The following is a 55027-nucleotide window of genomic DNA, read 5'->3' on the forward strand; positions in this document are numbered from 1 at the left end:
AGGCGCGACGCGCCTGGCACGCCGGCCGCTCGCACTGGCGCGGGGTGACCGACATCAATTCCGCCTCGGTCGGCATCGAGATCGTCAATCCGGGCCATGAATGGGGCTATGTCCCGTTTCCCGACGAGCAGATCGACGCGGTGATCCGGCTGGTCGCCGACATCAAGCAGCGCCACGCCATCACCCGCGGGAATGTGGTCGGCCATTCGGACATCGCGCCGGCACGCAAGCAGGACCCGGGCGAGCTGTTTCCCTGGGGCAAGCTCGCGCGGCTGCGCCTGGCCCTGCCGCGGCCGACCAAGAACCTGATGGATCCGGGCTGGGCCGACAGCGGCTTCCTGCTCGCGCTCGAGCGGTTCGGCTATGACGTTTCCGATCCCGCCGCGGCGGTCACCGCCTTCCAGCGGCGCTTTCGCCCGGAGATGGTGGACGGGGTGATCGACGCCGAATGCCGCTGCCTGCTGCTGGCCCTCTTGCTGCCCAAGCCGCAGGGCGACGACTGAGCGGCTTTCCCCGGCGGCGAAGCTGCGCTAGGCGGGCCGGGTCAGAGGGTCGGGCGGCCGCGGCCCCGTTCGCGAGAACGGGGGCGAGGAAAGTCCGGGCTCCACGGAAACGACGGTGCCGGGTAACGCCCGGCGGGGGCGACCCCAGGGAAAGTGCCACAGAGAGCAAACGGCGACGGCTTCGGCCACGTCACGGTGAAAGGGTGCGGTAAAAGCGCACCGCGGGCCTGGTAACAGGAACGGCATGGCAAACCCCACCGGGAGCAAGACCGAATAGGGACGGCACATGGGCCTCGTTCCGGCCCGTCGTCCGGGTTGGTTGCTGGAGGCGGCGCGCGAGCGTCGTCCTAGAGGAATGGTCGCCTATCCCGCGTCATGCGGGTGGACAGAACCCGGCTTACAGACCCTCTGACGCGTTTCCGCGCCGCGCTGCGGCTCGCGATTTGCCGCCGTACCGGTCCGCGCAGGCGGCGCTCGATCGCTTCGCAGCAAGGTTGCGCCGGCCCGCCACGGTGCCCAGGGACGATAGGCAGGACGGACCGACGCGCCGGGTGCAGGAGGGGGTTGCACCCGGAAGGGGGTTGGAACGGGTCAGACGAGGACCGGCTGGGGCCGCGGCACCTCGCCGAGCGGCGTCGTCGAATCGATCTCCATCATCGGCTTGATGAGGCCGTCGCGCAGGTCATAGACCCAGCCGTGGAGGTAGAGCGTCTGCCCGGCGGCAAACGCATCCTGCACGACCGAGGTGCGCGCGAGCCGCACCAGCTGGTCCCGGACGTTCAGCTCGACCAGGCGGTTGGCCCGCTGGCTCTCGGGCAGCGCGTCGAGTTCCTCCTGATGGTCTCGACGGACCTGCTCGGCGTTGCGCAGCCACTTGCCGAGGTAGCCGGTGGCGCCGCCTTCCAGCGCGGCGTTGATGCCGCCGCAGCCGTGATGGCCGCAGATGATGATGTGCCGGACCTTGAGCACGGTGACCGCATATTCGAGCACCGACATCAGGTTGAGGTCGTCCTCGTTCACCAGATTGGCGACGTTGCGGTGGATGAACATGCCGCCCGGCGGCGTGTTGGTCAGCTGCCCGGCCGCGACGCGGCTGTCGGAACAGCCGATCCACAGGAACTCGGGCTGCTGGCCGGCGATCTGGCGCTCGAAATAGTCGGGGCGCTCTTCCAGCCGCTCGGCGGCCCACGCCTTGTTGGCGAGGAGCAGGTGCTTGTACTCTCTCATGCGAACACGACCTCCTTGCGCGGCGCCTGGATCTTGGACGCCGTCTGCTCGCCGACGTCGCCACGGACGATCACGCCGATGTTGCGGAACTGTGCGTTGCGGACGAACGCGTTGATGATGTCGATGTTGTCGATGTCGACGTAGCTGGTCGCCGACAGGTCGATCAGCACGTGCGTGTTGTCCGGAACCTTCGCGAGTTCCTTCTGCAGCTCGTACTTGTGGATGAAGTAGAGGTTGCGGCGGGCACGGATCATGCAGCTGTCGCCGTCCTGGACGAAGATGATCGCCGGACGGAAGTTGCGGCCGATCACGAAGACGAAGCCCACGACCAGGCCGATGACGATGCCTTCCAGCAGATCGGTGAACAGGATCGCGCCGACCGTCACCACGAAGGGCACGAACTGGGTCCAGCCCTGCTTGAAGCGCTTGGTGAACAGCGACGGCTTGGTGAGCTTGTAGCCGGTTGCGATCAGCACGGCGGCGAGTGCCGACAGCGGGATCAGGTTGAGGATCGCCGGGATCAGCAGCACGCTCAGCAGCAGCCAGCAGCCGTGCAGGATGGTGGAGAGCTGGCTGTTGGCGTTGGCGTCCACGTTGGCCGAGCTGCGGACGATCACCGAGGTGACCGGCAGGCCGCCGATCAGGCCGGCGACGATGTTGCCGCTGCCCTGCGCGAACAGCTCGCGGTTCTTGTCCGTGGTGCGGCGCTTGGGATCGATCTCGTCGATCGCCTTCACCGACAGCAGCGATTCCAGGCTGGCGACGATCGCAAGCGTGACGGCGGTGCTCCACACGGCCGCGTTGCTGATCTGGCCGAAGTCGGGTGTCGTGAACAGGCCGATGAACTCGCCCAGGCCTGCGGCCACGGGCACGCTCACCAGGTGCGACGCCTGGACCTGAAGATCGGGTGCGGCCATCCCGAACAGCGCGTTGATCAGCACCGCGCCGACCACCACGACGAGGGGACCGGGGAGGAAGCGCAGCGGGCCTTCCTTGGGCTTGGCGTGATCCCACCAGAACAGGAAGGCGAGGGAGATCGCCGCGATGATCGCGGCCCCCCAGACGATCTGCTCGCGCAGCACGTGGCCGATGGCGGAGAAGGTGTTCTCGCCGTTGGCCTGGAAGAACGAGAAGCTGCCTTCCGGATCGGCGTCATAGCCGATCGCGTGCGGGAACTGCTTCAGGATCAGGATCAGGCCGATCGCGGCGAGCATGCCGGTGATGACCGACGAGGGGACGAATTCGCTCAGAATGCCGCCGCGCGATACGGAGAAGAGGAGCTGGATGCAGCCGGCCAGCACCACGGCCAGCAGGAACGCCTCATAGCTCGGCAGGCGCTGGATCGCGTCGAGCACGATCACTGTCAGGCCTGCGGCGGGGCCGCTGACCGACAGGGGCGATTTGCTCAGCATGCCGATGACGATGCCACCGACGATGCCCGAGATCAGGCCCGAGAACAGGGGGGCACCGGACGCCAGCGCGACGCCCAGGCAGAGCGGCAGCGCGACGAGCGCCACCACGATCGAGGCGGGCACGTCCTGCCGCCAGCTTGTCGTGAATTTCGAAGCCAAGGACACCGCGGTACCTTCTCTTGATCGGGTAAAAGCGTCTGAAACGCATGCGGTGCAGCATATAAGGCACGAGCGGGTCGGGGCGGCAGCAGGAAATAATTACGTTTTGTTTCCCATGGCGCTGGGTTGTGCCGCGCGGCAGCGGGGCTATCTGGGGAGGCAATGGTCCGATCAAGTCGATCCAACGATTGGGGATTTCCCCGCTGGCGCGGTTACGAAGCCGAGCGTCAGGCTACGCGCGTGCGCCTTTGCGACCGGCACGGTTGCGAGGCCCCTGGTGACCGGCCTGCGCCCAAGTCGCCCAACAACCCGGATCGCTGGTATTTCTGCGAGACCCACGCCGCCGAATACAACCGCAACTGGAATTATTTCGAAGGCTTGGACGAGGAGGAGGCGAAGCGCCGCGAGGCGAGCGAGCAGCGCACCGCCAACGGCTATGCCAACGCCTCGCACTACGCCTGGGGCGGCTCCGGCGACGGCACCCGTTCCCGCGACGAGATGCGCGCGCTGGAAGTGCTCGGGCTGGAGGTCGACGCCGACTTCGAGGCGGTGCGCAGCGCCTGGCGGCGGCTCGCCAAGTCCAGCCACCCCGATGTGCGCCCCGGCGACAAGGAAGCCGCGGTCCGCTTCCAGGCGATCCAGGCGGCCTATGAGGTGCTGCGGGTCGCCGAGGAGCGGCGGCAGTGGAAGCCCGCATGAAACCGGTGGTCCGCGCGCGCTGGTCGCGGGCGGTGCTGGTATGCGGCAAATGCTCGCGCAAGCTGGACGGCGGGTTCGGGCCGGATGGCGACCAGCCGCTCGCCAAGGCCCTGCGCAAGCGCCTGGAACTGAAAAAGGGCCCAAAGGCACGGGCTGGCATCGTCGAGACGCGCTGCCTGGGTGTCTGCCCCAAGCGTGCCGTGACGGTGATCGATGCTGCAAGGCCGGGCGAATGGCTGCTGGTGAGCTCGGGCGCCGACCTCAACGGGCTTGCGCAGGAACTGGGGTTGTCGGAGCAGGAGACGGAAGCCCCGGACGCGGCTTGACGGGCTGCTTGCATGCTTGACGGCGTGCGCCGCCTGGGCAGTATCGGCGGCTCGGCGCCCCCTTCTCTTGCGGATCTGGCCTTGCGCATCTTCCATTTCGTGGCGGCCCTTGCGGCGGCCGTATCCCCCGGTGCGGCGAAAAGCGAAGCCGCGCGGAGTTTCGAGGGGACGGTGGGGCGCAGCAGGATCGTTCTCAGCCTGGAAGAGGACGCCAAGCGGGAGGGCGCCTGGGGCAGCTACTTCTACCTGTCGAGCCGGCGGGACCTGACCCTGGACGGCGCGCGCCGCGGCAACACGCTGACGCTGGAGGCGCGGGCGACGCAGGACCGTCTGGAACTGCGCGAGGAAGGCGGCGGCCTTGTCGGTACGCTGACCACCGCGGCCAGGCGCCGCTTTCCGGTGCGGCTGGCCCGCGTCACCACGGCGCGGGACCTTCCTGCCGATCTGCGCCCGAGCTGTCGCTGCACGAGCGGCTGCAACTGTCCGGGCTGAGGTTGCAGCCCGAGTCCGTCGAGCATGTCGATGGCAAGCCGATCCGCTGGTACCGCGAGCCTAAGAGTGGCGTCCGCCTCTTTCGCCTGGAGGGGCGCTATGCCGCGCAGCCGACGGCAGCGATGAACGCGACCCTGGCGCAAGCCCAGTGGCGCGAGGTCAGCCGCTGGCTCGGCTGCACCGACGTCGGGGGAGAGCCGGGGGTGGACGGCGGGGTCGAGGGCAAGCCGTGGCTGGGTCGCGACTATGTCAGCTACGAATGGCAGGCGAGCTGGTCGTGCGCGGGTGCCGCCCATCCCGACTTCGGGACCGCCGGGCATAGCTTCGACGCGCACACGGGGCGGGAGCTGAAGCTGGACGAGGTGCTGCGGCCCGGTTCGGGGCCGATCCCGCCCGAGGATAGCGACCGCTGGTATGGCTATCGCGCGCAGACATTCGCTCCGGCGGTGGTACTGCTTCTCCAGCAATACCATCCGCAGGAGATGCAGCCCGTCGACCCGGATGGAGAGGAATGCGACTATACCGATCCGGAAGTCTGGAACTTCCCGGCCTGGCGGCTGACGCCGGAAGGTCTGTGGCTGGGCGCGAGTTTTGCCCGCGTGATGCGCGCCTGCGACGGCCCCGACTGGCCGGTGCTGCCCTGGTCGACGCTGTCGGTAAAGCCGCAGTAGCGGCTCGCCCGGCCGCTTTCCCGAGCTCCTGCGGAAGCAGGAGGCCAGGGTCGCAGGCGCCGCGGTTTCACAATCCTGGGCTCCTGCCTGCGCAGGACCACCGAGTCAGCGCGCGTAGCGCTCCGCCTCGTGCCGGATCAGGGCGATCATGTTGGGGATGCCCTGGGTCCGGTTGGAGCTCAGCTGTTTCGACAGGTCGAAGGGGGCTAGGGCTGCCGGGATGTCGGTCGCGAGGATCGCGGCCGGGCTTTGGTCCTGCACCGCCGAGAGGACCAGGGCGATGATCCCCTTGGTGATCGCGGCGTTGCTGTCGGCCAGGAAGTGGAGCGTCCCGTCCTCTCGCCGGGTGGGATAGACCCAGACCGAGGCGGAGCAGCCGCGCACCAGCGTAGCATCGGTCTTCAGCGCGTCGGGCATGGGCTCCAGCGCGCGACCCAGGTCGATCAGCAGGCGATAGCGGTCGTCCGGATCGAGGAAGCCATATTCGTCGAGGATGTCGTCGAGGGACTGCATGCGCAGCCCGGTAGCAGCTGGCGGCGGCCGGCAAAAGGCCGCCGCGGCTGCATCAGAGGTCGACCCCGGCGGCGATCGCCTCCAGCTTGCGGATGCGTTCCTTCAGGTCGGCGAGTTCGATGCGGGTACCGGCGTGACCGAAGCCGGGCGCTTCGCCGCCTTCGACTCGGGCGAGTTCCTGCCGCTTGAGCGCCAGCCAGCCGCGCCAGCCGGCAAGGGTCGCGGCGGTGACCATGGCCACGGCGGCGAGGCCGCTGGTGGCGAGGACGAGGGTGAGGTTCGGGTCCGTCATGTCGCTGCTCCGGTGGGGCGTGGACGTGGGTGGTCAGTTGAGCGGCGGCTGATCGCGCAGCCGCTCGATCTCGTCGGAAAGATCCAGGCCGCGGTCGGTGACGATGCGTTCCAGCACGCGCACCCGCTGCTCCAGCCGCTCCGTCTGCGCCGCATATTGCGCCGCTTTTTCCGCGAGCTTGTTGGCTTCTAGCTCCAGCGCCCGCTCGCGGTGGTCGAGCCAAGGCTTCACGAAGGTCTTGCCCACGATCGCGACGATGGGGATCATCAGCGCGAGGATCGGGATCAGAATAGGGCTCATGGTCGGTCCTTCAGTTCGCGCGGTCGCGCAGCTGGTCGATTTCGCGGGAGAGCAGGGCGCCGCTGTCGGTGACGATGCGCTCGACCGTCGCGAGCCGGTCTTTGACCGAGCCGAGCTCGGCGCGGAGCTGGGCATTCTCCTGGCTCAGCAGGCGGACCCGCTCGATCGTCTCCTCGTTCTTCTGCGGATAGACCGCCTGGCCCCAGGCGCCGTCGAGCGGATAGCCATGCTTGATCCGCATCCAGGTGGTGATGACCCATCCGGTGACCGCGACCGCGACGATGGTCACGATCAGGGGGAAGAGGCCTTGGAGCAGTGCGTAGGTCTCGGGGTTCATTGCAGATCTCCTCTCGGCGCTCAGCGCAGCGCGTCGATTTCGCGGGCGGTGCGTGCGGCGGGGTCGGTGGCGATGCGCTCGAGCACCGCGATCCGCTCCTCCAGCCGGCCGATCTTGCCGGTCAGGCGTTCGTTCTCGCTGGAGAGCAGCGCGATCTTGCGATCGGCGTCGGGGCTCTCCTTGTGGCTCACGCCCGACCATTCATTCTCCACCGGATAGCCGTGGCGGGCACGGATCCAGTTGTTGAGGACCAATCCGAAGGTCGAGATCGCGATCAGCGCGATGACGAAGCCCGGGCCACTCCAGCTCATGAACTTTCCCTCCCTGTTAAACGCCTGGCGATTGGCTCAGCGCAGGCTGTCGATCTCGTCGGCCAGGCGCGTGTTGCGGCTGGTGTAGAACATCTCGATGTCGGCAAGACGCCGGTCGATGTCGCGGAACGTGGAGCGGATCTCCGCGGTCGAGCGCTTCGGGTTGGAGCGCACGCCCTGCCAGAACTTCGCATCCTCCTCGCTGTCGTAGAGGCCGACCGGCTTCTTGGGCGCCATCCAGGCGATCATCCCATAGGCGATGAGGGTCCAGGGGAAGCCGCCCGCCAGCGTCAGCAGCACGGCGCCGATGCGGATCCACATCGTCTCGACGCCGGTATAGTCCGCGATGCCGGAGCACACGCCCGACCACTTCGCATTCTGCTTGTCGAGGTAGAATTTGGTGCGTTGCGCGGTCATCTCAGTTCCTCCGGGAAAAGTCGATTTCACGGTCCGCAGCGTCCGGTGCGGAAGGACGGAAATCCGGATTGTCGGCAGCGACGATGCGTTCGATCGTCTGGAGGCGTTCTTCCAGCCGGCGGGCCGTGAAGTGCATCTCGTCGAGCAGCTTCTCGTCCTCGCCGGTCAGGGTCGGCGCCTGCTTCCACCGGGTGATGTAGTGCAGGATCAGCCACGGCAGCCCGATGAACAGCGTGACGATCGGCACCGCGATGGAGATGAAGTCGTCCATCTCAGCCCTCCTTGTTCATGCGCGCCTTGAGCGCGGCGAGCTCGGCGTCGATCTTCTCGGCCGACTGGAGTTCGGCGATCTCTTCCTCCAGCGTCTTCACCTGGCCCATGCCCAGCGCATCGGCGCGGCCCTCGGCGAGGTCGGCGCGGCGTTCCAGAACCTCGAAGCGGCTGAAGGCCTCGTTGGTCTTGGAGCCGGCGTACATCTCGCGCAGGCGGCTGCGGTTGTTGGCGCTTTCGAGCCGGGTCATGATCGCGTTCTGGCGGGTACGCGCCTCGCGCAGCTTGTTCTGCAGCTTGGCGATGTCCTCTTCCGAGCCGCGCAGCGAGTCGTCCAGGACGCGGATCTCGCCGGAAAGCTGCTCGACCATGTCGGCGGCCTTCTTGCGCTCGATCAGCGCGGCCTTGGCCAGGTCCTCGCGGTTCTTCGACAGGGCGAGCTCGGCCTTTTCGGTCCAGCTTTCCTGCAGACCCTGCAGCTTGGTGATGTGGCGACGCATCTCCTTCTGGTCGGCGATGGTGCGCGCCGCGGAAGCCCGAACCTCGACCAGCGTCTCCTCCATCTCAAGGATGATCATGCGGATCATCTTGGAGGGATCTTCCGCCTTGTCGAGCAGATCGGTGACGTTGGCGGCGATGATGTCTCGGGTGCGGGAAAAGATACCCATCGATTCAAACTCCTGTGTGTGTTCCGGTTGGGCCGGGACGAGGGGGCAACATCCCGCCCCGGCCCGCCGTCGGTCACGCGATCGCGGGGCCGGCGGATGCTGCGAAAGCCTGGGCCGGGCCGGTGCTGGTCGTTGCCGCCAGCGTCACCGTGCTGAGGACCAAGGCGCCGATCAGGCTGGCGAGGGTCCGGCTGAGGCTCGTTGCGTTGTAGGTCGTCATCGTCATGCTCCCTGAACCTGTTGTGCTGCCCGGTTGCCGGGCTTGTCCATTGCTTTGCAGGACCCGTGCCAATTTCCGAAAACGGCGGAAAACCGCGGGATGTGCGATGACGGCCGGCGGCCGGCAACAAATCCGTTGCTAACAGTTGGGAAACTGCGCCAAGCTTCCGGTATGGAGCGCACGACCCAAGTCATCGGCCAATCGACGGCCTTTCTGGACACGCTGGAACGGGCCAGCCGCGCGGCGGCGCTGGATCGCCCGGTGCTGGTGATCGGCGAGCGCGGGACCGGCAAGGAGCTGGTGGCCGAGCGTCTGCACCGCCTGTCGCCGCGCTGGGACCAGCCGCTGGTGGTGATGAACTGCGCGGCCCTTCCGGAGACGCTGATCGAGGCCGAGCTGTTCGGGCACGAGGCGGGCGCCTTCACCGGCGCCACCAAGGCGCGGGCGGGGCGGTTCGAGGAAGCCGATCGCGGCACCTTGTTCCTGGACGAACTCGGCACGCTGTCGATGGCGGCGCAGGACCGGTTGCTCCGTGCGGTCGAGTATGGCGAGGTCACGCGGATCGGGTCGTCGCGGCCGGTCCATGTCGACGTCCGCATCGTTGCGGCAACCAACGAGCATCTGCCCGATCGCGTGGCGGCGGGCACGTTCCGCGCCGACCTGCTCGACCGGCTGTCGTTCGAGGTGGTGACGCTGCCGCCGCTGCGCGCCCGCGCCGGCGACATTCCGGTGCTCGCTGAGTTCTTCGGCCGCCGCATGGCAGCCGAGATCGGGCGGGAGGTGTGGCCGGGCTTCGGTCCCGCGGCACTGGATGCGCTCACCAGCCATCCGTGGCCCGGCAACGTGCGCGAGCTTCGCAACGTGGTGGAACGCGCCGTCTACCGCTGGGAGCGGCCGGGGCCGATCGATGGCATCGAGATCGATCCCTTCGCATCCCCCTATCGTCCCCGTGGCCAGGCGCCCGCATCGGAGATTCCTCCCGCGGCGGAGCCGGCTCCTGCCTCGACGCCGGAGGTGCCGGCGGAGCACGGGTTCGAGCCGGCCGACTTCAAGACGCGGGTCAACCGCTTCGAGCGCGAGCTGCTGTCGCGGGCGCTTGCCGAGAACCGGTTCAACCAGCGGACCACGGCCGAGGCCTTGGGGCTGAGCTACGACCAACTGCGCCATGCGTTGCGCCGGCATAATCTGCTGGGGCAGGGCGGCGGATGACGTACGCGATGCACCGATCGGAGGTTGCGCACGGCGCACCGCAGCTTACCTAGAACGCGACCGTAACGACCGGAGCCATCCGGTCGCGCCCGCGTTCGACATCGCAAAATCCATCAAGGAGGAACCGTCATGGCTTTCGAACTTCCGCCGCTGCCCTACGCCTATGACGCGCTGGAGCCGACCATCGACAAGGAGACGATGACGCTCCACCACGACAAGCACCACAAGGCCTATACCGACAAGCTGAACGAGGCGATCGGAGAGGACCCGAGCCTTGAGGGCAAGACGATCGAGCAGATCCTGGCCAACATGTCGGGCGCGCCGGCCAAGCTGCGCAACAACGGCGGCGGCTATTGGAACCACGACTTCTTCTGGAAGACGATGAAGGGCGGCGGCTCGCAGCCGACCGGCGCGCTCAAGGACGCGATCGACGCCAAGTTCGGCTCGGTCGACGCGTTCAAGGAGCAGTTCAACACCGCGGGTGCGAACCAGTTCGGTTCCGGCTGGGCGTGGCTGATCGTGGGCGAGGACGGCGAGCTCGCCATCACCTCGACCCCGAACCAGGACAATCCGCTGATGGACGTCGCCCCGGTGAAGGGCACCCCGATCCTGGGCAACGACGTATGGGAACACGCCTATTACATCACCTATCGCAACGCCCGACCCGAATATCTGAAGGCGTGGTGGAATGTCGTCGACTGGGACGTGGCAAATCAGCGCTACGAAGCAGCCAAGGCATGAACCAAGGGGCGGGAAGGAAACTTCCCGCCCTTTGTTTTCGACGGCCCGGCCGTACATGCCGATGGCCCCGGAAAATTCTTGCGGAGCCGACCTTGTTATTTTTGCCCCGATCTGCCATATAGGTGCTGCTACAGTCGCATATTGACGGTTTTCGGCGCTTTGCGGCTCCCGCTTCCTTCTTTCCCTGTGTTTGAGCGCAAGCGCTCCCGACACGCGGGGGCGCCGACAAGAAGGAACTACCCATGAGCATTCTCGGCACCGTCAAGTTCTTCAACGCCGACAAGGGCTATGGCTTCATCGCGCCGGATACCGGTGGCCAGGACGCCTTCGTCCACATCACGGCGGTCGAGCGGGCCGGCATGATCACCCTCAACCAGAACCAGCGCGTTTCGTACGAGCTGGAGCAGGATCGCCGCGGCAAGATGGCTGCGGTGAACCTTCAGCCGGCCGACTAAGTCGGGCGGCGACCCGGCGGCGCCATCCGGCGCCGCCGTGCTCTTTACGGGAGACCCGTCCGTGGCACAGCTAAGCTATCGTGAGCATGCAGCACAGGCCCATGCCGATGCAGAAGCCGCGACTCTGGACATGGTGCGCGACCGTTGTCTTCGGGCCGAAGCGGCCTGGGTGGCGATGGCGGAGCGCCAAGAACGCGTCGACAAGCTCCGCGCCGAACGCGAAGGTGCCGGGCCGGTCCCCGTCCTTTAGGATACCGAGTGAAGTTTTTTACCAGCCAGAACAATCCCAGTTTCCCCATTCCCGAAGCCGCCGTCGTCACGGCCCGCCGCATGTCGGCCGCGGATCGCCAGATGCAGGCGATCGCCCGTGCCGCAGTTCGCGAAGTGCTCGGATGAACCAAAAAGGCGCGCCGTCCCCGGCGCGCCTTTTTGTTTGTGTGAGGTGTTGGCTGGGGCGGCCATGCCGACGAAAGCGAGGCTGCGACGCATCCTTTCGCCGTCTTCCTGCGGAGGCAGGACCCTAGGGTTTCAAAGCTTTGCAAGCCGTTGCTCTGCTTGGCCCTGGATCCCTGCCTGCGCAGATACGATTGTGTCGTTCGCAGGGGGCGCAAGAGCCACCGATCCATTGCCGCTGCCGCTTGAGCCCGTTGCGTTGCGCGTATGGGTGCTGACTCGCGTCAGCAGGACAGGGAAGGGGCAGGGAAGCGCCCTTACCCCTCGGGCGGAACCGGGGCCTCCTTTTCCGTGGTGAGGCCGTGGCGCAGCAGCATGGGGACGTTGGCGATCGCGAACAGCAGCGTCAGCGGCACCGCGCCCCAGAGCTTGAACCCGACCCAGAAGTCCCAGCTGGTGTTGCGCCAGACCAGTTCGTTGAGCACGGCCATGCCGGCGAAGAAGCCGGTCCAGTTGATCGTCAGCTTGCGCCAGCCCTCGGCGGACAGACCCGGATAGGCCCCCTCCAGCAGCGACTGGAGCAGCGGGCGACCGGTGGCGAGGCCAAAGCCCAGGATGGCGGAGAACATCGCATAGACGATCGTCGGCTTCACCTTGATGAAGGTGTCGTCGCGAAAATAGAGCGTCAGCCCGCCGAACACGAGCACCAGCCCGCCGGTGATCCACAGCATCGGCGAGATGCGGCCCGTCTTGATGTGCGACACCAGGATCGCGACGAAGGTCGCCACCATGAAGGCGGCGGTCGCGATCAGCACGCGCGCCAGGCTGTCGACCATGTTGGGCAGGTGCAGCTTGCCGGCGAGCAGATTGGCGGCGAAGAACACCGCCAGCGGGCCATAGTCGAGCGCCATGCGCAGACCAGGGCTGGCCTCCTTCGCAGGAGCGGTCGTGCTCATCGCAGGTTCCTCCCCTGGTCGACGCCGGCGATGATGCGCGCCACCTCGTTGGCATCGAAGCCGCGCAGGTCGTCGGCGGTCTCGCCGACGCCGATCGCGTGGATGGGCAGGCCGTAGCGCTCGGCGGCCGCGACCAGCACGCCGCCGCGCGCGGTGCCGTCGAGCTTGGTCATCACCAAGCCGGTGACGCCCGCGGTCTCCTTGAACACCTCGATCTGGTTTAGCGCGTTCTGGCCGGTGGTGGCGTCGAGCACCAGCACCACGTCGTGCGGCGCCTCCGGGTTGAGGCGGCCGAGCACGCGACGGATCTTGGCGAGTTCGTCCATCAGTTCGCGCTTGTTCTGGAGGCGACCGGCGGTGTCGACGATCAGCACGTCGATGCCGGTGGCGGTCGCCTGCTTCACCGCCTCATAGACGATGCCGGCGGCGTCGCCGCCCTCGGCGCCCGAGACGATCGGCACGCCAATCCGCTCGGCCCAGGTCCTGAGCTGGCCGATCGCGGCTGCGCGGAAGGTATCGCCGGCGGCGAGCATCACGCCGTAATCCTGCTCGACCAGCGTCTTGGCGAGCTTGGCGATGGTGGTGGTCTTGCCCGATCCGTTGACGCCGATCACCAGGATCACCTGCGGGCGCGGAAACGCCTCGATCTCCAGGGGCTTGGCGACCTTGGCGAGCGAGCGCTCCACCTCCTCCGCAACGACCAGGCGGATGCCGAGCTCCTCCATGTTGCGCTCATACTGCCCTTCGGCGAGCCGGGCGCGGACGCGCGCGGCCGTCTCCGGCCCCAGATCGGAGGCGATCAGCGCCTCCTCGATCTCGTCGAGCGTCTCCTCGTCCAGCCGCGCGGCCGAGAGGCCGGCGAGGTTGCCCATCAGCCGGTCGGAGGTCTTGCGAAAACCCCCGAGCAGCCGTTCGTGCCACGATGCGCTCATGCCGCCACTCCCACCAGCCGGTCCTGCTCGACGGCGATGATCGCTACGTCGGCGATGGTCCCTGCCTGCATTGTTCGATCCAATCCTACTTCCGCAAAGGCTTCCGCATGGCCGCGGTCGCCGGGTCGTTCCACTAGAACGCGTTGCCGCGTACCCACCAGCCGGTGCAGCCACGCCGTGTGGCGCTCGGCCGCGCGGGCGCGCAGCCGGGCCGCGCGCTCCCGCGCCACGGCCGGGTTCACCTGCGGCATGCGTGCCGCGGGCGTTCCTGCGCGCGGCGAGAAGGGAAAGATGTGCGCGTGCACGATGTCGCAATCGTCGAGCAGCGCCAACGTATCCGCGAACATCGCGTCGTCCTCGGTCGGGAAGCCGGCGATGAGGTCCGCGCCGATCGCGATCTCCGGCCGCGCCGCCTTCAGCCGCGCGACCATCGCGACGGCATCGGCGCGCAGGTGCCGGCGCTTCATCCGCTTGAGGATCAGGTCGTTGCCGGCCTGGAGCGAGAGGTGGACGTGCGGCAGCACGCGCGGCTCGCCGGTGAGCAGCGCCATCAGCCGGTCGTCGATCTCGATCGAGTCGAGCGACGACAGGCGGAGGCGCTCCAGCGCCGGCACATGGGTGAGGATGCGCTCGACCAGCTTGCCGAGACTCGGCCGGCCGGGCAGGTCCTGGCCGTAGCTGGTGAGGTCGACGCCGGTCAGCACCACCTCGCGATGGCCGGCGGCCACCACCTCGGCCACGCGCGTGACCACCGCGCCGGCGGGCGCGGAGCGGGCGGGGCCGCGGCCGAAGGGGATGGCGCAGAAGGTGCAGCGATGGTCGCAGCCGTTCTGCACCTCGACAAAAGCGCGGACGTGCGCGGCAAAGGCGGGCGCGAGGTGCGGCGCGTCCCGCCGGACGGCGTCCCAGTCGGACACGCGGACTGGTTCGCTAGCGGCCCAAGCCTCGGGCAGCAGCTTGTCGGCGTTGCCGACCACACGGTCCACCTCCGGCATGGCGGCGAAGCCCTGCGGATCGATCTGCGCTGCGCAACCGGTGACGATCAGTTCCGCGCCCGGCCGTTCGCGGCGCGCGCGGCGGATCGCGCGGCGGGTGCCGGCGACCGCCTCGTTGGTCACGGCGCAGCTGTTGACGACTACCGCATCCCTGCGCCCTAACAGGGTGCGGATCGTTTCGCTTTCGGCGATGTTGAGCCGGCAGCCGAGCGAAATCACCTCGGGCAACGCGGAAGAAGGGGGCGGCATGGCGGCTGATCTAGGGGCGGGACCGGACGAAGTCCAACGCGCGGCGGACGCCGTGCTGCACTTCTGGTTCGAGGAACTCTTACCGGAGCAGCATTTCGCCAAGAATGACGCGCTGGATGCGGCCATTCGCGAGCGGTTCGGCGCCTTGCGGAATGCGGTGGTCGCGACGGATGCGGAAGGATGGCGCGATACGCCCGAGCGGTTGCTGGCGGCAATCCTGCTGGTCGACCAGTTCTCGCGAAACCTCTACCGCGGATCGGGAGCGGCGTTCGCGGCCGATCCGCTCGGGCTGGAACTGGCGCTGTCGGGCATCGCAGCAGGCTTTGCGCCGAAGTTAGAGTCGCCGTGTCGGGCCTTTCTCTACATGCCGCTGATGCATTCGGAGGATCGCGGCGTCCAACGCTTCGCCCTGCGCTGCTTCTCCGAAACGGGATTGGAGGCGAACCTGGCGTTTGCGCAGGCCCATGCCGACGTGATCGAGCGCTTCGGTCGCTTTCCGTCGCGCAACGTCGCGCTGGGACGCGACTCGACGCGGGAGGAACTGGCCTATCTCAGCCAACCAGGCGCTGGTTGGTAAGGTCGAGCGGGGGTTGTGCAGGCGCGTCCGGGGCAGGGCGCGCGACGAGCTGACGACGCTCGGCGAGCATCCGGCGTACGCCCGCAGTGGAAAGCGGCGGCCCGTAGCGCAGCCCCTGTGCCTTGGCGCAGCCGATCCCGCGCAAGCGCGCCTCGACGGCTTCGTTCGGCACGCCCTGCGCAGTCACGGGCAGGTTCAGGCTCTCTCCCAGTCGCGCGATCGCGTTGACGATGGCGGTGGCGTCCGCACTGTCGGCCATAGACTGGACGAGGCCGGCATCGATCTTGATCCGGTCGAGCGGCAGCGCGCGCAGGTGGGCCAAACTCGAATAGCCGGTGCCGAAATCGTCCAGCGCGACCCGCACGCCCTGGTTCTTCAGGCTGCCGATGATCGATTGCGCCAGCGGCAGGTTGTCGAACAGCGCGCTCTCGGTGATCTCCACCTGAAGGCGGTGCGCCGGGAAGCCGGTCTCGGTTAGGAGCTTCAGGATCTTCTGCGCAAGCCAGGCGTCCCGCAGCTGGCAGCGCGACAGATTTATCGAGAGGCACAGCGACGGGTCCCAATCGCGGGCGGCGTCGAACGCCTGGCGCATCAGCGACAGGGAAAGGTCGGCGATGAGGCCGGTATCCTCGGCGAGCGGCAGGAACGACTCGCCCTCCAGCAAGCCGCGCGCCGGGTGCTGCCAGCGGGGGAGCACCTCGAACCCGTCGAGGTCGCCGGTCGCGAGGTCCATCTGCTGTTCGAAGAAGGGGAGGATCTGGCCCTGCGGGATGGCGATGCGCAGCGCCTCTTCCAGGTCGTTTCGGCTGTGCAGCTCGCGCTCCATGGAACGATCAAACCAGGCGAAGCGATCGCGGCCATTCCGCTTGGCCGTATAGAGCGCGATGTCCGCGGCGCGCATCAGCGCCTTGATGGACGGGCAATCCGCGCCGGAGCATGCGACCCCCACCGAGGCGGTGACCTGACAGCGCAGGCCCCCCACGTCGACCGGCTGCGAGAGGCGGGCCAGCAGGCGTTCGGCGAGTCTCTGGATCTGCGCCGGCTGGGCAGGCGCGATCGACAGCGCACAGGCAAAGGAGTCGCCCCCCATGCGCGCGATGCGGCTGCCGGGCGGCATGGTCTCGATCATCGCGGTCGCCGCGTGACGAAGCACGACGTCGCCCGCCGGCTGGCCGTGCATGTCGTTGATCGCCTTGAAATGATCGAGGTCGATCAGCAACAGCGCGACCGCGCCACGCGACCGGCCGGCGCGCTCGATCATTGCGGCGCCTTCGGAGGCGAAATCCTTGCGATCCAGCAGGATCGCCAGCGGGTCGGGGGCTGCCAGCGCCCGGGCGTGTTCTTCGGCGGCCTCCTGGGCCTGTGCGGCCGCGCGCTGGGCCTGGTGGCGATTCCAGCCGAGCAGCATCAGCGCGAGGTTGAGCAGCAGCGCCACGACGAGCAGTCGCTGCGGCGGCGGTCCGCCCCCCAGCCAAACTCCAAGCGTGCTGGCGAGAAGGGTGCTGCCGATCCCGACCAGGAGCAGCAGCGAGGCGATGCCAATCCCCAGCAGCAGGGCGTCCGAGGAAGGACGCAGCCTGCCCGAACGACCGGTGCCGAAGATCGTGCCGAGAGGAAGCCGGGAGCGCATGACTCCTTGTCCGCGACAGGTGTGTAGATCGGGTTAAATCCTGCGGCTTCCTCGCAAGTCTTGCCCACTTCGGCGCAATCGGCTATCGGCCCCGTGTCGTTCCTCAAAAGGACGGCATCCATGCGACCGCCCACGGGCGACGCCGGCCGACGAGGTTTCGTCCGCCGGCGTGTTTTGCTTGGGCGCCGGACGGAGGATGTGGAAGTGGAGCAGGTACGTGTTCGATAGCTTGAGCGACCGGCTGGGAGGCGTCTTCGATCGCCTGCGGGGCCGTGGTGCGCTGACTGAAGCCGACGTGCGTACCGCCATGCGCGAAGTGCGCGTGGCGCTGCTGGAGGCCGATGTCGCACTTCCGGTCGCGCGCGCCTTCGTCGACAAGGCGACCGAGGCCGCGATCGGCCAGGACGTGCTGCGCTCGGTCACGCCGGGGCAGCAGGTCGTCAAGATCGTCCACGACACGCTGGTCGACATGCTGGGGCCGGACACGGCCGAGCTCGACATCGCGGTCACCCCGCCTGCGGTGGTGATGCTCGTCGGTCTCCAGGGCTCGGGCAAGACGACCACTACGGCCAAGCTCGCCAAGCTCTTGTCGGGCCGCGAGCGCAAGAAGGTGCTGATGGCGTCGCTCGACGTCAATCGGCCGGCCGCGCAGGAGCAGCTGGCGGTGCTGGGTACCCAGGTCGAGGTGGCGACGCTGCCGATCGTGCAGGGCCAGCAGCCGGTCGACATCGCCCGGCGCGCGCTCCAGTCGGCGAAGCTCCAGGGCTTCGACGTGGTGATGCTCGACACCGCCGGTCGCCTCCACGTCGACCAGGCGCTGATGGACGAGATGAAGGCGGTGTCCGACATCGCCCGTCCGAACGAGACGCTGCTGGTGGTCGACTCGCTCACCGGCCAGGACGCGGTCAACGTCGCGACCAGCTTTTCCGAGCAGGTGCCGCTGACCGGCGTGATCCTGACCCGCATGGACGGCGATGCCCGCGGCGGTGCGGCGCTCTCGATGCGCGCGGTCACCGGCAAGCCGATCAAGTTCGCAGGCGTCGGCGAAAAGCTCGACGCAATCGAGCCGTTCCACCCCAAGCGCGTCGCGGGCCGCATCCTCGGCATGGGCGACGTGGTGTCGCTGGTCGAGCGCGCCGCCGAGAGCATCCAGGCGGAGGATGCCGAGCGCATCGCCAATCGGATGGCCAAGGGCCAGTTCGACATGAACGACCTGCGCGCGCAGCTGCAGCAGATGCGCCGCATGGGCGGGCTGGGCGCGCTGGCCGGCATGATCCCGGGCATGAAGAAGGCGCAGGCGGCGATGGCCTCCGGCGCGGTCGACGAAAAGATCCTGCTGCGCATGGACGCGATGATCACGTCGATGACGCCCAAGGAGCGTTCCAAGCCCGAACTGCTCAACGCCAAGCGCAAGATCCGCGTCGCCAAGGGGTCCGGCACCACGGTGCAGGATGTGAACAAGCTCCTGAAGATGCACCAGGAAATGTCCACGGCCATGAAGAAGCTCAAGAAGATGGGCGGTCTGAAGGGCATGATGGCGATGCTGGGCAAGGGCGGTCCGGGAGGCGGCATGGCCGGCCTGGGCAATGCGCTCGGCGGCGCAGAGCTTGGCGACATGATGAGCAAGGCCGGCGGCAGCGGCGGCCTTCCGGGGCTTCCCGGCGGCAAGGGCGGCATGCAGCTGCCCCCTGGCTTCGAGAATCTGATCAAGAAGAAGTGAGCGCTCCCCAGGAGCGATCAGCAACCCAACGGCCCGGCGATCGCCGCGGCTACGAGTAGAAAGAAGAAGGAAATCTCATGGCAATCAGCATGCGTCTGTCGCGCGGTGGCTCCAAGAAGCGCCCCTACTACCGGATCGTGATCGCCGACGCGCGCAGCCCGCGTGACGGCAAGTTCATCGAGAAGGTTGGCACCTACAACCCGCTCCTCGCCAAGGACGACGAGAAGCGCGTCGTGCTCGACACCGAGCGTGCGAAGCACTGGCTGAGCGTCGGCGCGCAGCCGACCGACCGCGTCCTCCGCTTCCTCGATGCCGCCGGCGTCAAGGAGCGCACCGCACGCAACAACCCGAACAAGGGCAAGCCGGGCGAAAAGGCCACCGAGCGCGCTGAAGAGCGTGCAGCCAAGGCGGCCGAGGCGGCTGCCGCTGCCGAGGCGCCGGCCGAGACTGCCGAGGCCTGAGCCCAAACGGGCGTTCGCGCGTTTCTTCTGCCGAACCCGCCTGCAAGGGGCGGGCCGGCAGAAGGAGCGGCACGATGACCATCGACCCCGAACAGCACGGCGCCAACGACCATGACGACTCGTCGTCCCCGAACGCCGGGGCGGACACCGGCGTCTCGACGCCCGATCCCGCGGAGGGTGCCGACGACGCCCCCGGCGGCGGCGACGGATCTCCCGACGCCTGAGGCGAAGGCGGGCGCCGATGGCGAGCGCCGGGTGGTGCTCGCCGTCGCGATTGGCGCGCATGGCGTCGCGGGCGAGGTGCGGCTCAAGGTCTTCGCCGAGGACCTGGGCGCGCACACGGTGCTGAACGGCGGCGCCTTGACGCTCCGATCGGTTCGGCCGGGCAACAATGGCGCCATCGCCCGCTTCGCCGAGGTTTCCTCGCGCGATGCGGCCGAGGCGTTGCGGGGTACCCAGCTGTGGGTGCCGCGCGACAGCCTGCCTCCTCTGGAGGAAGGCGAATATTATCATGCCGACCTGATCGGCCTGGCGGCATTCTCCGACACGGACGAGCCGCTCGGCACCGTGGTCGCCGTCGAGAACTTCGGCGCGGGCGACGTGCTGGAAATCGAGCGTCCGACGGGCAAGCGCTTCATGGTTCCGATGCGGGCCGACGCGGTTCCGGAATGGAATGCCGAGCGACTGGTGGTCACGACAGCCTTCATCGAGGCCTGAGGCGCACGTGACGGTCGGTCAAGCTGTTGCGAATCTGTCATAATTCGTCGCTTGCCGCCCCTGCGCCCGCTGGCTAGGCCGCGCACGATGCTCCGCAAACCCGCCCCGTTGCTGCTCCTGGCAGCGCTGATGCTGTTCGTGCTTGCCGCACTGGTACTGCCGCTCAACCGCGACGAGAGCCAGTATGTCGCGGCCGTGGAGCTGATGCGTTACGGGCTGCCGTTCCGCGACTTCATGTACCTGCAGACGCCGCTGCAGCCCTTTCTTCTCGCGCCATTCGCCTTTGTCGAGGAGGGCTGGCTGTTCCTGTCGCTGCGGCTCGCCAACGCCGTGGTTGCCGCCGGCGCGGTCCTGTTCGTCTACCTGGCCGCAAAGGGAGCGGGCGGAAGCCCCCGCCGGGCACTCGCCGCTGCCGTCATGCTCGCCTTGTGCGACGCGATGATCTTCGCCGGCGGCGTCGCGCGCAACGACGCGCTGCCGGTGTTCTTCGAGGCACTGGGCATCTGGCTGCTGGTCGACACGCACCTGCGGATCCGTCCGACGTGGCGCATCTTCCTGGCCGGGCTCGCCTTCGGCGCGGCCGTGTCGGTCAAGATCAGCTACATCGTGCCGGCCGGGGTGCTGTTCGCGGTGATGCTGTACGAGGGGCGCCGCGACCGCTTCCGCAGCGTCACCGCTTATGCGCTGGGCGGCGCGGTGGGCGTGGTGCCGACGCTGGTGCTGCTGGCGGTCGCGCCGGAGAGCTTCCTGTTCGGCGTCTTCGAATATTCGCTGGTGGCACCCCAGCAATGGCGGATGCTCAACGAGCAGGCGCACATGCTCGAGTTCCCGACGACGCTCGGCCGGCTCGCCTGGTTCCTGGTCCAGGGGCCGGCGCTGGTGGTGCTCGCGCTGGTGCTCTGGCGGCGGTTCCGCCACGGGGGGGATCGCCATGGCGTCGCGCTCGACTGGCTGATCATCGCCGGCTGCATCGCCGCGATGCTGCCGCAGCCTAGCTTCCGCCAATATGTCATTCCGATCCTGCCGCCGCTGTTCGTGCGGTTCGGCGCGATCCATGGGCCCATCGCACCGCGCAGGAGTCTGCGGCTGGTGCTGGCCGTAACCCTGGTCCTGGGGCTTTGGCGGACGACCAGCGAGTCGATCGCGGCGCTGAGGGGAGGTTCCCCAATCCTGTTCGCGGTCGCCGACGGCGATTGGCTGGGGGAGCATCTGGACGACAGCGGGATGCCGGGCATGGCGGTCAGCCTGTCGCCGGAGCGGTTCGCGGGCGGCAAGCTCGACATCGACCCGCGCTTCGCCATGGGGCCGTTCCTGTTCCGCATGCGTGGGCTCGCCACCCCGGCCGAGGAGCAGCGGATGCACATGGTCACGCGCGAAAGCCTGGACCGGGTGCTGAACAGCGCGCCGCCGCCCGCGATCGTGACGGGCGGCGAGGCGCGGTCGACCCCCGCTGCTCCGGGAGGCCTGGATGCGCCGCTACGCGGCTGGGCGGAGCGCAACGCCTATCGCCGGATGCAGTCGCCCTCGGGCATCCTGTCGCTCTACCTGCGGACGCAGCACGCGCAACGCCGCGGATAGCGCGGGCTATCCAGGGGTGGACAAGCCCGTAAAAGCGGCGTGTGGCACTAGTCGCTGGCTGGCGGGTTCTTCCTGTTTGCCAACGAGGGCCCTCGATCTTGGCTGCCGGAGATCTCTCGCTTGGAACTCGTCGCCCTTGCCGCGCAGCACCGCCGCAACGCCCTCGTGAGCGGGCTGCTGGAGAAGGCGTGGAGCCGGGGCTGGCTTTCGCGGCCCGTTCTGGAGCCGGATCAGCTGATTGCCGTCGCCCGCGCGCGAACCGGCCTGCACGACCTGGGAAGCGGCAGCGGCTGGAACGACCGGCTGGAGCGGCTCACCCAGGCGCTGCGGGAAGAGGCGGCGTTGACGCCGCTCGGAACGGTGATCGCCTATGGCCAGTTGGTCGCGGCCCTTGCTGATCGGGCGCGCGTCCACGCACTCTGGCGGCGGCATCCGGAGATCCTCGACCGACCTATTCCCCGGCCGATCATCGTGCTGGGACAGATGCGCTCGGGCAGCACGCGCATGCAGCGGCTGCTCGCCTGCGACCCCCGGCTGGCGCACACCCGCTTCTTCGAAAGCTGGAACCCGGTGCCGATCACCCACCGCCGTTGGCTCGATGACCGGCGGGTCCGCGCATGGATCGGCCTGCGTTGTGCGGAGTGGCTGAACCCGGAGTTCCGCATCATCCACCCGACCGCCCTGGAGGCGGCCGACGAGGAGATCGGGCTGCACAACGTCTCGATCTTCGGCGCGGCGTTCGAGGCGCAGTGGCGCATCCCGAGCTTTGCCGCCGTCAGCGAGGCGATGGACACCCGGCCCGTCTACGCCGAGTTCAAGCGGCTGCTGCAGACGGTGGCATGGCTCAGGAAGGCGCGGGAGGACCGCCCCTGGGTGCTCAAGCTTCCCCAGTTCGCGCAGGATCTGGACTCGCTGCTTGCCGTCTTTCCGGACGCACGGCTCGTGTGCCTCGACCGGCGGGCATCGGCCGTGGTCGCGTCGTCGGCATCGCTGGTGCACAGCCAGATGCGCGTGCAGTCGGACGACGTCGATCGCCATTGGATCGGAGCGGAGTGGGTCCGCAAGGTGGCGCTGCGGGAGCGGCGGATGCAGGCCGCACGGGCCGCGGCGGACGTGCCGCAGGTCGACGTCGGCTTCGATGCGATCGGCGAGGATTGGGAGCGGGAGATGCAGCGGGTCTATCGCATGCTCGGCCTGCCGCTGACGGAGGCCGTGCGGAGCCGCATGCAGCGCTACCTGGATCAGCGGCGGCACCGCCGGCTGACGCGCCACCGTTACGCACTCAGCGACTTCGGCCTGAGCGAGGCCGAAGTCGCGCGGGCGGTGCACGGTGCGCAGGGCGCCGCGTCCGGCAAGCTGCACGCCCTGGGTTAGCGCCAGAGCGGGGACTGCTCGCTCAGGGTGTTGCGGATGGTGGTGGCGGCGACGCCGGCTTCGCCCATCGCGTGGCTGATCTGGTCCAGACCCTTCACCACGTCGCCCGCGGCGAACAGGCCCGGGATGGAGGTGCGCTGGTGGTCGTCGACCTCCAGGCAGCCGTCCTCGCTCGCCCGCGCGCCCGCCTCCACCGCGAGATGCGAGCGGATGCGGGAGCCGAGCGCGGGATAAACGCTGTCAAACGCCATGCGCCCGCCGGCAGTGTCGAGCGCCAGCCGGTCGCCCTCGATCGCAAAGCCGCCGCAGGGCCCGTCCACCCGCTGGATCCCGGCGGCATCGAGCTTGGCCATGCAGGCGTCGTCCAGCCCGTGCTCCGCGTCCGGCGCGATCAGCGTCACGTCGCGGGTGTAGCCGCGCAGGAACAGCGCCTCGCGCATGCCGTGATCGCCGGTGCCGATCACGCCCACGCGCTTGTCGGTCACCTCGTAGCCGTCGCAGATCGGGCAGTAGCGCAGCAGACCGCGGGCGAGCGCGGCGTCGTGGACGTCGTCGGGGAGGCTCCTGGGCCGGTGGTTGACCACGCCGGTCGCCAGCAGCACGGTGCGGGCGCGCGCGATCCGATCGCCGATCCGCACGGCGAACCCGTCCTCGTCGCGCGAAAGGGCGGTGACCTCCGCAAGCTCCCGGTGGGCGCCGTAGCGCTTGGCCTGGGCATACATCAGCCGGAGCAGATCGGTGCCCTTGATCCCTTCGGGGTAGCCCGCATGGTTGCGCGTGCACGGGATCATCGCCGCGCGGCTGGAGCCGCAGTCGAACAGCCGGATCGAAAGGTGGAAGCGGGCCAGATAGATGGCGGCGGTGAGGCCGGCGGGGCCGGCGCCGATGATGATGCAGTCGTCGGGCTGCGTCTCGGAACTTGTCATCCTGTCTCCATCGGTCAATGGGGCGGGCATGTCTTTCACCGCTACCGTCCTAACGCTTTACCCGGAGATGTTTCCCGGCCCACTCGGCACTTCGCTTGCCGGGCGCGCGCTGCGCGAGGAACGTTGGTCGCTGGAGACGGTGCAGATCCGCGACTTCGCCACCGACAAGCACCGCTCGGTCGACGACACGCCGGCAGGGGGCGGGGCCGGGATGGTGATGCGTGCCGACGTGCTCGCCGCCGCGCTTGACAGCGTTGCCGACGACCGGCCGGTGATCGCGATGAGCCCGCGCGGTCGTCCGCTCGACCAGCAGCGGGTGCGGGAACTAGCGCAGGGGCCGGGGGTCACCGTGCTGTGCGGCAGGTTCGAGGGCTATGACGAACGCCTGTTCGAGGCGCGCGACATCGAACCGGTGTCGATCGGTGACTATGTCCTGTCGGGGGGTGAGATGGGGGCGCTGGTGCTGCTCGATGCTTGCATTCGGCTGCTTCCCGGCGTAATGGGCGCCGCTTCCAGCGGGGATGACGAGAGCTTCGAAACGGGGCTGCTCGAATACCCGCAATATACCCGACCAGTCACATGGGAAGGGCGCACGATCCCCGAAGTGCTGCGATCGGGGGATCATGCGAAGATCGCGGCCTGGCGAAAGCACAGGGCTGAGGTCGATACACGGCTACGGAGGCCGGATCTGTGGGAGCGCCATGAGGGCGCTCGGGTCCGACCTCCCTCTGGCGCGCGGCGACATGACGAGGAAGACTGACATGAACCTCATCCAGACGCTCGAAGCCGAGCAGATCGCCAAGTTCAACGAGGCGAAGAAGATTCCGGAATTCCGCGCGGGCGATACGCTGCGCGTCGGCGTGAAGGTCGTCGAAGGCGAGCGCACCCGCGTCCAGAACTACGAGGGCGTGTGCATCGCGCGCTCGAACAAGGGCATGGGCTCGTCTTTCACCGTCCGCAAGATCAGCTTCGGCGAGGGCGTCGAGCGCGTCTTCCCGCTGTATTCGCCCAACATCGACTCGGTCGAAGTGGTGCGTCGCGGCGTGGTGCGTCGTGCGAAGCTCTATTACCTGCGTGGCCGCACCGGCAAGTCGGCGCGTATCGCCGAGCGTCGCGACCCGCGCCCGACGGCTGCTGCCGCCGAGTAACGGCCGGCACCCATCGGGTCCGCTTTGGGGGCGTGGAGGGCGACAGCCTTCCGCGCCCCATTTGCGTGCGCGCGGAGTTCTCGCCGCCAACCAACGCTTTACCCCGCGGGACTTGCCCGCGATAACGCGGCCGTCGCCTGCGTCCGCAGGCGGGTTCCACGGAGACGCGACGGGATGTTGAGATGGGTGTTGGGCGTTGCCATGATGACGAGCGGAACCGCTGCCATGGCTGCTGATCTGGCCCGATCGCCACAGCCGGCGGCGGCGACGCAGGCGGCACAGGACGCGCAGCAGACGCTGACGCTCGCGCGCGTGTTTGGCAGCCCCGACCTCAACGGCACCGCGCCGCGCAACCTGCAGATCTCGCCCGACGGTCGCTTCGTGACGGTGCTGCGCAACCGCCCGGAGGAGAAGGAGCGCTTCGACCTGTGGGCGATGGACGCGACCACCGGCGAATGGCGGATGCTGGTCGATTCCAAGAAGGTGGGTTCGGGCGCCGAGCTTTCGGAAGCCGAGAAGATGCAGCGCGAGCGCGCGCGCATTGCGGGATCGCGGGGCATCGTCGCCTATGACTTCGCACCCGACGGCCAGTCGATCCTGGTGCCGCTGGACGGCGACCTGTTCCTGGCAACCCTCGACGGCCAGGTCCGCCGCCTGACCGAGACCCAGGCAGGCGAGCTCAACCCGCTGGTGAGCCCCAGGGGCCGCTTCGTGAGCTTCGTGCGCGACCAGAACCTGTTTGTGCAGCCACTCGCAGGCGGCGTGGCGCAGGCGGTGACCACCGAAGGCGCGGGCACCGTCCACTTCGGCGAGGCGGAGTTCGTCGCGCAGGAGGAAATGCACCGCTCCACCGGCTATTGGTGGTCGCCCGACGAGCGCTACATCGCGGTCGAGCGGTTCGACGAGGCGCCGGTGAAGGTGTTCAGCCGGGCCGCGATCGGCGCCACCGGCACCAAGGTCTACGACCAGCGCTATCCGGCGGCGGGCACGCCCAACGCCCTGGTCGACCTGTACGTCATGAAGCCGGACGGCTCGGGCAGGGTGAAGGTCGACCTGGGGAGCGATCCCGACATCTACCTCGCGCGCGTCGACTGGCTGCCGGACGGCTCGGCGATGCTGGTCCAGCGCCAGACCCGCGACCAGAAGCGGCTCGACATGTTGCGGGTGGACCCTGCCACCGGCAAGTCGACCGTGCTGTTCACCGAGACCGCGGGCGAGCGCAGCTGGATCAACCTGTCCGACGCCTATCGCGTGATGAAGGACGGGAGCCTCATCTGGCGGTCCGAGCGCGACGGCTTCGGCCATCTCTACCGCTGGAAGGCGGGCAAGTGGACGCAGCTGACCAAGGGGCCCTGGGTAGTCCAGTCGCTGGTCGGCTTCGATGAGGCGAAGGGCCGGCTGTTCTTCACCGGCAACAAGGACGACGTGCTCGAGCAGCATCTCTACGCACTCGACCTCAAGCGGCCGGGCAACGTCACCCGGCTCACCGAAAAGGGCTGGTGGAACGGCGCCACCATGGACGGGGCTGCGAGCCGCTTCCTGATCACGCGCTCCAGCCCCACCCAGCCGGCGCAGGTCTATCTGGCCGACGTCACGGGCAAGCGGATCGCCTGGATCAACGAGAACGCGATCGGCCCGGACCACCCCTATTATCCGTTCGCAGCCAGCCATCGCGAGACGCAGTTCGGCACCGTCAAGGCGGCCGACGGCTCGACGCTGCACTGGGAGATGATCACGCCGCCGCTGGAGCCGGGCAAGAAATACCCCGTGTTCTTCCAGCATTATGGCGGCCCCGGCACCGGCCAGCAGGTGACGCGCGGCTGGCAGGGCGCGCTGCCGCAGTATCTGGTCGACCAAGGCTGGATCTTCTTCCAGATCGACAACCGCGGCTCGTACAATCGCGGCACGGCGTTCGAGAACCAGATCTATCACGCGATGGGCACCGTCGAGGTCGAGGACCAGCTTGCGGGCGCCAACTACCTCAAGACGCTGCCTTTCGTGGATCCGGCCAAGATCGCGACCTATGGCTGGTCCTATGGCGGCTATCTGTCGCTCAAGATGCTGGAGAAGACGCCGGGGGTCTATGCCGCGGCCGTCGCGGGCGCGCCGGTCACCGACTGGGGTCTCTACGACACGCACTATACGGAGCGGTACCTGGGCGATCCGCGCACCGATCCGCAGAGCTATGCTTCCTCGAGCGTGGTGACGGAGGCGTCGAAGATCCGCGATCCGCTGCTGCTGATCCACGGCATGGCGGACGACAACGTCTTCCTCGACAACTCGACGCTGTTCGCGGCGGAGATGCAGCGGACGGCCACGCCGTTCGAGATGATGTTCTACCCCGGCAACACCCATCGGGTGGGCGGGCCGGGCGCCAGCGAGCACCTGTGGAAGACGATCCTGTCGTTCCTTGATCGCAATGTTGTTGCGCCAAAGCCGCAGAACACGGCAGCAAAGTAACGCTTGGTTGCCGCGGCGCTGGAGAAGGTCTAGCGCCGCGGCGACAATGCGAGTGGAGTGAGTGATGGGCTATCGGGTGGTGGTCGCAGGCGCGACCGGGAATGTCGGGCGGGAGATGCTCAACATCCTGGCGGAGCGTGAGTTTCCGATCGACGAACTGGCGGTGCTCGCCTCGTCGCGGTCGGTCGGCGACACGGTCGACTTCGGCGAGACCGGCAAGCAGTACAAGATCCAGAATATCGAGCATTTCGATCCCACCGGCTGGGACATGGCGCTGTTCGCGATCGGATCGGACGCGACCAAGGTCTATGCGCCCAAGTTCGCCGCCGCCGGCTGCACGGTGATCGACAATTCGTCGCTCTACCGCATGGACCCGGACGTGCCGCTGATCGTGCCGGAAGTGAACCCGGAGGCGATTGACGGCTACCGCGCCAAGAACATCATCGCCAACCCGAACTGCTCGACCGCGCAGATGGTGGTGGCGCTCAAGCCGCTGCACGATTCCGCCAAGATCAAGCGCGTCGTCGTCGCGACCTATCAGTCGGTGTCCGGCGCGGGCAAGGCGGGCATGGACGAACTGTTCGAGCAGAGCCGCAACATCTTTGTCGGCGACCCGGCCGAGGCGAAGAAGTTCACCAAGCAGATCGCGTTCAACGTAATCCCGCACATCGACAGCTTCCTGGACGACGGGTCGACCAAGGAAGAGTGGAAGATGGTCGTGGAGACCAAAAAGATCCTCGACCCCAAGGTCAAGGTGGTCGCCACCTGCGTCCGCGTGCCGGTGTTCGTCGGCCATTCGGAAGCGATCAACATCGAGTTCGAGAACGAGATCTCGGCCGAGGAAGCGCAGAATATCCTGCGCGAGGCGCCCGGCGTCATGCTGGTCGATAAGCGCGAGGACGGCGGCTACATCACGCCGATCGAATGCGTCGGCGAGTTCGCGACCTATATCAGCCGCGTCCGCGAGGACTCGACTGTCGAGAACGGTCTGGCGCTGTGGTGCGTCAGCGACAACCTGCGCAAGGGCGCAGCACTCAACGCGGTGCAGATCGCCGAGCTGCTCGGCCGCCGGCACCTCAAGAAGGCCGCCTGATACTCTGGCCGCCCCGGCTCCGCGCCGGGCGGCCAGTCGCTCAATAGCCGGTGTAGCGGCCCGGCCGATGCCAGGCGATCAGGATGCCGCTGATTGCCGCGGCGCTCAGGATCGACCAGCCGAGTTGCTCGGCCGACACCACCGGGATCGCCAGCGCGAGGATCACCACGTCGAGGGCGATCTGGGTGCGTCCCGCGTTCCAGCCGCGTTCGCGCTGCAGCCAGAGCGTCAGCACACCGGTGCCGCCCACGGCGGCGTCATGGCGGGCGAGCGACAGGATCCCCATCCCGATCACGGTCCCGCCGACGAGCGCTGCGAACAACGGATGCACGGTGCCGACCTCAAAGGCATAGGGGCGGATCGCCGAGAAAAGCGCGATGCCCGCGTTCACCGCGATCGAGCGCAGCGTGAAGCGCGCGCCCATCACCTTCCAGGCGAAGGCGAAGAAGGGCAGGTTGATGATGGTGAACAGGACGCCCGGGGGAAGCGGCACCAGATAGGAGACGAGCAGCGCGATGCCCGCGATGCCGCCCGTCACCAGCCCCGCCGCTTTCAGGAACACCAGTCCCAGCACCAGAAGCGTGCAGCCGACGAACATCGCATAGAGATCCTCCGCACTGCTGTGCGGGATGCCGTCGGGAGGGGAAGGGCGGCGGGCAAACGTCATCAAGGGCTCCGAATGGGGCCTCGGCAGGTCATGCCTCTCCTGATGTGCTTGTCTTGACGCGGCTCCTATCGCCGGCTCGGCGCTGCGTCCATGGGACGTGCCACCGGAGCCGGTGGAAGCGTGGCCCAGCCGCTCCCCGTCACGGTCTTACTTGCGTTGGGATGCGGTCTCCTCGCGGGTGGCGCGGAACTCGCTGTCGGCGGACCAGTTCGGCCAGGCCCGGCCGTTCGCCAAGCGATCGCCGAGATTGTAGAGCAGGGTGAGGTCGCCCTCCCAGCTGCTGGTGTTCCAGCTCGCATCATATTCGTCCGCGGGCTGGTGGTATCGGTCGCGGGTGTAGAGGTCGCTCAGTTCCTTGCCGCGCGCGGCACCGCCGTTCACCAGTTCCTGGCCCGCATCATAGGAGATGGCCGGCACGCCGCGCTTGGCGAAGGGGAAATGGTCGGAGCGATAGAAGCTGCCCGCTTCCGGCCGTGCCTCGGGCGTGTAGTGGCGGCCGAACTTGGCGGCTTCCTCGGTCAGCATGGTCAGCAGGTCGAGCTTGGCCGCGCCCGAGATGCTGAAGTCCGTCGTCTTCTCGATCGCGAACGGACCGTCCATGTTGATCGCGCCCACCGTGGTGGCGAGCGGCCGGAGCGGGTTGTCGGCATAATATTCCGAGCCGAGCAGCCCCTTTTCCTCCGCCGTCACCGCCAGGAACAGGATCGACCGGTCAGGCTTGGGTCCCGTGCCATAGGCGCGGGCGAGCTCCATCAGCGCGGCGGTGCCCGACGCATTGTCGAGCGCGCCGTTGTAGATTGTGTCGCCCTTCGCATCCGGAGCGCCGATGCCCAGGTGATCCCAGTGCGCCGAATAGATCACGGTCTCGTCCGGGTGGCGGCTGCCGGGCAGGATGCCGGCGACATTGTGCGAGGTGATGATCTCCGGCTTCACCTGGTAGCTGGCGGTCATCGTCGCCTTGAGCGGCATGGGGCGGAAGTCCGCCTTGCGTGCCGCGGCCTTTGCGGCCTCGAAGTCGGTGCCCGACGCCTTGAACAAGTCGGCGGCGAGATCCTTTTGGATCCAGCCCTCCATCGGCGTGTGCGCGGCCGCCGGGTTCGCCCGGACGATGTCGAACATGGTGTTGGTGTTGGAGTTCTTGACCGTTGCCCAGCCATAGGAGGCGGGCTCGCTCTCGTGGATCACCAGCACGCCGGCGGCGCCCTGGTGCGCGGCTTCCTCGTACTTGTACGTCCAGCGGCCGTAATAGGTCATCAGCCGGCCGCCGAAATCGCCTTCGCCGCCCTCGAAATCGGGGTCGTTGACGAGCACGACCATGATCTTGCCCTTGAGGTCGACGCCCTTGAAGTCATCCCAGTTGCGCTCGGGCGCCTTCACACCATAGCCGACGAACACCAGCGGCGCCGCGTTCAGCTGGACCGAGGTCTGGCCGGTCGAGGCGGCGCGCACCGCGATCTCGCTGCCCTGCGTCAGCGGCTTGCTGGTGCCCCCGATCGCCATCGACAGGCTGGGCGTGCCGACGATGTCGGAGCGCAGCAGCGGCACGTCCTGGAACCAGCTGCCCTTGTCGCCGGCAGGCTTCAGCCCCGCTGCCTTGAACTGCGCGGCGATGTACTCGATCGTCTTGGTTTCGGCGCGGGTGGCGGGACCGCGACCCTCATATTCGTCGCTGGACAGCGTCCTGATGTCGTTGGTGACGCGCGCGACGTCGAAGCTGGGCTTCTTGGCGGGCGCCGCGATCGCCGCGGAAGACGTGCCGACAAGCGCGGCGAGGGCAAGGAGGCGCAGCGAAGGACGCGGGGAACGGAAGGACATGGGCGGGAACGACTCCTGGCGAAGCGACGATGGCAGGGGACGCATGCCCCTTCGACATTGATGCTCAACCGGCGCACAATGTCGAGGTGGTGCAGTAAACGGGTGCAGGAGAAGCGCGATGCGCGAGACGGTTTCCGGCGGGTGCCAGTGCGGGCGGGTGCGCTATCGGGTCTCCATCCACGACGACGATGCCTATCTCTGTCACTGCCGCATGTGCCAGCGCGCGACCGGCGGTGTCTCGATCGCGTTCAAGAACGTGAAGAAGGCCGAGGTGGTGTGGGAGCAGGAACCAGACCGCTACGCCTCTTCCCCGATCGCCAGCCGTGGCTTCTGTCGCGAATGCGGCACGTCGCTGACGTTCGAATTCCCCGACAGCGAGAACATGGACCTGACCATCGGCAGCTTCGATGCGCCGGGCCGTTTCCAGCCGCGCCATCACTTCGGGGTGGAAAGCTGGCACCCGCAATGGCTCGACACGCGCGGGCTGCCCGAATATCGCGCCGACGAGAACCCGAACACGCGCGACAGGTGGATGAAAATCGTTGGCAGACTTCCCGACTGAGACGCACCGCTTCGAAAGCTTCGACGGTACCGAGATCGCTTGGCATGAGGGCGGCGAAGGTCGTCCGCTGCTGCTGATCCACGGCTATTTCAGCGACGCGTACACCAACTGGATCCGCTACGGTCAAGCCGCCAAGATCTCGGCCAGAGGCTATCGGGTGATCATGCCGGACCTGCGCGCGCATGGGCAGAGCGCCCGGCCGCATGATCCTGCCGCCTATCCCGCCGACGCGCTGGCCCAGGACGGCGAGGCGCTGGTCCGGCACCTGGGCCTTAGCGACTATGATCTCGCCGGCTATTCGCTTGGCGGGCGCACCGCGGTGCGGATGGTCGCGCGCGGTGCGGCGCCCAAGAAGCTGGTGGTCGCGGGCATGGGGCTGGAGGGGCTGACGGGCACCAGCGGCCGTGCCGACCATTTCCGCAACATCCTCACCAATCTCGGCAAGCACGAACGCGGGACGCCCGAGTGGCTGGCCGAGGCCTTTCTGAAGACGACCAAGGGCGATCCGATCGCGCTGCTCGGCATCCTCGACACCTTCGTGGACACGTCCCGCGAGGAGATCGCCGCGATCCGGCAGCCGACGCTGGTGGTCGCGGGCGAGGAGGACAGCGACAACGGCAGCCATGCCGCGCTCGCCGACCTGCTGCCGAACGCGACCCTGCGCGAGGTGCCGGGCGGGCACATGAGCGCGGTGACCAAGCCGGAACTGGGGCAGGCGATCGCGGACTTCCTGGGCGCTTGACCGCGGGCGGGGCGGGCGCGCAGGTTGCGCGCATTCGTTCCGTACCCGGGGGTTCCATGTTTCGTACCGCTGCCTCGACGCTTGCCGTCGCCTTCTCGCTTGCCGCTGCCGCACCGGCTTTCGCGCAAGCCGCACCCTCCGCGCCGGCGGCTAGCACCGCCGCTCCGACGGTCGCCGATGCCGACGCGCTAGTCGCGCGCGCCGAGAAGGAGTTTGCCGACTATTCGCTCGACGCCTCGCGCATCGCCTGGGTGAACGCGACCTACATCACCGACGACACCGATGCGCTGGCCGCGAAGTCCGGCGCGATCGGCACCGAGATGGGCGTGCGCTATGCGCTCGAGGCGGCGAAGTTCGACGGCGTGAAGGGACTGTCCTACGACACCCGCCGCAAGCTCGACATCCTGAAGAACGGCCTCACGCTGCCTGCGCCGACCCGGCCTGGTGCGGCCCAGCAGTTGTCCGACATCAGCACCCGCATGGCATCCTCCTACGGCAAGGGCCGGGGCACCAAGGCTGGCCAGCCGATCAACGGATCGGACATCGAGGCGGCGATGGGCAGCAGCCGCGACCCCAATGAACTCAAGGAGATGTGGGTCAGCTGGCACGACAATGTCGGCGCCCCGATGCGCAAGGACTATGCCCAGATGGTGGGCATCGCCAACGAGGGCGCGAAGGAGCTCGGCTTCTCCGACGTCGGCGCGATGTGGCGCTCGGGCTACGACATGCCGCCCGAGCAGTTCGCGCAGATGGCCGACAAGCTGTGGAAGGAGGTCGAGCCACTCTATCTGTCGCTCCACACCTATGTCCGCTGGAAGTTGAACGAGAAGTACGGCGACGCCGTGCAGGCGAAGACGGGGCCGATCCGTGCCGACCTGCTCGGCAACATGTGGGCGCAGGAATGGGGCAACATCTATGACGTGGTCGCCCCCGCCGGCACGGGTGACCTCGGCTACGACATCGGCGATCTGCTGAAGGCGAAGAACTACGACCCGGTGAAGATGGTGAAGGCAGGCGAGGGCTTCTATTCCTCGCTCGGCTTCGCGCCCTTGCCCGAGACCTTCTGGCAGCGCTCGCAGATCGTGAAGCCGGCCGACCGCGAGGTGATCTGCCACGCCTCCGCCTGGGACGTCGACAGCAAGGACGACATCCGCATCAAGATGTGCACCAAGGTGAATTCGGACGACTTCGTCACGATCCACCATGAGCTCGGGCACAACTACTACCAGCGCGCCTACAACCAGCAGCCGTTCCTCTACATGAACGGCGCCAACGACGGCTTCCACGAGGCCATCGGCGATTTCGTCGCGCTTTCGATCACCCCCGACTATCTGGTGAACATCAACCTGCTCGATCCTGCGCAGGTGCCTGGCGCCGAGAAGGACATCGGCCTCCTGCTCCGGCAGGCGATGGACAAGGTCGCGTTCCTGCCGTTCGGGCTGCTGATGGACAAGTGGCGCTGGGGCGTCTTCTCCGGCGAGATCCCGACCCGCCAGTATCAGAAGGGCTGGGACGCGCTTCGCCTCCAGTACCAGGGCATCGTGCCGCCGGTGGCGCGCGACGAAAGCCGCTTCGATCCGGGCGGCAAGTACCACATCCCAGGCAACACCCCGTACGCGCGCTACTTCCTCGCCCGGATCCTCCAGTTCCAGTTCTACAAGGCGGCATGCGACCAGGCCGGCTGGAAGGGGCCGCTCCACCGCTGCTCCTTCTACGGCAACAAGGAGGTCGGCGCGCGGCTGAACAAGATGCTCGAGATGGGGGCTTCCAAGCCCTGGCCGGAGGCGCTGCAGGCGTTCACCGGGACCCGCGAGATGAGCGGCAAGGCGCTGGTCGAGTATTTCGCGCCGTTGAAGACGTGGCTCGACCAGCAGAACAAGGGCAAGCCCAAGGGATGGTGAGGCCGAGCCTCCTGGCACTGGCACTTTCGGCGGCGGCGGGCATCCAGCCCTCGGCCGCCCAGCCGCAAGGGCCTGCCGCGGTGCTCCAGCCCGGCGAGACCCTGCTGGAGGTGCAGAGCCTTGGCGAGCGTAGCGGCGTGCCCGACCGGGCGAGCTTCACGGTCGCCGTCGATACGCCGGGCGCCACTCCGGCGGCAGCGCTGGAGGCGAATGCCGCCGCCAGCGCCCGGCTCGCCGCCGCCGCACGCGCAGCCGGGGTCGAGGCGGCGGCGTTGCGCACCAGCAACCTGTCGGTACGACCCCGCTACCGCCAGGATCGCGACGGCGACGAAGCTGGCGAGGTGATCGGCTACCGGGCGAACAGCCGCTTCTCGCTGCAGAAGCTGTCGCTGCCGGTTGCAGAGAAAGCCGTCGCCGCGCTGGTCGAAGCGGGCGCCACCGAAGTCGAGGGCCCGGACTTCGCCTTCGCGGACGACGCGCCGCTGGTCCGCGCCTCCCGCGCCGATGCCATCCGTAAGGCGCAGCAGCAGGCGGAGGATTATGCCGCGGCGCTCAACATGCGCGTGGTGCGGGTGCTCCGGGTGAGCGAACGCGCTTCCTCGGGCGGCGAGAGCGAGATCATCGTCACCGGCGCCCGGCAACGCGCGGGGCTGCTGCCGGTACTGGCACCGGGCGAGCAGGCGATCACGACCCGCATCTGGATCGATTTCGCGCTGGCGCCGCGCTGAGGGGCGTTCTGTCTCGAAGCACGGACCGCGACAGCCGCCCACGCTGGTCATGCTGACGAACGTCGGCATCGATGCGCGCTCCGCTGCCGCATCTCGCGTTTCGGCAAGGAATCCTGACTTTCGTCAGGATGACGAGGGTCCAGTTGTGGGGGGGGCGCAGACGCGGGCGACGGCGCCTGCCGTCGCCCGCAGGCTGGTCAGCGGAACGGCGGTTCGTTGAACGCGCGCAGCTTGCGGCTGTGGAGACGATTGCCCTCGCGCCGCAGTTCCTCGCAGGTCTCGATGCCGATCCGCATGTGCTCGTTGATCGCGCGCTCGTAGAAGCGGTTGGCCTGGCCCGGCAGCTTGAGCTCGCCGTGGAGCGGCTTGTCCGACACGCACAGGAGCGTCCCATAGGGCACGCGGAAGCGGTAGCCCTGCGCCGCAATGGTGGCCGACTCCATGTCGATGCCGACCGCGCGGCTGAGCGAGAAGCGCAGTGCCGAGCGGGAGAATTGCAGCTCCCAGTTGCGATCGTCGGTGGTGACGATGGTGCCGGTGCGCAGCCGCCGCTTGAGCTCGTCGCCCGACTGGCCCGACACCGTCTCCGCGGCGCGCGCGAGCGCCTGCTGGACCTCGGCGATGGCCGGGACCGGGATTTCGGGCGGCAGCACGTCGTCGAGGATGTGGTCGTCGCGCAGATAGGCATGCGCCAGCACATAATCGCCGATCCGCTGGCTGGGGCGCAGACCGCCGCAATGGCCGATCATCAGCCACGCCTCCGGCCGCATCACGGCCAGGTGGTCGCAGATCGTCTTGGCGTTGGACGGGCCGACGCCGATGTTGACCAGCGTGATGCCGCTGCGGTCCGGCGCCATCAGGTGATAGGCCGGCATCTGGTGGCGCCGCCACGCGCTGTCGGTCACCAGCTTGTCGACATCGTCGCCCGCGGTCATCATCAGCCCGCCGGCCCCCGACACGCCCGTATAGCGGCTGCCCTCGCCCAGCTGCGAGCACGCCCAGCGGACGAACTCGTCGACGTAGCGGTGGTAGTTGGTGAACAGCACGTAGCGCTGGATGTGCTCGGGCGGGGTTCCGGTATAGTGGCGCAGGCGCGCGAGCGAGAAGTCGGTGCGCAGCGCATCGAAGAGCGCCAGCGGGCGGTTGCCGTCCTCGTGGATCCACAGGCCGTCGGCGATCTCGTCGCCGATATGGGCAAGCTCGGTCGCCGGGAAGTGCCGCGCGAGTTCGGCGGCGGTGACTTGGTCCAGGCTCAGCGCGTGGCCGGCATCGAGCACATAGGCGAAGGGGATTTCCTGCCGGCTTTGCGCGACGCTCACCTCGACGTCGTGGCTCTCCATGATCAGCGACAGCTGCTCCTGGAGATAGTCGGAAAACATCGCCGGCTTGGTCACGGTGATGCGGTATTCGCCGGGGACGTTCAGGCGGGCGAACGAGCGCATCGGCGTCGGCAGGTCGCCGCCGCCGCGATAGCTCAGCCGGAGCTCGGGATAGGCGAAGGAGCCGTCCAGCCGCGAGGAGCTTGGCGGCGGGGTCCGTTCGCGAAGATAGGTGTCGAGGGCGCTCCGCAGCCGATCCACGGAAGCATTGTAGAGCCGATCCAGGCGATCGACGATGTCTGAAGCTTGCGTCATCCTCTGCCGCTAAAGCGTTCGGCGCCAGTGCGCAAGTCTGCGCGAACCGGTGAAACGCAACTCCGCCGGTGCCCTGGCAAGCACCGGCGGCAGGCGAGGCGGCTTCGCCGCCCGCGGTTACTTGCTGTTGGACTTGCTGGCGGTGCTGCCGCTCTTGGTGGATGCCGACTTCCCGCTCGAAGTGCTGCTGCTGCCGGCGGACTTCGTCTTCGCGCCCGCCTTCTTCTTGTCGAGCAGCTTGGACGCCCCAAAGGCTGCGCCCGCGACGGCCGCTGCCGCGCCCGCGACGATCGCGGCGGTGGTGCCGGGCTTCTTCTTGACCGCGGCCGTGGTGCTCCGGGCCGCGTCGCTGATCGCTTCCTTGCTGCGGCCGGCGGCATCCGCGAGGGCTTCCTTGCCCTTGTCGAGCTGCACGTGCGCCTTGTCGGCGAAGCTGGTCTTCTCGGCCTCGGGGGTGCCGTTCGTATCGTTGGACGTCGTTGCGTTCATCGGGTGCCTCCCATCGATCAATGTGGTCGCGTAACGAGAAACCAACTCGTGGCCCCTGCGGCGGTTCCGATGGAGCGGTGCGGGAACGGCGGCCCCGCCGTTCCCGTGCGACGCGTGGGCGAGGTTGTGTCCGCCTTACAGCGTCTCCAAGAGGTGCTCGGCCGAGCTTACCCGGAATTCGCCGGCTTGCTCGACATGCAGCGCTTCGACCACGCCGTCGTTGACGACCATGGCATAGCGTTGTGCACGCGTGCCCATGCCGAACTTCGATCCGTCGAATTCCAGTCCCACCGCGCGAGCGAAGGCGCCGTTGCCGTCGGCGAGCATCGTGACCTTGTCGCCCACCGCGTTCGCGTCGCCCCAGGCGCTCATCACAAAGGCGTCGTTGACGGCGGTGCAGGCGATCTCGTCGACGCCCTTTGCGCGGATCTCGGCCGCCTTTTCGACGAAGCCCGGCAGGTGTCGCGCGGAGCAGGTGGGGGTGAAGGCGCCGGGCACCGAGAACAGGGCGACGCGGCGGCCCTGGAAGAAGCTGGCGGCGTCGACCTGTTCGGGGCCGTCGGGCGTCGCCTTGGCGAAGGTGGCGTCGGGCAGGCGGTCGCCCACTTGGATGGTCATGAAATTCTCCCTGTTGCGCGCCCGGCCGGGTGCGCGCGTAGCTAGGGTGGGTCGGAGGGGCTTTTCAAGCGGTGGCGGAACGGCGGACCCGGCGCTATGTTTCCAACCTATGGATAAAGCAGCGTTTCTGGCCGGTCAGTTCCTGTTGGCAATGCCCGGCATCGGCGACCCGCGGTTCGAACATGCGGTGATTGCGATCTGCGCCCATGATGAAAAGGGCGCCATGGGGGTCGGCGTCGGCGAAATCGTGGACGGGCTGGGGCTCCACGACCTGCTTCGCCAGTTCGAGTTGCGGACGGACCTGGTGGCGGACCTGCCGGTCCATGTCGGCGGCCCCGTAGAGCCCCGCCGCGGCTTCGTGCTCCACAGCAAGGATTGGGGCGGGCAGGACACGATCGACGTCGCGGGCCGCTGGTCGCTGTCGGGCACGATCGACGTGCTGCGTGCGATTTCCGAAGGAACGGGGCCGGAGCAGTTCCTGGTCGCGCTTGGCTTCGCCGGCTGGGAGTCGGGGCAGCTGGAAGGCGAGTTGTCGCGCCACGGCTGGTTCAACACGCCCTCAGACGCCGAACTCCTGTACGACGTGCCGGCGAGTGAGCGGTGGGAGCGTTGCTTCATCGCCGCCGGCATCGACCCCCGTCTGCTGGTGTCGGCGACCGGTACCGCTTGAGCCCCGGTTCGGCACCGCTCCGGATGCGACATATAAAGAACTCTTTATATAGCTGATTGCGCCCGCGCGGGGGCTCGGCTACTGGCGCGGCATGCCGCGCGCCATCTTGGGCGCGCACCGGTTCGACAGGAGATACTTCGTGGCCACCGTGCTCGACACCCAGGATTATGTCATCAAGGACATCAGCCTTGCCGCTTTCGGCCGCAAGGAAATCGAGATCGCCGAGACCGAAATGCCCGGCCTCATGTCGTTGGTCGAGGAGTTCGGCGCGTCGCAGCCGCTGAAGGGCGCGCGCATCACCGGCTCGCTGCACATGACGATCCAGACCGCCGTGCTGATCGAGACGCTGGCGAAGCTCGGCGCCGAGCTGCGCTGGGCGTCGTGCAACATCTTCTCGACCCAGGACCACGCCGCCGCTGCGATCGCCGAGTCCGGCATCCCGGTGTTCGCCGTGAAGGGCGAGACGCTGGAAGAGTATTGGGACTATGTCACCCGCATCTTCGACTGGGGTCAGGACACCACCTGCAACATGATCCTGGACGACGGCGGCGACGCGACGATGTTCGCGCTGTGGGGGGCGCGCGTCGAGGCGGGCGAGACGCTGTTCACGCCGACCAACGAAGAGGAAGAGATCTTCGTCGCAACGCTGAACCGCTTCCTGAAGGAGCGTCCGGGCTACCTCACCAAGACGGTCGCCGCGATCAAGGGCGTGTCGGAAGAGACCACCACCGGCGTCCACCGCCTCTATGAGCTCGCCAAGCAGGGCAAGCTCCCGTTCCCGGCGATCAACGTTAACGACTCGGTTACCAAGTCGAAGTTCGACAACCTCTATGGCTGCAAGGAGTCGCTGGTCGACGCGATCCGTCGCGCGACCGACGTCATGCTCGCCGGCAAGGTGGCGTGCGTCGCGGGCTTCGGCGATGTGGGCAAGGGCTCGGCCGCTTCGCTGCGCAACGGCGGCGCGCGCGTGCTGGTGACCGAGGTCGACCCGATCTGCGCGCTGCAGGCGGCGATGGAAGGCTATGAGGTCGTGACGATGGAAGATGCGGCGACCCGCGCCGACATCTTCGTGACCGCGACCGGCAACGCCGACGTCATCACGCTCGACCACATGCGCGCGATGAAGAACATGGCGATCGTGTGCAACATCGGCCACTTCGACAGCGAGATCCAGATCGCGGGCCTCAACAACCTCAAGTGGACCGAGATCAAGCCGCAGGTCGACGAGGTCGAGTTCGCCGACGGCAAGAAGATCATCGTCCTCGCCAAGGGCCGCCTGGTGAACCTGGGCTGCGCGACCGGCCACCCGTCGTTCGTGATGTCCTCGTCCTTCACCAACCAGGTGCTGGCGCAGATCGAGCTGTGGACCAAGTCGGACGAGTATAAGAACGAGGTCTATGTGCTTCCCAAGCACCTCGACGAGAAGGTCGCGGCGCTGCACCTGGAGAAGCTGGGCGTGAAGCTGTCCAAGCTCAGCCAAAAGCAGGCCGACTACATCGGCGTGCCGGTCGAAGGCCCGTTCAAGCCGGACCATTATCGCTACTGATCGGGAGCCGTTCTTTCCTCGTCATGCTGGCGAAAGTCAGCATCCAGACGCGCTCCGCCTGAGAATCGAGCGTAGCGGCAATGGATCCTGACGTTCGTCAGGATGACGCGAAGGAGCCTTTGCGTGTCTTGATAGAGGGGCGGGGTGCCAGGCACCTCGCCCTTTTTTTGCGACATGTCCTGTTAGCCAGGCCTGTCCAGCCGTGGCAAATCCGCAACAATCGGCGGGAACAAACCCGTTAGTGAACAGAAAGGCTTGAAAAACCGCGCCACAAGGCGTGTCCCCGAGGAAAGTACATCGTTCATCGGGGATACACATGCGTCAGTCTCACTCCAGTCTTCGTGCCACGGTTGCGTACGGCGCCATGCTGATGGGCTTGTTCATGGCGGTTGGCGCCGCCGCGCAGACTGCCGCCCCTGGCGGTCAGACGGACAATCTTCCGATCCCCAGCGTTCCGGAGGCGCAGGCAGAGGCACGCGGTGCCGACGGTGCGGACAACGCCCCGGGTGACATCGTCGTAACGGGCAGCCGCATTCGCCGTCCGGACTTCGAGTCGCCGAGCCCGGTGGTCACCATCGGTGCTGCGACGCTGCAGCAGTCCGGCACGACCAACCTCACCGACTTCCTCACGGGGCTTCCGGCGCTGCAGGGTTCCTCTACCTCGGCAGACAACTCGGGGTCGGGTGCCGGCATCGGCTATACGGGGTTGAATCTGCTCAACCTGCGCAACCTCGGCACGCAGCGCACGCTCGTGCTGATCGACGGCCGTCGGCAGGTCGCGACCGTTCCCGGTACGCAGGCGATCGACATCAACACCATCCCGAACGACCTGGTGGAGCGGATCGACATCCTGACCGGGGGCGAGTCGGCGATCTACGGCGCCGATGCGGTCTCGGGTGTCGTCAACTTCGTCCTGAAGAAGAACTTCGAAGGCATCACCGCGCGGGCGCAGGCCGGCATTTCCGAATACGGCGATGCCGGCAAGCGTCTGTTCAGCGTGACGGCCGGCAAGAATTTTGCCGATGGTCGCGGCAACATCGCAGTGGCGTACGAATATGGAGACGAAAGCCGCCTGGAGTCGCGGGACCGCAAGAACCTGCGCGGCGCAGCCCTGACCGGCTTCTATCGGAACCCGGCAGATCCCGAGTTCCAGCCCGGCTACACCGGCGGGGCGAGCAACGGCATTCCGGACCGCATCCCCACGACCGATATCCGGTACAATGATACTGCGCGTGAGGGCGCCATTGACGTCGACTTCGACGGCGTGCCGGACCTGCTGGTCAATGGTCGGGGTCAGTTGGTGCCATTCGACATCGGCACCGTTGTGCAGCCTGGCTATTCGACCGGCGGCAGTGGCACGCGTGTCGCCGATTACCAGAACGACCTGCTGCCCGACATCAAGCGTCACGTGGTGAACGCCATCGCACGGTTCGAAGTGTCGCCGGCGCTCGAGCTGTTCATTGAGGGCAAGTACGCCAACAACAAGGCGTTCTCGCTGGGTCAGCCCTCCTTCGACTACTACCTGCTTCAGGAGGGCGACAACGCCTTCCTGCCGGCGCCCCTTGCTGGCGGCGACGGCGTGCTCGTCACTCGTGACAATTTCGACATCGGACAGCGCGGCGAGAGCATCACGCGAGAGACGATCCGTACGGTCGTCGGCGCGCGCGGGGACCTGAGCCCGCACACCAACTACGAGCTGTCGTACACCTTCGGGCAGAGCAACATCACGTCCGACTATGTGAACGACGTCTTTGATGACCGATTCCTGGCGGCGATCGATGCCGTGCGTGGGCCGGACGGGCAGATCACCTGCCGGGCAAATCTGGACCCGAACTGGCTGCCCAACCAGCCCTATACGGACCGGTACACCGGCGCGCCGGTCACCTTTGGGCGCGGCGAATGCGTGCCGCTGAACCTGTTCGGTGACGGCGCGCCCAGCCAGGCCGCCTTGGACTTCGTGCGGGCGAACACCCGCGATCGCTCGCGACTGCGCCAGCATGTCGTCACTGCCAGCCTGGCGGGGGACTTCGGCAAGTATTTCGAACTGCCGGGCGGCCCGATCGGCTTCGCGCTCGGTGGCGAATATCGCAAGGAAGAGAGCCGCTTCGTCCCGGACGAGCTGGCGGCGCAGGGGCTTACCTTCACCAACGCCCTGGGGCGTGAAGAAGGCGAGTTCGACGTCAAGGAAGCCTTTGCGGAGCTGAACGTGCCGCTGCTGCGCGACCGGCCGTTCTTCCACCGCCTGGAACTCGGCGCCGCAATCCGCTTCTCGGATTATTCGACGATCGGTTCGACGACCACATGGAAGACCAACGCCAGCTGGGCGCCGGCGCGGGATATCACGTTCAACGGGACCTATTCCAAGGCGGTCCGCGCGCCGAACGTCGGTGAACTGTTCGGCGGCCTGTCGCAGACCTTCTCCTTCATCACCGATCCCTGTGATCGCGCCGAGATTCAGAACGGCACCCAGTATCGCGCCGCGAACTGCCAGGCGTTGTTGAGCGGGTTGGGCGTTGCGGATCCCGCAAGCTATGTGGACGCGCGTTCCAGCAACATCTCGGGCTTCTCCGGTGGCAACCCGGACCTCGATGCGGAGAAGGCGCGGACCTGGACCGCAGGCCTCGTCGTCCAGCCGCGCTTCATCCCGGGCCTGTCGCTCCGTGCCGATTGGTACGACATCAAGCTCAAGGGCGCGATCAATACCGTGACCGCTACGGAGCTGGCCCAGTTGTGCGTCGACCAGCCGTCGCTCGAAAACCAGTTCTGCGACCTCATCACCCGGACCGACGTGGACACGGGCACGGCGGATCGCGGCAACATCACCTCGTTCACGGTGTTGCCGCAGAACGTGGCACGGTTCCAGACTGCCGGTCTCGACATCAACGCGAGCTATCAGTTCGACACGGGATCCTTCGGCCGGTTCAACTTGCGGGTAGTCGCCAACTACCTGGACAAGTTGGAGTACTTCGGCACGCCGGGTGCAGACGCGACCAACAGCCGCGGTGAGGCGTTCGCGCCGAAGTACACGTTCAACGGGGACCTCACCTGGGCGATGGGTCCGGTGACGCTCAACTACGGCCTGACCTGGTTCGACAAGACGCTGCGCGTCACGAACCTGGTGGCGCAGAGCAACCCCGATACCGTGGCTCCCGAGTATCTGTATCTGAAGGAGCTGTGGCAGCACGACATCTACGGCAGCGTCGACGTCGGGGACTCGTTCCAGTTCTACGGTGGTGTGAACAACGTGTTCGGCCAGAAGCCCGAGCTTGCGACGAGCAGCTACCCGGTCTCCTCCGTCGGGAGGTATATCTTTGCCGGCGCCCGCGTGAAGTTCGGCGCGCGGTAACGACGATCCGCACAGGATGACGTGCAGGAAAGGGGCGGTGCCGATGGCGCCGCCCCTTTTTCTTGTGGTGCGCGCCCCGGGGCGGGGCGACGAAGCGACGCGAGGATGCTGCGGCGTGCATGGCGCTGTGCAGTGAGATCGCCTAAACCGCCGGCGATGAGGGCATTCGCACGGCCGCGGGGACGAACGCGGCGATGATCATTCTGAACCCGGTCTCGGCGATTCTGGTCGGGGCGGTGCTGGCACTGGTGCTGATCGCGGCGGTATGGATGCTTGCCGCCGGGCTGTGGCTGCGCCGGCGCGCGCGCGGCAAGATCGCGGCCGCGGGCGTCGACGCCACGCTGGTGCAGGCCTCGCCCGCGCAGGCGATGCTGGTGCGGGCCGACGGCCGTGTCGAAATGCCGCCGCTGCTGGCGGAGTGGCTGGGGCTGTCGGCGATGCCGCAGACGCTTGTCGACCTGACCGGCATGGACGAGGGGCTGGACCCCGCCAGTGCCGAGGCGCTGTTGCGCGAGATCGGCGGCGCACAGCGCGCCGCCCGGCCGTTCCGGATCGAAGTACGCGCGCGCGGCGCGGCCCGGACGCTGACCGCGAGCGGCGAACGTGCACCCGCCTCGCTGGAGCCGCATGGCGGCGCGCTCGTCTGGTTCTTCGATGCGACCGAGTTCCAAACGGAGATCGGCGCGCTCTCGCGCGAGATCGAGGAATATCGCAGCGGCTTCGACGCGCTGTCGGGCCTGATCGAGGCTGCGCCGATGCCGATGTGGTATCGTGACGGCGATCTCCGGCTGGCGATGGTCAACAGCGCCTATGTTCGCGCAGTCGACGCGTTCGACGCCCGCGAAGTGCTGTCCCGCCAGGCGGAACTGGTGGACGGCGACGGCATGGGCGGGCCGCTCGGCAGCGCGCTGATCGCGCGCGACACCGGCCAGCCGCAGGCAAGCGTGATGCCGGCAACCATCGGCGGCGCCCGGCGCATGCTGCGCGTCCACGACGTGCCGCTGCCCGAGGGGGGCATCGCGGGCTTCGCAGTCGATATCCATGACGTCGAGGAAATGCGCGCCGGCATGAAGCGCTTCCGCATCGCCCAGCGCGCGGTGCTCGATCGGCTGTCGGCGGGCGTGGTCCAGTTCTCCGCGGACCGGTCGCTGGAGTTCTGCAACCAGCCGTTCCGCCGGATCTTCGGGATGCGCGGGGAGTGGCTCGCCGATCGTCCCGAGTTCGACCGCGTGCTGGAGCGCATGCGCGAGGCGAAGCGCCTGCCGGAAGTGCGCGATTTCCCCGGCTGGAAACAGGAGCGGCGCGCGTGGTTCCGCGCCGCCGAGGCGGTGGAGGAGCCCTGGCACCTGCCGGGCGGTACCTATCTGCGCGTCGTCGCCCAGCCGATGCCGGAAGGCGGCCTGCTGCTGATCTTCGAGGATCGCACCGAGCAGGTGCAGCTGGCGAGCGCGCGCGACACGCTGCTGCGCGTGCGCACCGCCACCTTCGACAACCTGTTCGAGGCGCTGGGCGTCTTCTCGGCCGACGGGCGGCTTCAGCTGTGGAACAGCAAGTTCCGCCAGCTGTGGGGGCTGGAGGACGCGTTCCTCAACGACCACCCGCGCGTGGACGTGCTGGCCGAGCGGGCGGCGCCGATGCTGGCGAACCCGTCGCGGGCGGTGCTGATCCCCGAACTGATCCGGTTTGCCACCGTCCAGCGCATCCAGCGCAGCGGTCATTTCGCGATGGCGGACGGGCGGCATTATCAGTTCGGGGCCGTGCCGCTGCCGGACGGCAATGCGTTGCTGACCATGCTCGACATCTCGGACAGCCGACGCATCGAGCAGGCCTTGCGCGATCGCAACGAGGCGCTGGAGGCGGGGGACCGCACCAAGACGGCGTTCCTGGCGGCGATGAGCTACGAGCTGCGCACGCCGCTCACGTCGATCAAGGGGTTCACCGAGATGCTGCACGGCGGCTATGCCGGCGCGCTCAGCGAAGACGGTGCGCGGTACACCGGCGCGATCCTGGAGTCCGTCGACCGGCTCGGTGAACTGATCGACGACGTGCTCGACTTGACCGCCAGCGAAGGCGCGCCGCTGCAACGGGCGGAGATCGACCTGGCACCGCTCGCCAAGGCGATGGCCGCGGACATGCTGCCGGCCGCCGCCGCCAAGCGGATCGAACTGGTGGTGGAGGTGGACCCGTCCGTCGGAAGCATCGTGGGCGATGCCCGGCGCATCGGGCAGGCGATCGCCCACCTGCTCGACCACGCGATCGCCGGCACCCGTGATCGGGGGCGGGTGTTGTTGCATGCCGACGGCGATGCCGAGATGGCCCGGATCATCGTCTCCGACGACGGCCCCGGGATGGACGCCAACACGGCCGCGCATGCGCTGGACCGGTTTGCGCCGGGCGGTGCCCTTCGCCGGGGGGAGCGCGCGCTGGGGCTGGGCCTGCCGCTCGCGCGGCGCATCGTCGAGGCGCATGGCGGCACCATCGCGCTAGTGTCGGAACAGGGGGCCGGCACGCTGGTCACGATCGAGGTGCCGCGAGGATGAGCGACGTACTGCTGCATAGCGCCGAGGAAGCCCATGCGTTCGGCGCCGCCCTGGCGCGGGTCGCCAACCCTGGAGATGCGATTGCGCTCTCCGGCCCGTTGGGAGCCGGCAAGACCAGCATCGCGCGCGGGCTGCTTGCGGCGCTGGGGCTGATGGAGGAAGCGCCGTCACCCAGCTTCGCGATCGTTCAGCCCTATGCGCCGCCCGAGACGCGCTTTCCCGTGCTCCACGTCGACCTCTATCGCCTGGAGCATGCCGACGAGGCCGATGAGCTTGGCCTGGACGAGGCGCGGCTCGACGCGCTGCTGGTGGTCGAATGGCCCGAGCGACTGCCGGACAGCGCCTGGGAAGACGCGCTCTGGCTCACCCTTACCCCCGAAGCGGATGGCACCCGCCGCTTGACAGCGAAGGTGCCACCGTCATGGAAAGCACGATGGCCGCTGACATGAACCCGCCCGCCGCGGCGCCCGCCTTTCTCGCAGCACATGGATGGGGAGGGGCCGAGGTGGTCCCGCTCGCCGGTGACGCGTCCTTCCGCCGCTATTTCCGTGCCCTGGATGCCGGCCGCAGCGCCGTGCTGATGGACTCGCCGCCCAAGCTGGAGGACCAGCGCCCCTTCGTGGAGCTTGCCCGCTGGCTGACGGAGCGCGGCTTTCGCGCGCCGGCGATCCTGGCCGAAGATCCGGCCGAGGGGCTGGTTCTGCTGGAGGACTTCGGCGACGCGCGGCTGCGCGAGACCGTAGACGCCGCGCCCGAAAGCGAGCTGCGGCTGTATGGGGATGCGGTCGACGTCCTGATCCGCCTGCGCGATCACCCGGCAGCGCCGGTGCCGGCCTATGACCGCAGCGTCTATCTGCGCGAAGTGATGCTGCTGCCGGAATGGTATTGCCCCGCGATCGGCCTGGAGGTCGACGTACCGGGGTATCGTGCCGCATGGGAGGCCGTGCTCGGTACCGTCGACGGCGGCGAGGCCGTGACGGTGCTGCGCGACTATCACGCCGAAAACCTGATGCTGATCGAGGGCGAGGCGGAGACGCTGGGGCTGCTCGACTTTCAGGACGCGCTCGCGGGGCACCCGGCCTATGACTTGGTGTCGCTGCTCCAGGATGCGCGGCGCGACGTTTCCCAGGCGCTGGAGGAGGCGATGCTCGACCGCTACCGCCGCACGACGGGCGTGGGGGAGGAGTTCCTCGACGCCTATCATGTGCTGGGCGCACAGCGGAACGCCAAGATCGTCGGCATCTTCGCCCGGCTGTGGCAGCGCGACGGCAAGCCGCGCTACGCGGCGCTCTGCCCGCGCGTCTGGCGCTATCTGGAGCGGGATCTCGCCCAGCCGGTGCTGGCGCCGGTCGCAGCCTGGTTCGACGCCAACATCCCCGCCGAACTGCGGGGCGACCCGATGCAGGTGCGCGCATGAGCAAGGCCATGACGCTGTCGCTGCGCCCCAACCCGGACGTGGCGGTGCCGGAAACGGCGATGGTGATGGCCGCGGGTCTGGGCAAGCGGATGCGCCCGCTCACCGCCACCCGGCCCAAGCCGCTGGTGTGCGTGGCGGGCAAGCCGCTGATCGATCACGTCTTCGACCGGCTGCGCGCGGCGGGCGTCAAGCGCGCGGTGGTCAACGTCCACTATCTGGCCGACGTTCTGGAGGCGCACCTGCGCGCGCGGGTGAAGGACATGGAGGTGCTCGTCTCCGACGAGCGTGCCCAGCTGATGGAAACCGGCGGCGGCCTGGTCCAGGCGCGCGAGCTGATCGGCGACAAGCCGTTCGTCTGCGTCAACAGCGACAATCTGTGGGTCGACGGGCCGGTGGACGCGATCCGGCTGCTGGCCGAGGCGTGGGACGATGCGCGGATGGACGCGCTGCTGCTGCTGGTGCCGCTTGCCCGTGCGGCAAGCCATAGCGGCCATGGCGACTTCCACCTCGATCCGACCGGGCGCATCACCCGTCGCCGCCAGCCGGGGCGGCTTGCGCCGTTCGTCTTCACCGGCGTGCAGATCCTGTCGCCGCGGCTGATCGCCGACTGGCCGGAAGGGCCGTTCTCCACGAACCTCTTCTGGGAACGCGCGCTGGAGGCCGGCCGCCTGTGGGGCCTAGTCCATGAGGGGCTGTGGTTCGACGTCGGCACGCCGGGGGCGATCAAGGAGACCGAGGCGGCGCTCGCCGATGGCTGAGGCCCCGCGGCTTCGGCTTTACTCCATTCCCCCGCACCGGGCGTTCGCCGACGCGCTCGCCAACGGCCTGCTGCGCCAGTACGGGCGCGACCCGATGGCGCTCGCGCGCGGCTTCGTGCTGTTGCCCAACAATCGCGCCAAGCGCGCGATCACCGACGCCTTCGTGCGCGCGAGCGGCGGCGGACTGCTGATGCCGCGGCTGGTCGCCGTCGGCGATCCGGAGATCGACGAGGCGGTGGGGCCGTTCGCCGACCCGGCCGACGACCTCGATCCGATTCCCCCGGCAGTCGCACCGCTCGCCCGGCGCATGATCCTGTCGCGGCTGGTGGCCGAGGAGCGTGCGCGGGCCGCCCGCCCGGTGGATGCCGCAGAGGCCGTGCGGCTGGCGGGGGACCTCGCCCGTACGCTCGACCAGTTGCTGGTGGAGGAAATCGAGCCCGACGCACTCAAGCGGATCTCGTTCGACGAGCCGCTCCAGACGCATTGGGAGCGTTCGCTCGCGATGTTCGAGACGGTGCTGGTGCGCTGGCCCAGGGAGCTGGAGGCGCTCGGCTGCATCGATCTGGCCGTGCGGCGCCGGCGCCTGCTCGACCGGCTGATCGCGCGCTGGCGGGCGACCCCGCCGGCCGGTTTCGTCTGCGCGGCGGGCATCGCCAGCGCCTCGCCGGTGATCGCACGGCTGCTGCGCGCGATCGCCGAACTGCCGCAGGGCAGCGTCGTGCTCTCCGGTCTCGCCATCGACATGGACGATGCCGAGTGGGACCTGCTCGGCCCGCACGAGCCGGACCCGGTTACCGGCCGTCGCCGACGCGCGCTGGAGACCCACCCGCAATTCCAGTTGAAGCTGCTGCTCGACCGCATGGGCGTGGGCCGGCGCGAGTTCGAGACCTGGCGGGCGGGGAGCGAGCATGACGCGAAGCCAGCGCGCAGCCGCACGATCGAGAGCGCGCTGGCGCCGGCCGAGCGCACCCATGACTGGATCGACCTGCCGGTAGAGCGCCGCAGCCTGGCCGGCGTGCAGGCGCTCGACGTGCCGACCCCGGCGGAAGAGGCGCAGGCGATCGCCATTGCGCTGCGCCAGGCGCTGGAGACCGAGGGCAAGACCGCGGCGCTGGTCACGCCGGACCGCGCGCTGGCACGGCGGGTGTCGGCGCATTGCGCACGCTGGGGCATCACCGTGGACGATACCGCGGGCCAGCCGCTGTCGGTGCTACCGCCGGGCACGATGCTGCTGGCGCTCGCCGATGTCGCCGCGCAGGACTTCGCGCCGCTGCCGCTGCTCGCGCTGCTCAAGCATCCGCTCGCCTGCGCCGAGGAGGGGCGGCTGGAGTGGCTGGAGGGCGTGCGGCGGCTCGACCGCGCGCTGCGCGGACCGCGACCGGCGCCGGGGTTGGCCGGGCTCGACGCGTTCCTCGCGGATACGGAGGGGCGCGAAGGAGCACTTCGACGGGCGGCGGCGCCTTGGTGGGAGAAGACGCGCCCGCTGCTCGCAGCGTTGAGCGACACCTATTCGGGCGGCCGGCGACCGCTGCCCGACTTGCTCGGGGCACTGCGCGCGGCTGCCACTGCGCTTGGCGGCGACGCGCTCTGGTCGCGGCCTGAAGGGCGCGCCGCGGCCGAACTGCTCGATACGCTGGAGCAGGAGGCGGTGCACGGACCTGCGTTGGTGGAGCCGGAGTCGATCGGCCCGATGCTGCGCACGCTGATGGACGAGGTGGCGGTGCGGCCGCCGCACGGCGGCCATCCGCGGCTGTCGATCTATGGTCTGCTCGAAGCGCAGCTGCAGACTTCCGATCTCACGATTCTGGGCGGACTCAACGAAGGTGTTTGGCCGGGACTGCCGTCGCCGGACCCGTGGTTGGCGCCGCGCATCCGCGCGGAGCTAGGCCTACCGGGGCTGGAGCGTCGTATCGGCTTGGCTGCGCATGATCTTGCCAACAGCCTGGGCGCGAAGGAGGTGCTGCTGACTCGCGCCCACCGCGACGCGAGCGGGCCGACGGTGGCTTCGCGCTTCTGGCTGCGGCTGGAAGCTTTGTCGGTGAAGGGTCTCGACCGAGCGGAGGAACTGGCACGCTGGACCCATGCCATCGACGATCCCGGCGGCTATGATCCGGCACAGCGTCCAGCGCCTTGCCCGCCCGTCGCTCTGCGGCCGCGGCAGATTTCGGTCACCGAGGTCGACCGGCTCAAGGCCGATCCCTTCGCCTTCTACGCGCGGCGGATGCTGCGGCTGGCGGCACTCGATCCCGTCGATGCCGATCCGAGTGCCGCGTGGCGGGGCACTGCCGTGCACGGCGTGCTGGAGGATTGGGCGCGGCAGGACGGGTTCGATCCCGCCAAGCTCTCCAGTCGGGTGGAGACGCTGGCCGCCGACCCGCGCACCCACCCGCTGCTGCGCGCGCTGTGGGTGCCGCGGCTGCGCGAGGCGGTGGACTGGATTGCCGGACAGGTCGCTGCGCAGATGGCGGGCGGACGCAGCATCCTGGGCGTGGAGGGCGAGGGGAAGATCCAGCTCGCCGGCGTCGAGCTGCGCGGCAAGTTCGATCGCATCGACCGGCTGGACAACGGCGAACTGGCGGTGGTCGACTACAAGACCGGCCAGCCCCCTTCCACGCGTGCGGTGCGCGACGGGTTCAGCCTGCAGCTGGGCCTGCTCGGCATCATGGCCGAGCGGGGCGCGTTCGAGGGAATCGCCGGCACCGCCACCGCGTTCGAATATTGGTCGCTCGCCAAACGGGATGACAAGTTTGGCTACGTCGCGACCCCGGTCGATCCTGCTGGCTCACGCAATCGCATACCGACCGACCGCTTCGTCGCACTGGCGCTTCATCATTTCACCGAGGCTGCGGGCAATTGGCTGACCGGCGAGGCGCCGTTCACCGCCAAGCTCAAGCCCGAATATGCCCCCTTTGCCGAGTATGACCAGCTGATGCGCCGCGACGAATGGTATGGCCGTGAGTAGCGCCGGGCTGCTTCCCGAACTGCGCGGCAACCAGGCACGCGCGAGCGATCCGCGCCGTCACGTCTGGCTCTCCGCCTCGGCCGGAACCGGCAAGACGCAGGTGCTGACCGCCCGCGTGTTTCGCCTGCTGCTGCGCGGCGTCGAGCCCTCGGCGGTCCTGTGCCTGACCTTCACCAAGGCAGGTGCTGCAGAGATGGCGGAGCGCGTCAACGCGCGGCTCGCCCGCTGGGTACGGCTGCCCGAGCAGGATCTGAGGAAGGACCTGTTCGCGCTGGGCGAGGACCCGAACGACGAAGCGCTGATGGCCCGCGCCCGCACGCTGTTTGCGCGCGTCCTCGACGCGCCGGGCGGCGGCATCCGCATCCAGACGATCCACAGCTTCTGCCAGACCTTGCTGTCGGCCTTTCCGGTCGAGGCGGGGCTGGTCCCCGGCTTCCGTCCGCTAGAGGCGCGCGAGGAGTCGGCGATGGCGCGCGATGCTCTGGCCGGCATGCTGGTTGAGGAGCAGCGGCAGGGCAGGGTGACCCTTGGCGATGCGATCGCGGCGCTCAGCCTGCGCCTGGGGGAGGGGCGGGCCGAGGCATTTCTGACGGAATGCGCGCGGCGGGCGGATGCGATGGCAGCGCTGCCTGCCGACCTTTCCGGCTTCCTGCGCGATGCCTTCGAGCTGCCCCGCGGCGACCTGGATGCCGCGATCTGCGACGGCTGCTGCGACGACGCCTTCGACGTCGAGGCGCTGCGCGACCTGATGGAGGCGAACCGCGCCTGGGGCACCGCGACCGGCCTCAAGGCGGCGGCGGCGATCAAAGCTTGGCTCGAGGGCGAAGCACCAGCTCGCGCTGCCGGATTGGATGCGCTCTACAAGCTTTTCTTCAAGAAAGACGATACCCTCAGGACCGCATCGACCAAGATCCTAGCGGCGATGCCGGACTATGATCTGGCGGCGGAGGCGATCGGCAGCCGCTGTGCCGAGCTGGTCGCGATGCGCCGTCGCGCTGCCTATGCCGACCTGCTCGCCGCAGCACTGGAGGCTGGGCGCCGCTATGCGGCCGCCTATGCCGAGGCGAAGCGACGCGCAGGCGCGGTCGATTTCAACGACCTGATCGCGCGCACGCTGGCACTGTTCGGCCAGCCGGGCATCGGTGAATGGGTGCGCTTCAAGCTCGACCTCGCGACCGAGCACGTCCTGATCGACGAGGCGCAGGACACCAATCCCGAGCAATGGGCGATCGTCCGCGCGCTGGTGGACGAGTTCTTTGCCGGCGAAGGCGCGCGGGTGGCCGGGCTGCGTACGCTGTTCGTGGTAGGCGACTATAAGCAGGCGATCTTCGGCTTCCAGGGCACCGACCCGGTCTATTTCCGGGCAGCACACCAGCTGTTCGACCAGCGCGCCGCCGTGGCACCCGAGTATGATACCGAGGCGCAGCCGCTCGACACGCTGTCGCTGACCGAAAGCTTCCGCTCGACGGCACCCGTGCTGGAGTTCGTGGACGCGGCGATCGACGCGTTTCCGCAGCCCGGCATGGGCGACCTGGAGGAACGGCTCCAGCACGCCAGCCGCGTCGCCGGCCCGGGCACCGTCACCTTGTGGGCGCCGACCGTCGAGGAGGCGGGCGAGGGGGAAGAGGGCGAGGAACAGTGGATCGCGGATGCGACCCGCACCCTGGCCGGCAGGATCGCGCGCCAGATCCGCGAGTGGATCGGCACGCTGCCGCTGGAGAGCAAGGGGCGGACGCTGGGCGCGGGCGACGTGATGGTGCTGGTCAAGCGCCGCGGCGAACTCGCCTCGCTGATCGTCGCGCGGCTCTATGCGGAAGGCGTGCCGGTTGCGGGCATCGACCGGCTGCGGCTCAACGCGCCGCTGGCGGTGCAGGACCTGTTGTCCGCGATCCGCTTCGCGCTCCAGCCCGACGACGACCTGTCGCTGGCGAACCTGCTGGTGTCGCCGTTGATCGGCTGGAGCCAGGAGCAGCTGATGGCGGCGGCGCTGCGCGAGCGCGGGAGTCTCTGGCGGCACCTGCGGTTGACCCAGACGGACGACGCGTTGGCGCCGCTCCAGCAGATCCTGCGCCGCGCCGATGTGGCGACGCCGTACCGGTTCCTGGAGGAGCTCCTGTCCGGGCCGCTGGAGGGCCGGCGCAAGCTGGTGCTGCGGCTGGGCGAGGAAGCGCGGGATCCGATCGAGGAACTGCTCAACGCCGCATTGAGCTTCGAGCAGGTATCGACGCCGTCGCTGCAGCGCTTCCTCGACTGGTTCGATCGCGGCGACGTGGAGATCAAGCGCGATCCGTCACAGGGCGGCGGCGCGGTGCGGGTGATGACCGCGCACGGCGCCAAGGGATTGCAGGCGCCGCTGGTGATCCTGGCCGACGCCTGCATCGATCCCAGCCAGAACCGGCGCGAGACGCTGCTGTGGACGCCCGACGGCTATGAGGGGCCAGCCTTTCCCGTGTTCCGCCCGCGCGCGGGCGAGCGCGACGGGCCGCTCGACGCGGCGCTGGCCGAGGCGGATGCCAAGGAACTCGCCGAGCATTGGCGGCTGTTCTACGTCGCCGCGACACGGGCCGAGGAGCGGCTGGTGATCGCCGGCGCACCGGGCACGCGGGCGCAAGGCGTGGCGCCGCCGCTCAGCTGGCATGCGGCCGCAGCCGCGGCGCTCGATGCGCTGGAGGTGGGCACCGAGGAGGACGGCACCCGCGTGTTCCGGGGCCGCACGCCGGCCAAGCCGCTCGCGCAGCGTACCGGGGGTGCGAAGACCGTCGGCGCGGTGAGCGAGCCGGACCCCGCGTGGCTGCGTGCGCCTGCGCCCGCGGAGGCGCGTCCGCCGAGGCCCCTCGCGCCTTCGTCACTCGGCGAGGACGAGGTCGCGGATCCGCCACCGACCCCGGCGATGCGCGCCGCCGCGCAGCGCGGACGCCTGCTCCACCAGATGTTCGAGCGGCTTCCGAGCCTGCCGCCTGCCGAGCGCGCCGCTGCCGGCGACCGCTGGCTGGCGGGCGCGGCGCAGGTGGGGGACCCGGCCGAACGCCGGCGGATCGTGCGCGATGCGCTGGCGATCCTGGAGGTGCCGCGGTTCGCGCCGCTGTTCGGGCCGGACGCGCTGGCCGAGGCGCCGATCGCCGCGACGATCGGGGGCACGGTGGTGTCGGGAACGGTTGACCGGCTGCTGATCGAGGAGGATCGCGTGCTGGTGGTCGACTTCAAGACCGGCCGGCGTGCGCCGGAGACGGCGGCGGAGGCGCCTACCTATCACCTGCGGCAGATGGCGGCCTATGCGGCGGCGCTGGCGGTGATCTTTCCCGGTCGCAGGATCGAGGCGGCGTTGCTCTATACGGCCGTGCCGCGGCTGCTCGCGCTGCCGACCGACCTGCTCGACGAACACAAGCCGCGCTTGGCCGCTCGGGAGCAAAGCTTGGCCGGCGACGGTTGAGACCGCGCCCGCCCGAACCTAGGTAACGCAGCGACAAAGGAGATTACGAACATGGCGACCAAGGCGATCACCGATTCCAGCTTCCAGGCCGACGTCCTCGATGCGGGCAAGCCGGTGCTGGTGGACTTCTGGGCGGAATGGTGCGGCCCGTGCAAGATGATCGGCCCGTCGCTCGAGGAAATCTCCGAGGAGTTGGGTGAGGAAGTGACGATTGCCAAGCTCAACATCGACGAGAACCCCGATGCGCCGGGCAAGTACGGCGTGCGCGGCATTCCGACGATGATCCTGTTCAAGAACGGCCAGCCCACCGCCACGAAGGTCGGCGCAGCGCCCAAGGGCCAGATCAAGGGCTGGCTGCAGGGCGAGCTGTAAGGGCTCCGGCTTCCTTCCCATCCGTCATCCTGACGGAAGTCAGGATCCATTGCCGCTCCGCCTGAAGTCTCAGAGGGTGCGTGTCTGGACGCTGACCTTCGTCAGCATGGCGGGTGGAGGTGAGGAAGGTACTCCTCACCCGAAGATCAGGGGCGCCGCCATGTCCCACAGCTCGGGCGAGGCGGCGCCGAGCATGCCGCGGCGGGTGTCGCCGACGCGGAAGGGCGAGCCGTCCGCCCGCGCGACCCGGCCGCCGGCCTCCTCCAGGAACAACACGCCCGCGGCGTGGTCCCAGGGCAGGGTGCGCTGGAACAGGGCGAGGTCGTTCTCGCCAAGCACCAGCCGCGGATATTGCTCGGCAGCGCAGCGTGGGATTTCCACCAGCGTCAGCTTGCCGGC

The 55027-nt window shown here is 68.3% G+C and carries 57 protein-coding genes and 1 other RNA gene (2 of these 58 cut by a window edge); 36 read left to right on the forward strand and 22 right to left on the reverse strand.

What is annotated here, in order from left to right; translation table 11 throughout:
• Positions 1 to 503 carry the 3' portion of an N-acetylmuramoyl-L-alanine amidase gene (locus EO081_RS02380; protein ID WP_129340338.1) on the forward strand. The gene continues 187 nt to the left of window position 1, outside the view, so the window shows 503 of its 690 coding nt (coding positions 188–690); the start codon falls outside the window, past its left edge; the stop codon is at positions 501 to 503.
• A 41-nt stretch (positions 504 to 544) separates the two neighbouring features.
• Positions 545 to 919, forward strand: an RNA gene (gene rnpB, locus EO081_RS02385) — RNase P RNA component class A.
• A gap of 175 nt (positions 920 to 1094) precedes the next feature.
• On the opposite strand, the gene EO081_RS02390 is transcribed toward rnpB, so the two are convergent.
• Positions 1095 to 1730, reverse strand: coding sequence for a carbonic anhydrase (locus EO081_RS02390; protein WP_129340339.1), 636 nt, complete (start codon positions 1728 to 1730; stop codon positions 1095 to 1097).
• The gene (locus EO081_RS02395; RefSeq protein WP_240697512.1) at positions 1727 to 3265 is read right to left on the reverse strand and encodes a SulP family inorganic anion transporter; all 1539 of its coding nucleotides are present in this window, start codon (positions 3263 to 3265) and stop codon (positions 1727 to 1729) included. Before EO081_RS02395 ends, EO081_RS02390 begins: the two co-directional genes overlap by 4 nt.
• Positions 3266 to 3463: 198 nt before the next feature.
• On the opposite strand from EO081_RS02395, the gene EO081_RS02400 reads away from it, so the two are divergent.
• The 4 genes from EO081_RS02400 to EO081_RS02415 are packed head-to-tail and all read left to right on the forward strand — an operon-like array spanning position 3464 to position 5489.
• Entirely contained in the window at positions 3464 to 4000 is a 537-nt protein-coding gene (locus EO081_RS02400; protein ID WP_129340341.1) for a J domain-containing protein, read from the forward strand.
• Positions 3997 to 4326: a (2Fe-2S) ferredoxin domain-containing protein gene (locus tag EO081_RS02405; RefSeq protein ID WP_129340342.1), complete on the forward strand. Its 330-nt coding sequence runs from the start codon at positions 3997 to 3999 to the stop codon at positions 4324 to 4326. Before EO081_RS02400 ends, EO081_RS02405 begins: the two co-directional genes overlap by 4 nt.
• Before the next feature lie 12 nt (positions 4327 to 4338).
• Positions 4339 to 4818 carry a hypothetical protein gene (locus EO081_RS02410; protein WP_129340343.1) on the forward strand — a complete coding sequence of 160 codons (480 nt, stop codon included), beginning with the start codon at positions 4339 to 4341 and terminating at the stop codon, positions 4816 to 4818.
• Positions 4819 to 4820: 2 nt separating this feature from the next.
• A complete protein-coding gene (locus tag EO081_RS02415) occupies positions 4821 to 5489 on the forward strand; it encodes a hypothetical protein (RefSeq protein ID WP_129340344.1) in 669 nt (222 codons plus the stop codon).
• A 105-nt stretch (positions 5490 to 5594) separates the two neighbouring features.
• Here the strand turns inward: EO081_RS02415 and EO081_RS02420 are convergent, their stop codons facing one another.
• The 9 genes from EO081_RS02420 to EO081_RS16720 form a co-directional block, all read right to left on the reverse strand.
• A complete protein-coding gene (locus tag EO081_RS02420; RefSeq protein WP_129340345.1) occupies positions 5595 to 6002 on the reverse strand; it encodes a SufE family protein in 408 nt (135 codons plus the stop codon).
• Between the two features lie 52 nt (positions 6003 to 6054).
• Entirely contained in the window at positions 6055 to 6294 is a 240-nt protein-coding gene (locus EO081_RS02425; RefSeq protein ID WP_129340346.1) for a hypothetical protein, read from the reverse strand.
• A gap of 33 nt (positions 6295 to 6327) precedes the next feature.
• Positions 6328 to 6594 (reverse strand): hypothetical protein, encoded by a 267-nt coding sequence (locus EO081_RS02430; RefSeq protein ID WP_129340347.1) that lies wholly within the window; start codon positions 6592 to 6594, stop codon positions 6328 to 6330.
• Positions 6595 to 6604: 10 nt separating this feature from the next.
• Entirely contained in the window at positions 6605 to 6931 is a 327-nt protein-coding gene (locus tag EO081_RS02435; RefSeq protein ID WP_129340348.1) for a hypothetical protein, read from the reverse strand.
• Positions 6932 to 6951: 20 nt separating this feature from the next.
• Positions 6952 to 7242, reverse strand: a complete 291-nt coding sequence (locus tag EO081_RS02440; RefSeq protein ID WP_129340349.1) for a hypothetical protein — start codon at positions 7240 to 7242, stop codon at positions 6952 to 6954.
• A gap of 36 nt (positions 7243 to 7278) precedes the next feature.
• Positions 7279 to 7659, reverse strand: a complete 381-nt coding sequence (gene pspC, locus EO081_RS02445; RefSeq protein WP_129340350.1) for an envelope stress response membrane protein PspC — start codon at positions 7657 to 7659, stop codon at positions 7279 to 7281.
• Position 7660: 1 nt separating this feature from the next.
• Positions 7661 to 7930, reverse strand: a complete 270-nt coding sequence (gene pspB, locus EO081_RS02450) for an envelope stress response membrane protein PspB (RefSeq protein ID WP_125959774.1) — start codon at positions 7928 to 7930, stop codon at positions 7661 to 7663.
• Position 7931: 1 nt separating this feature from the next.
• Positions 7932 to 8597 (reverse strand): phage shock protein PspA, encoded by a 666-nt coding sequence (gene pspA, locus EO081_RS02455; RefSeq protein WP_129340351.1) that lies wholly within the window; start codon positions 8595 to 8597, stop codon positions 7932 to 7934.
• A gap of 73 nt (positions 8598 to 8670) precedes the next feature.
• Positions 8671 to 8817: a hypothetical protein gene (locus EO081_RS16720; RefSeq protein WP_165284448.1), complete on the reverse strand. Its 147-nt coding sequence runs from the start codon at positions 8815 to 8817 to the stop codon at positions 8671 to 8673.
• A 171-nt stretch (positions 8818 to 8988) separates the two neighbouring features.
• Between EO081_RS16720 and pspF the strand changes: the two genes are divergently transcribed.
• The 5 genes from pspF to EO081_RS16725 all read left to right on the forward strand — a co-directional run bounded on the left by pspF (position 8989) and on the right by EO081_RS16725 (position 11618).
• Positions 8989 to 10026, forward strand: a complete 1038-nt coding sequence (gene pspF, locus EO081_RS02460) for a phage shock protein operon transcriptional activator (protein ID WP_129340352.1) — start codon at positions 8989 to 8991, stop codon at positions 10024 to 10026.
• A gap of 129 nt (positions 10027 to 10155) precedes the next feature.
• Complete coding sequence (locus EO081_RS02465) at positions 10156 to 10767, forward strand: superoxide dismutase (protein WP_129340353.1); 612 nt, start codon at positions 10156 to 10158, stop codon at positions 10765 to 10767.
• A gap of 242 nt (positions 10768 to 11009) precedes the next feature.
• Positions 11010 to 11222, forward strand: a complete 213-nt coding sequence (locus tag EO081_RS02470; protein WP_129340354.1) for a cold-shock protein — start codon at positions 11010 to 11012, stop codon at positions 11220 to 11222.
• A gap of 61 nt (positions 11223 to 11283) precedes the next feature.
• Positions 11284 to 11472, forward strand: a complete 189-nt coding sequence (locus EO081_RS02475; protein ID WP_125959769.1) for a hypothetical protein — start codon at positions 11284 to 11286, stop codon at positions 11470 to 11472.
• 8 nt (positions 11473 to 11480) lie between these two features.
• Entirely contained in the window at positions 11481 to 11618 is a 138-nt protein-coding gene (locus EO081_RS16725; RefSeq protein WP_165284450.1) for a hypothetical protein, read from the forward strand.
• A 314-nt stretch (positions 11619 to 11932) separates the two neighbouring features.
• Here the strand turns inward: EO081_RS16725 and EO081_RS02480 are convergent, their stop codons facing one another.
• The 3 genes from EO081_RS02480 to mtaB are packed head-to-tail and all read right to left on the reverse strand — an operon-like array spanning position 11933 to position 14747.
• A complete protein-coding gene (locus tag EO081_RS02480) occupies positions 11933 to 12571 on the reverse strand; it encodes a septation protein A (protein ID WP_129340355.1) in 639 nt (212 codons plus the stop codon).
• Complete coding sequence (ftsY, locus tag EO081_RS02485; RefSeq protein ID WP_129340356.1) at positions 12568 to 13503, reverse strand: signal recognition particle-docking protein FtsY; 936 nt, start codon at positions 13501 to 13503, stop codon at positions 12568 to 12570. Before ftsY ends, EO081_RS02480 begins: the two co-directional genes overlap by 4 nt.
• Entirely contained in the window at positions 13500 to 14747 is a 1248-nt protein-coding gene (gene mtaB, locus EO081_RS02490) for a tRNA (N(6)-L-threonylcarbamoyladenosine(37)-C(2))-methylthiotransferase MtaB (RefSeq protein WP_129340357.1), read from the reverse strand. Before mtaB ends, ftsY begins: the two co-directional genes overlap by 4 nt.
• Between mtaB and EO081_RS02495 the strand changes: the two genes are divergently transcribed.
• Positions 14746 to 15324 (forward strand): DUF924 family protein, encoded by a 579-nt coding sequence (locus tag EO081_RS02495; protein WP_129340358.1) that lies wholly within the window; start codon positions 14746 to 14748, stop codon positions 15322 to 15324. The two genes, mtaB and EO081_RS02495, sit on opposite strands and share 2 nt — an antisense overlap.
• Here EO081_RS02495 and EO081_RS02500 read toward each other — a convergent pair.
• Positions 15299 to 16954, reverse strand: a complete 1656-nt coding sequence (locus tag EO081_RS02500) for a putative bifunctional diguanylate cyclase/phosphodiesterase (protein WP_129340359.1) — start codon at positions 16952 to 16954, stop codon at positions 15299 to 15301. The two genes, EO081_RS02495 and EO081_RS02500, sit on opposite strands and share 26 nt — an antisense overlap.
• Positions 16955 to 17171: 217 nt before the next feature.
• On the opposite strand from EO081_RS02500, the gene ffh reads away from it, so the two are divergent.
• The 6 genes from ffh (at position 17172) to EO081_RS02525 (ending at position 22804) form a co-directional block, all read left to right on the forward strand.
• A complete protein-coding gene (ffh, locus tag EO081_RS02505) occupies positions 17172 to 18674 on the forward strand; it encodes a signal recognition particle protein (RefSeq protein WP_129340360.1) in 1503 nt (500 codons plus the stop codon).
• Positions 18675 to 18751: 77 nt separating this feature from the next.
• Positions 18752 to 19135, forward strand: coding sequence for a 30S ribosomal protein S16 (gene rpsP / locus EO081_RS02510; RefSeq protein ID WP_183947807.1), 384 nt, complete (start codon positions 18752 to 18754; stop codon positions 19133 to 19135).
• 74 nt (positions 19136 to 19209) lie between these two features.
• A complete protein-coding gene (locus tag EO081_RS16730) occupies positions 19210 to 19359 on the forward strand; it encodes a hypothetical protein (protein WP_165284452.1) in 150 nt (49 codons plus the stop codon).
• Between the two features lie 31 nt (positions 19360 to 19390).
• Positions 19391 to 19852, forward strand: coding sequence for a ribosome maturation factor RimM (rimM, locus tag EO081_RS02515; RefSeq protein WP_240697595.1), 462 nt, complete (start codon positions 19391 to 19393; stop codon positions 19850 to 19852).
• Between the two features lie 87 nt (positions 19853 to 19939).
• Complete coding sequence (locus EO081_RS02520) at positions 19940 to 21430, forward strand: phospholipid carrier-dependent glycosyltransferase (protein WP_129340362.1); 1491 nt, start codon at positions 19940 to 19942, stop codon at positions 21428 to 21430.
• 120 nt (positions 21431 to 21550) lie between these two features.
• Positions 21551 to 22804 (forward strand): sulfotransferase family protein, encoded by a 1254-nt coding sequence (locus tag EO081_RS02525; protein WP_129340363.1) that lies wholly within the window; start codon positions 21551 to 21553, stop codon positions 22802 to 22804.
• Here the strand turns inward: EO081_RS02525 and EO081_RS02530 are convergent.
• The gene (locus tag EO081_RS02530) at positions 22801 to 23730 is read right to left on the reverse strand and encodes an NAD(P)/FAD-dependent oxidoreductase (RefSeq protein ID WP_129340364.1); all 930 of its coding nucleotides are present in this window, start codon (positions 23728 to 23730) and stop codon (positions 22801 to 22803) included. The two genes, EO081_RS02525 and EO081_RS02530, sit on opposite strands and share 4 nt — an antisense overlap.
• Positions 23731 to 23758: 28 nt before the next feature.
• Here EO081_RS02530 and trmD point away from each other — a divergent pair, with 28 nt between their 5' ends.
• The 4 genes from trmD to EO081_RS02550 all read left to right on the forward strand — a co-directional run bounded on the left by trmD (position 23759) and on the right by EO081_RS02550 (position 28431).
• Positions 23759 to 24490, forward strand: coding sequence for a tRNA (guanosine(37)-N1)-methyltransferase TrmD (gene trmD, locus EO081_RS02535; protein WP_129340365.1), 732 nt, complete (start codon positions 23759 to 23761; stop codon positions 24488 to 24490).
• A 1-nt stretch (position 24491) separates the two neighbouring features.
• The gene (gene rplS / locus EO081_RS02540; RefSeq protein ID WP_125959757.1) at positions 24492 to 24878 is read left to right on the forward strand and encodes a 50S ribosomal protein L19; all 387 of its coding nucleotides are present in this window, start codon (positions 24492 to 24494) and stop codon (positions 24876 to 24878) included.
• 204 nt (positions 24879 to 25082) lie between these two features.
• Entirely contained in the window at positions 25083 to 27338 is a 2256-nt protein-coding gene (locus tag EO081_RS02545) for a S9 family peptidase (protein ID WP_375781647.1), read from the forward strand.
• A gap of 64 nt (positions 27339 to 27402) precedes the next feature.
• The gene (locus tag EO081_RS02550) at positions 27403 to 28431 is read left to right on the forward strand and encodes an aspartate-semialdehyde dehydrogenase (protein ID WP_129340367.1); all 1029 of its coding nucleotides are present in this window, start codon (positions 27403 to 27405) and stop codon (positions 28429 to 28431) included.
• A gap of 40 nt (positions 28432 to 28471) precedes the next feature.
• On the opposite strand, the gene EO081_RS02555 is transcribed toward EO081_RS02550, so the two are convergent.
• Positions 28472 to 29098 (reverse strand): YitT family protein, encoded by a 627-nt coding sequence (locus tag EO081_RS02555; RefSeq protein WP_129340368.1) that lies wholly within the window; start codon positions 29096 to 29098, stop codon positions 28472 to 28474.
• Positions 29099 to 29245: 147 nt separating this feature from the next.
• Positions 29246 to 30913: a M28 family metallopeptidase gene (locus EO081_RS02560; protein ID WP_165284454.1), complete on the reverse strand. Its 1668-nt coding sequence runs from the start codon at positions 30911 to 30913 to the stop codon at positions 29246 to 29248.
• Positions 30914 to 31031: 118 nt separating this feature from the next.
• Between EO081_RS02560 and EO081_RS02565 the strand changes: the two genes are divergently transcribed.
• Genes EO081_RS02565 through EO081_RS02580 form a run of 4 tightly spaced genes read left to right on the forward strand, consistent with a single transcriptional unit; the run spans position 31032 to position 34846 of the window.
• Positions 31032 to 31475 carry a GFA family protein gene (locus EO081_RS02565; RefSeq protein ID WP_129340370.1) on the forward strand — a complete coding sequence of 148 codons (444 nt, stop codon included), beginning with the start codon at positions 31032 to 31034 and terminating at the stop codon, positions 31473 to 31475.
• Complete coding sequence (locus tag EO081_RS02570; protein ID WP_129340371.1) at positions 31456 to 32217, forward strand: alpha/beta fold hydrolase; 762 nt, start codon at positions 31456 to 31458, stop codon at positions 32215 to 32217. The genes EO081_RS02565 and EO081_RS02570 overlap by 20 nt, the downstream gene beginning before the upstream one ends.
• A gap of 56 nt (positions 32218 to 32273) precedes the next feature.
• Positions 32274 to 34118, forward strand: a complete 1845-nt coding sequence (locus EO081_RS02575; RefSeq protein WP_129340372.1) for a M2 family metallopeptidase — start codon at positions 32274 to 32276, stop codon at positions 34116 to 34118.
• A complete protein-coding gene (locus tag EO081_RS02580) occupies positions 34115 to 34846 on the forward strand; it encodes an SIMPL domain-containing protein (protein ID WP_165284455.1) in 732 nt (243 codons plus the stop codon). The genes EO081_RS02575 and EO081_RS02580 overlap by 4 nt, the downstream gene beginning before the upstream one ends.
• 197 nt (positions 34847 to 35043) lie before the next feature.
• Here the strand turns inward: EO081_RS02580 and EO081_RS02585 are convergent, their stop codons facing one another.
• The 3 genes from EO081_RS02585 to EO081_RS02595 all read right to left on the reverse strand — a co-directional run bounded on the left by EO081_RS02585 (position 35044) and on the right by EO081_RS02595 (position 37587).
• On the reverse strand, positions 35044 to 36480 hold the full coding sequence (locus EO081_RS02585; RefSeq protein WP_129340374.1) for an AMP nucleosidase: 1437 nt from the start codon (positions 36478 to 36480) through the stop codon (positions 35044 to 35046).
• A gap of 117 nt (positions 36481 to 36597) precedes the next feature.
• Positions 36598 to 36969: a hypothetical protein gene (locus EO081_RS02590; protein WP_129340375.1), complete on the reverse strand. Its 372-nt coding sequence runs from the start codon at positions 36967 to 36969 to the stop codon at positions 36598 to 36600.
• A 135-nt stretch (positions 36970 to 37104) separates the two neighbouring features.
• Positions 37105 to 37587 (reverse strand): peroxiredoxin, encoded by a 483-nt coding sequence (locus tag EO081_RS02595; protein WP_129340376.1) that lies wholly within the window; start codon positions 37585 to 37587, stop codon positions 37105 to 37107.
• 109 nt (positions 37588 to 37696) lie between these two features.
• Between EO081_RS02595 and EO081_RS02600 the strand changes: the two genes are divergently transcribed.
• The 10 genes from EO081_RS02600 to trxA all read left to right on the forward strand — a co-directional run bounded on the left by EO081_RS02600 (position 37697) and on the right by trxA (position 54628).
• Entirely contained in the window at positions 37697 to 38257 is a 561-nt protein-coding gene (locus EO081_RS02600; protein WP_129340377.1) for a YqgE/AlgH family protein, read from the forward strand.
• A 139-nt stretch (positions 38258 to 38396) separates the two neighbouring features.
• Positions 38397 to 39803, forward strand: coding sequence for an adenosylhomocysteinase (ahcY, locus tag EO081_RS02605; RefSeq protein ID WP_129340378.1), 1407 nt, complete (start codon positions 38397 to 38399; stop codon positions 39801 to 39803).
• A gap of 316 nt (positions 39804 to 40119) precedes the next feature.
• A complete protein-coding gene (locus EO081_RS02610; RefSeq protein ID WP_129340379.1) occupies positions 40120 to 43149 on the forward strand; it encodes a TonB-dependent receptor plug domain-containing protein in 3030 nt (1009 codons plus the stop codon).
• Between the two features lie 194 nt (positions 43150 to 43343).
• Positions 43344 to 45689, forward strand: coding sequence for a sensor histidine kinase (locus EO081_RS02615; RefSeq protein WP_129340380.1), 2346 nt, complete (start codon positions 43344 to 43346; stop codon positions 45687 to 45689).
• Complete coding sequence (gene tsaE / locus EO081_RS02620) at positions 45686 to 46138, forward strand: tRNA (adenosine(37)-N6)-threonylcarbamoyltransferase complex ATPase subunit type 1 TsaE (RefSeq protein ID WP_129340381.1); 453 nt, start codon at positions 45686 to 45688, stop codon at positions 46136 to 46138. The genes EO081_RS02615 and tsaE overlap by 4 nt, the downstream gene beginning before the upstream one ends.
• On the forward strand, positions 46123 to 47106 hold the full coding sequence (locus EO081_RS02625; RefSeq protein ID WP_129340382.1) for an aminoglycoside phosphotransferase family protein: 984 nt from the start codon (positions 46123 to 46125) through the stop codon (positions 47104 to 47106). Before tsaE ends, EO081_RS02625 begins: the two co-directional genes overlap by 16 nt.
• On the forward strand, positions 47103 to 47864 hold the full coding sequence (locus tag EO081_RS02630) for a nucleotidyltransferase family protein (RefSeq protein WP_129340383.1): 762 nt from the start codon (positions 47103 to 47105) through the stop codon (positions 47862 to 47864). Before EO081_RS02625 ends, EO081_RS02630 begins: the two co-directional genes overlap by 4 nt.
• Complete coding sequence (gene addB, locus EO081_RS02635; protein ID WP_129340384.1) at positions 47857 to 50826, forward strand: double-strand break repair protein AddB; 2970 nt, start codon at positions 47857 to 47859, stop codon at positions 50824 to 50826. Before EO081_RS02630 ends, addB begins: the two co-directional genes overlap by 8 nt.
• On the forward strand, positions 50813 to 54256 hold the full coding sequence (addA, locus tag EO081_RS02640) for a double-strand break repair helicase AddA (RefSeq protein WP_129340385.1): 3444 nt from the start codon (positions 50813 to 50815) through the stop codon (positions 54254 to 54256). Before addB ends, addA begins: the two co-directional genes overlap by 14 nt.
• A 51-nt stretch (positions 54257 to 54307) precedes the next feature.
• The gene (gene trxA / locus EO081_RS02645) at positions 54308 to 54628 is read left to right on the forward strand and encodes a thioredoxin TrxA (protein WP_125959739.1); all 321 of its coding nucleotides are present in this window, start codon (positions 54308 to 54310) and stop codon (positions 54626 to 54628) included.
• A 135-nt stretch (positions 54629 to 54763) separates the two neighbouring features.
• Here the strand turns inward: trxA and EO081_RS02650 are convergent, their stop codons facing one another.
• Positions 54764 to 55027, reverse strand: the final stretch of a protein-coding gene (locus EO081_RS02650) for an inositol monophosphatase family protein (protein WP_129340386.1). The gene runs 534 nt beyond the window's last position; only the last 264 of its 798 coding nucleotides appear in the window; the start codon falls outside the window, past its right edge; it ends in the stop codon at positions 54764 to 54766.

It is taken from the genome of Sphingomonas desiccabilis, from assembly GCF_004135605.1.
Lineage (GTDB): Bacteria > Pseudomonadota > Alphaproteobacteria > Sphingomonadales > Sphingomonadaceae > Sphingomonas > Sphingomonas desiccabilis.

Bases quoted from the DNA above. Each gene is read 5' to 3' on its own strand.
- pspF (WP_129340352.1), top strand. From the start codon at position 8,989: ATGGAGCGCACGACCCAAGTCATCGGCCAATCGACGGCCTTTCTGGAC.
- EO081_RS02390 (WP_129340339.1), bottom strand. From the start codon at position 1,730: ATGAGAGAGTACAAGCACCTGCTCCTCGCCAACAAGGCGTGGGCCGCC.
- ftsY (WP_129340356.1), bottom strand. From the start codon at position 13,503: ATGAGCGCATCGTGGCACGAACGGCTGCTCGGGGGTTTTCGCAAGACC.
- EO081_RS02420 (WP_129340345.1), bottom strand. From the start codon at position 6,002: ATGCAGTCCCTCGACGACATCCTCGACGAATATGGCTTCCTCGATCCG.
- EO081_RS02615 (WP_129340380.1), top strand. From the start codon at position 43,344: ATGATCATTCTGAACCCGGTCTCGGCGATTCTGGTCGGGGCGGTGCTG.
- EO081_RS02610 (WP_129340379.1), top strand. From the start codon at position 40,120: ATGCGTCAGTCTCACTCCAGTCTTCGTGCCACGGTTGCGTACGGCGCC.
- EO081_RS02530 (WP_129340364.1), bottom strand. From the start codon at position 23,730: ATGACAAGTTCCGAGACGCAGCCCGACGACTGCATCATCATCGGCGCC.
- EO081_RS02565 (WP_129340370.1), top strand. From the start codon at position 31,032: ATGCGCGAGACGGTTTCCGGCGGGTGCCAGTGCGGGCGGGTGCGCTAT.
- EO081_RS02590 (WP_129340375.1), bottom strand. From the start codon at position 36,969: ATGAACGCAACGACGTCCAACGATACGAACGGCACCCCCGAGGCCGAG.
- EO081_RS02625 (WP_129340382.1), top strand. From the start codon at position 46,123: ATGGCCGCTGACATGAACCCGCCCGCCGCGGCGCCCGCCTTTCTCGCA.
- EO081_RS02440 (WP_129340349.1), bottom strand. From the start codon at position 7,242: ATGAGCTGGAGTGGCCCGGGCTTCGTCATCGCGCTGATCGCGATCTCG.
- pspA (WP_129340351.1), bottom strand. From the start codon at position 8,597: ATGGGTATCTTTTCCCGCACCCGAGACATCATCGCCGCCAACGTCACC.
- EO081_RS02400 (WP_129340341.1), top strand. From the start codon at position 3,464: ATGGTCCGATCAAGTCGATCCAACGATTGGGGATTTCCCCGCTGGCGC.
- addA (WP_129340385.1), top strand. From the start codon at position 50,813: ATGGCCGTGAGTAGCGCCGGGCTGCTTCCCGAACTGCGCGGCAACCAG.
- EO081_RS02560 (WP_165284454.1), bottom strand. From the start codon at position 30,913: ATGTCCTTCCGTTCCCCGCGTCCTTCGCTGCGCCTCCTTGCCCTCGCC.
- trmD (WP_129340365.1), top strand. From the start codon at position 23,759: ATGTCTTTCACCGCTACCGTCCTAACGCTTTACCCGGAGATGTTTCCC.
- EO081_RS02465 (WP_129340353.1), top strand. From the start codon at position 10,156: ATGGCTTTCGAACTTCCGCCGCTGCCCTACGCCTATGACGCGCTGGAG.
- EO081_RS02600 (WP_129340377.1), top strand. From the start codon at position 37,697: ATGGATAAAGCAGCGTTTCTGGCCGGTCAGTTCCTGTTGGCAATGCCC.
- pspC (WP_129340350.1), bottom strand. From the start codon at position 7,659: ATGACCGCGCAACGCACCAAATTCTACCTCGACAAGCAGAATGCGAAG.
- EO081_RS02435 (WP_129340348.1), bottom strand. From the start codon at position 6,931: ATGAACCCCGAGACCTACGCACTGCTCCAAGGCCTCTTCCCCCTGATC.
- EO081_RS02495 (WP_129340358.1), top strand. From the start codon at position 14,746: ATGGCGGCTGATCTAGGGGCGGGACCGGACGAAGTCCAACGCGCGGCG.
- EO081_RS02575 (WP_129340372.1), top strand. From the start codon at position 32,274: ATGTTTCGTACCGCTGCCTCGACGCTTGCCGTCGCCTTCTCGCTTGCC.
- EO081_RS02410 (WP_129340343.1), top strand. From the start codon at position 4,339: ATGCTTGACGGCGTGCGCCGCCTGGGCAGTATCGGCGGCTCGGCGCCC.
- trxA (WP_125959739.1), top strand. From the start codon at position 54,308: ATGGCGACCAAGGCGATCACCGATTCCAGCTTCCAGGCCGACGTCCTC.
- rpsP (WP_183947807.1), top strand. From the start codon at position 18,752: ATGGCAATCAGCATGCGTCTGTCGCGCGGTGGCTCCAAGAAGCGCCCC.
- EO081_RS02500 (WP_129340359.1), bottom strand. From the start codon at position 16,954: ATGCGCTCCCGGCTTCCTCTCGGCACGATCTTCGGCACCGGTCGTTCG.
- EO081_RS02470 (WP_129340354.1), top strand. From the start codon at position 11,010: ATGAGCATTCTCGGCACCGTCAAGTTCTTCAACGCCGACAAGGGCTAT.
- EO081_RS02545 (WP_375781647.1), top strand. From the start codon at position 25,083: ATGACGAGCGGAACCGCTGCCATGGCTGCTGATCTGGCCCGATCGCCA.
- EO081_RS02555 (WP_129340368.1), bottom strand. From the start codon at position 29,098: ATGACGTTTGCCCGCCGCCCTTCCCCTCCCGACGGCATCCCGCACAGC.
- EO081_RS02585 (WP_129340374.1), bottom strand. From the start codon at position 36,480: ATGACGCAAGCTTCAGACATCGTCGATCGCCTGGATCGGCTCTACAAT.
- EO081_RS16720 (WP_165284448.1), bottom strand. From the start codon at position 8,817: ATGACGACCTACAACGCAACGAGCCTCAGCCGGACCCTCGCCAGCCTG.
- mtaB (WP_129340357.1), bottom strand. From the start codon at position 14,747: ATGCCGCCCCCTTCTTCCGCGTTGCCCGAGGTGATTTCGCTCGGCTGC.
- pspB (WP_125959774.1), bottom strand. From the start codon at position 7,930: ATGGACGACTTCATCTCCATCGCGGTGCCGATCGTCACGCTGTTCATC.
- EO081_RS02430 (WP_129340347.1), bottom strand. From the start codon at position 6,594: ATGAGCCCTATTCTGATCCCGATCCTCGCGCTGATGATCCCCATCGTC.
- EO081_RS02550 (WP_129340367.1), top strand. From the start codon at position 27,403: ATGGGCTATCGGGTGGTGGTCGCAGGCGCGACCGGGAATGTCGGGCGG.
- EO081_RS02630 (WP_129340383.1), top strand. From the start codon at position 47,103: ATGAGCAAGGCCATGACGCTGTCGCTGCGCCCCAACCCGGACGTGGCG.
- EO081_RS02595 (WP_129340376.1), bottom strand. From the start codon at position 37,587: ATGACCATCCAAGTGGGCGACCGCCTGCCCGACGCCACCTTCGCCAAG.
- addB (WP_129340384.1), top strand. From the start codon at position 47,857: ATGGCTGAGGCCCCGCGGCTTCGGCTTTACTCCATTCCCCCGCACCGG.
- EO081_RS02520 (WP_129340362.1), top strand. From the start codon at position 19,940: ATGCTCCGCAAACCCGCCCCGTTGCTGCTCCTGGCAGCGCTGATGCTG.
- rplS (WP_125959757.1), top strand. From the start codon at position 24,492: ATGAACCTCATCCAGACGCTCGAAGCCGAGCAGATCGCCAAGTTCAAC.
- EO081_RS16730 (WP_165284452.1), top strand. From the start codon at position 19,210: ATGACCATCGACCCCGAACAGCACGGCGCCAACGACCATGACGACTCG.
- tsaE (WP_129340381.1), top strand. From the start codon at position 45,686: ATGAGCGACGTACTGCTGCATAGCGCCGAGGAAGCCCATGCGTTCGGC.
- EO081_RS02480 (WP_129340355.1), bottom strand. From the start codon at position 12,571: ATGAGCACGACCGCTCCTGCGAAGGAGGCCAGCCCTGGTCTGCGCATG.
- EO081_RS02425 (WP_129340346.1), bottom strand. From the start codon at position 6,294: ATGACGGACCCGAACCTCACCCTCGTCCTCGCCACCAGCGGCCTCGCC.
- EO081_RS02405 (WP_129340342.1), top strand. From the start codon at position 3,997: ATGAAACCGGTGGTCCGCGCGCGCTGGTCGCGGGCGGTGCTGGTATGC.